General features: G+C 44.8%; 53 protein-coding genes (2 of these 53 only partly in view). 19 read left to right on the top strand and 34 right to left on the bottom strand.

Annotated features, from left to right (window positions below; translation table 11 throughout):
- On the bottom strand, nt 1-168 hold the 5' portion of the coding sequence (locus DYB02_RS11940) for a response regulator transcription factor (RefSeq protein WP_005457930.1). Its footprint begins 444 nt before the window's first position; only the first 168 of its 612 coding nucleotides appear in the window; the start codon lies at nt 166-168; the stop codon falls past the left edge of the window.
- Nucleotides 169-188: 20 nt separating this feature from the next.
- Nucleotides 189-2,024 (bottom strand): sensor histidine kinase, encoded by a 1,836-nt coding sequence (locus DYB02_RS11945; protein ID WP_029803713.1) that lies wholly within the window; start codon nt 2,022-2,024, stop codon nt 189-191.
- Between the two features lie 178 nt (nt 2,025-2,202).
- Here DYB02_RS11945 and dsrO point away from each other — a divergent pair, with 178 nt between their 5' ends.
- The 8 genes from dsrO to DYB02_RS11985 all read left to right on the top strand — a co-directional run bounded on the left by dsrO (nt 2,203) and on the right by DYB02_RS11985 (nt 12,906).
- Complete coding sequence (gene dsrO / locus DYB02_RS11950; RefSeq protein WP_029803715.1) at nt 2,203-2,970, top strand: sulfate reduction electron transfer complex DsrMKJOP subunit DsrO; 768 nt, start codon at nt 2,203-2,205, stop codon at nt 2,968-2,970.
- Nucleotides 2,967-4,097: an NrfD/PsrC family molybdoenzyme membrane anchor subunit gene (nrfD, locus tag DYB02_RS11955; protein WP_029803716.1), complete on the top strand. Its 1,131-nt coding sequence runs from the start codon at nt 2,967-2,969 to the stop codon at nt 4,095-4,097. Before dsrO ends, nrfD begins: the two co-directional genes overlap by 4 nt.
- 17 nt (nt 4,098-4,114) lie before the next feature.
- Nucleotides 4,115-7,207 carry a tetrathionate reductase subunit A gene (locus DYB02_RS11960; protein ID WP_029803717.1) on the top strand — a complete coding sequence of 1,031 codons (3,093 nt, stop codon included), beginning with the start codon at nt 4,115-4,117 and terminating at the stop codon, nt 7,205-7,207.
- 212 nt (nt 7,208-7,419) lie between these two features.
- Complete coding sequence (locus DYB02_RS11965; protein WP_370446067.1) at nt 7,420-7,983, top strand: c-type cytochrome; 564 nt, start codon at nt 7,420-7,422, stop codon at nt 7,981-7,983.
- Between the two features lie 8 nt (nt 7,984-7,991).
- Entirely contained in the window at nt 7,992-9,044 is a 1,053-nt protein-coding gene (locus DYB02_RS11970; RefSeq protein ID WP_025442081.1) for a c-type cytochrome, read from the top strand.
- Between the two features lie 313 nt (nt 9,045-9,357).
- Nucleotides 9,358-10,689: a paraquat-inducible protein A gene (locus DYB02_RS11975; protein WP_017448374.1), complete on the top strand. Its 1,332-nt coding sequence runs from the start codon at nt 9,358-9,360 to the stop codon at nt 10,687-10,689.
- Nucleotides 10,682-12,328 carry an intermembrane transport protein PqiB gene (pqiB, locus tag DYB02_RS11980; protein WP_005457973.1) on the top strand — a complete coding sequence of 549 codons (1,647 nt, stop codon included), beginning with the start codon at nt 10,682-10,684 and terminating at the stop codon, nt 12,326-12,328. The genes DYB02_RS11975 and pqiB overlap by 8 nt, the downstream gene beginning before the upstream one ends.
- Nucleotides 12,328-12,906 carry a PqiC family protein gene (locus DYB02_RS11985; protein ID WP_025554065.1) on the top strand — a complete coding sequence of 193 codons (579 nt, stop codon included), beginning with the start codon at nt 12,328-12,330 and terminating at the stop codon, nt 12,904-12,906. Before pqiB ends, DYB02_RS11985 begins: the two co-directional genes overlap by 1 nt.
- 91 nt (nt 12,907-12,997) lie before the next feature.
- On the opposite strand, the gene DYB02_RS11990 is transcribed toward DYB02_RS11985, so the two are convergent.
- From DYB02_RS11990 to DYB02_RS12005, 4 genes are read right to left on the bottom strand one after another with little or no spacing between them, the layout of a single operon-like run.
- A complete protein-coding gene (locus tag DYB02_RS11990; RefSeq protein WP_047022961.1) occupies nt 12,998-14,722 on the bottom strand; it encodes an ArnT family glycosyltransferase in 1,725 nt (574 codons plus the stop codon).
- Complete coding sequence (locus tag DYB02_RS11995) at nt 14,719-15,387, bottom strand: TVP38/TMEM64 family protein (RefSeq protein ID WP_005494615.1); 669 nt, start codon at nt 15,385-15,387, stop codon at nt 14,719-14,721. Before DYB02_RS11995 ends, DYB02_RS11990 begins: the two co-directional genes overlap by 4 nt.
- The gene (locus DYB02_RS12000; RefSeq protein WP_029805968.1) at nt 15,384-16,133 is read right to left on the bottom strand and encodes a glycosyltransferase family 2 protein; all 750 of its coding nucleotides are present in this window, start codon (nt 16,131-16,133) and stop codon (nt 15,384-15,386) included. Before DYB02_RS12000 ends, DYB02_RS11995 begins: the two co-directional genes overlap by 4 nt.
- 53 nt (nt 16,134-16,186) lie before the next feature.
- A complete protein-coding gene (locus DYB02_RS12005) occupies nt 16,187-17,191 on the bottom strand; it encodes an NAD-dependent epimerase (RefSeq protein WP_025613057.1) in 1,005 nt (334 codons plus the stop codon).
- A gap of 490 nt (nt 17,192-17,681) precedes the next feature.
- Between DYB02_RS12005 and DYB02_RS12010 the strand changes: the two genes are divergently transcribed.
- A complete protein-coding gene (locus DYB02_RS12010) occupies nt 17,682-17,921 on the top strand; it encodes a hypothetical protein (protein ID WP_005481665.1) in 240 nt (79 codons plus the stop codon).
- A gap of 71 nt (nt 17,922-17,992) precedes the next feature.
- Here the strand turns inward: DYB02_RS12010 and DYB02_RS12015 are convergent, their stop codons facing one another.
- The 8 genes from DYB02_RS12015 to sohB all read right to left on the bottom strand — a co-directional run bounded on the left by DYB02_RS12015 (nt 17,993) and on the right by sohB (nt 27,052).
- Complete coding sequence (locus tag DYB02_RS12015; RefSeq protein ID WP_025502056.1) at nt 17,993-19,831, bottom strand: extracellular solute-binding protein; 1,839 nt, start codon at nt 19,829-19,831, stop codon at nt 17,993-17,995.
- A 434-nt stretch (nt 19,832-20,265) separates the two neighbouring features.
- Nucleotides 20,266-20,967, bottom strand: coding sequence for an orotidine-5'-phosphate decarboxylase (pyrF, locus tag DYB02_RS12020; RefSeq protein ID WP_025502055.1), 702 nt, complete (start codon nt 20,965-20,967; stop codon nt 20,266-20,268).
- 90 nt (nt 20,968-21,057) lie between these two features.
- Complete coding sequence (gene lapB, locus DYB02_RS12025) at nt 21,058-22,233, bottom strand: lipopolysaccharide assembly protein LapB (RefSeq protein WP_005457985.1); 1,176 nt, start codon at nt 22,231-22,233, stop codon at nt 21,058-21,060.
- Between the two features lie 18 nt (nt 22,234-22,251).
- Nucleotides 22,252-22,545, bottom strand: a complete 294-nt coding sequence (locus DYB02_RS12030) for a lipopolysaccharide assembly protein LapA domain-containing protein (RefSeq protein WP_029805973.1) — start codon at nt 22,543-22,545, stop codon at nt 22,252-22,254.
- 250 nt (nt 22,546-22,795) lie between these two features.
- Nucleotides 22,796-23,077 (bottom strand): integration host factor subunit beta, encoded by a 282-nt coding sequence (gene ihfB, locus DYB02_RS12035; protein ID WP_005491075.1) that lies wholly within the window; start codon nt 23,075-23,077, stop codon nt 22,796-22,798.
- Between the two features lie 204 nt (nt 23,078-23,281).
- On the bottom strand, nt 23,282-24,952 hold the full coding sequence (gene rpsA, locus DYB02_RS12040) for a 30S ribosomal protein S1 (protein ID WP_005494602.1): 1,671 nt from the start codon (nt 24,950-24,952) through the stop codon (nt 23,282-23,284).
- A 110-nt stretch (nt 24,953-25,062) separates the two neighbouring features.
- On the bottom strand, nt 25,063-25,743 hold the full coding sequence (cmk, locus tag DYB02_RS12045) for a (d)CMP kinase (RefSeq protein ID WP_011106010.1): 681 nt from the start codon (nt 25,741-25,743) through the stop codon (nt 25,063-25,065).
- A 247-nt stretch (nt 25,744-25,990) separates the two neighbouring features.
- Complete coding sequence (sohB, locus tag DYB02_RS12050; RefSeq protein WP_005494599.1) at nt 25,991-27,052, bottom strand: protease SohB; 1,062 nt, start codon at nt 27,050-27,052, stop codon at nt 25,991-25,993.
- A gap of 255 nt (nt 27,053-27,307) precedes the next feature.
- On the opposite strand from sohB, the gene DYB02_RS12055 reads away from it, so the two are divergent.
- From DYB02_RS12055 to DYB02_RS12070, 4 genes are all read left to right on the top strand, one after another.
- A complete protein-coding gene (locus DYB02_RS12055; RefSeq protein WP_015297024.1) occupies nt 27,308-28,054 on the top strand; it encodes a YciK family oxidoreductase in 747 nt (248 codons plus the stop codon).
- 131 nt (nt 28,055-28,185) lie between these two features.
- Nucleotides 28,186-28,878: a translesion DNA synthesis-associated protein ImuA gene (imuA, locus tag DYB02_RS12060; protein WP_029804879.1), complete on the top strand. Its 693-nt coding sequence runs from the start codon at nt 28,186-28,188 to the stop codon at nt 28,876-28,878.
- A gap of 4 nt (nt 28,879-28,882) precedes the next feature.
- Nucleotides 28,883-30,286 (top strand): Y-family DNA polymerase, encoded by a 1,404-nt coding sequence (locus tag DYB02_RS12065; RefSeq protein WP_029804877.1) that lies wholly within the window; start codon nt 28,883-28,885, stop codon nt 30,284-30,286.
- 6 nt (nt 30,287-30,292) lie between these two features.
- Entirely contained in the window at nt 30,293-33,367 is a 3,075-nt protein-coding gene (locus tag DYB02_RS12070) for an error-prone DNA polymerase (RefSeq protein ID WP_029804876.1), read from the top strand.
- A 58-nt stretch (nt 33,368-33,425) separates the two neighbouring features.
- Here DYB02_RS12070 and DYB02_RS12075 read toward each other — a convergent pair whose 3' ends face one another.
- Nucleotides 33,426-34,379, bottom strand: coding sequence for a chemotaxis protein CheV (locus DYB02_RS12075; RefSeq protein WP_005494587.1), 954 nt, complete (start codon nt 34,377-34,379; stop codon nt 33,426-33,428).
- 288 nt (nt 34,380-34,667) lie between these two features.
- Complete coding sequence (gene mlc, locus DYB02_RS12080) at nt 34,668-35,885, bottom strand: sugar metabolism global transcriptional regulator Mlc (RefSeq protein WP_005494578.1); 1,218 nt, start codon at nt 35,883-35,885, stop codon at nt 34,668-34,670.
- Between the two features lie 421 nt (nt 35,886-36,306).
- Between mlc and pyk the strand changes: the two genes are divergently transcribed.
- Nucleotides 36,307-37,749 carry a pyruvate kinase gene (gene pyk / locus DYB02_RS12085; RefSeq protein WP_005453949.1) on the top strand — a complete coding sequence of 481 codons (1,443 nt, stop codon included), beginning with the start codon at nt 36,307-36,309 and terminating at the stop codon, nt 37,747-37,749.
- A gap of 68 nt (nt 37,750-37,817) precedes the next feature.
- Here pyk and DYB02_RS12090 read toward each other — a convergent pair whose 3' ends face one another.
- Together DYB02_RS12090 and cydH are read right to left on the bottom strand one after the other, a co-directional pair.
- Nucleotides 37,818-38,969, bottom strand: coding sequence for a patatin-like phospholipase family protein (locus tag DYB02_RS12090; protein ID WP_005453952.1), 1,152 nt, complete (start codon nt 38,967-38,969; stop codon nt 37,818-37,820).
- A 30-nt stretch (nt 38,970-38,999) separates the two neighbouring features.
- Nucleotides 39,000-39,092, bottom strand: coding sequence for a cytochrome bd-I oxidase subunit CydH (gene cydH, locus DYB02_RS12095; RefSeq protein WP_005494575.1), 93 nt, complete (start codon nt 39,090-39,092; stop codon nt 39,000-39,002).
- A 127-nt stretch (nt 39,093-39,219) separates the two neighbouring features.
- Between cydH and DYB02_RS12100 the strand changes: the two genes are divergently transcribed.
- The 3 genes from DYB02_RS12100 (at nt 39,220) to DYB02_RS12110 (ending at nt 41,846) form a co-directional block, all read left to right on the top strand.
- Entirely contained in the window at nt 39,220-39,810 is a 591-nt protein-coding gene (locus DYB02_RS12100; protein ID WP_005494573.1) for a putative outer membrane beta-barrel protein, read from the top strand.
- A gap of 477 nt (nt 39,811-40,287) precedes the next feature.
- Entirely contained in the window at nt 40,288-41,754 is a 1,467-nt protein-coding gene (locus tag DYB02_RS12105) for a sodium-dependent transporter (protein ID WP_021822374.1), read from the top strand.
- Nucleotides 41,751-41,846 carry a MetS family NSS transporter small subunit gene (locus tag DYB02_RS12110; protein ID WP_005494570.1) on the top strand — a complete coding sequence of 32 codons (96 nt, stop codon included), beginning with the start codon at nt 41,751-41,753 and terminating at the stop codon, nt 41,844-41,846. Before DYB02_RS12105 ends, DYB02_RS12110 begins: the two co-directional genes overlap by 4 nt.
- A gap of 66 nt (nt 41,847-41,912) precedes the next feature.
- Here DYB02_RS12110 and DYB02_RS12115 read toward each other — a convergent pair whose 3' ends face one another.
- From DYB02_RS12115 to yceD, 15 genes are all read right to left on the bottom strand, one after another.
- Nucleotides 41,913-42,314 carry a hypothetical protein gene (locus DYB02_RS12115; protein ID WP_005453959.1) on the bottom strand — a complete coding sequence of 134 codons (402 nt, stop codon included), beginning with the start codon at nt 42,312-42,314 and terminating at the stop codon, nt 41,913-41,915.
- 288 nt (nt 42,315-42,602) lie between these two features.
- Nucleotides 42,603-44,033 (bottom strand): PTS glucose transporter subunit IIBC, encoded by a 1,431-nt coding sequence (gene ptsG / locus DYB02_RS12125; RefSeq protein WP_005453963.1) that lies wholly within the window; start codon nt 44,031-44,033, stop codon nt 42,603-42,605.
- A gap of 445 nt (nt 44,034-44,478) precedes the next feature.
- The gene (locus DYB02_RS12130) at nt 44,479-45,246 is read right to left on the bottom strand and encodes a TatD family hydrolase (RefSeq protein ID WP_021823170.1); all 768 of its coding nucleotides are present in this window, start codon (nt 45,244-45,246) and stop codon (nt 44,479-44,481) included.
- The gene (locus tag DYB02_RS12135; RefSeq protein WP_029806290.1) at nt 45,237-46,199 is read right to left on the bottom strand and encodes a DNA polymerase III subunit delta'; all 963 of its coding nucleotides are present in this window, start codon (nt 46,197-46,199) and stop codon (nt 45,237-45,239) included. The genes DYB02_RS12130 and DYB02_RS12135 overlap by 10 nt, the downstream gene beginning before the upstream one ends.
- Nucleotides 46,200-46,223: 24 nt before the next feature.
- Entirely contained in the window at nt 46,224-46,856 is a 633-nt protein-coding gene (gene tmk, locus DYB02_RS12140; protein ID WP_020841031.1) for a dTMP kinase, read from the bottom strand.
- Nucleotides 46,853-47,869 (bottom strand): endolytic transglycosylase MltG, encoded by a 1,017-nt coding sequence (mltG, locus tag DYB02_RS12145; RefSeq protein ID WP_029806292.1) that lies wholly within the window; start codon nt 47,867-47,869, stop codon nt 46,853-46,855. Before mltG ends, tmk begins: the two co-directional genes overlap by 4 nt.
- Nucleotides 47,866-48,684: an aminodeoxychorismate lyase gene (pabC, locus tag DYB02_RS12150; protein WP_029845797.1), complete on the bottom strand. Its 819-nt coding sequence runs from the start codon at nt 48,682-48,684 to the stop codon at nt 47,866-47,868. Before pabC ends, mltG begins: the two co-directional genes overlap by 4 nt.
- Nucleotides 48,685-48,790: 106 nt before the next feature.
- Nucleotides 48,791-50,041 carry a beta-ketoacyl-ACP synthase II gene (gene fabF / locus DYB02_RS12155; protein WP_005482767.1) on the bottom strand — a complete coding sequence of 417 codons (1,251 nt, stop codon included), beginning with the start codon at nt 50,039-50,041 and terminating at the stop codon, nt 48,791-48,793.
- Between the two features lie 93 nt (nt 50,042-50,134).
- Complete coding sequence (acpP, locus tag DYB02_RS12160) at nt 50,135-50,368, bottom strand: acyl carrier protein (RefSeq protein ID WP_004406112.1); 234 nt, start codon at nt 50,366-50,368, stop codon at nt 50,135-50,137.
- A gap of 245 nt (nt 50,369-50,613) precedes the next feature.
- The gene (fabG, locus tag DYB02_RS12165) at nt 50,614-51,348 is read right to left on the bottom strand and encodes a 3-oxoacyl-ACP reductase FabG (protein ID WP_005494558.1); all 735 of its coding nucleotides are present in this window, start codon (nt 51,346-51,348) and stop codon (nt 50,614-50,616) included.
- A 34-nt stretch (nt 51,349-51,382) separates the two neighbouring features.
- On the bottom strand, nt 51,383-52,306 hold the full coding sequence (gene fabD / locus DYB02_RS12170; RefSeq protein WP_015297035.1) for an ACP S-malonyltransferase: 924 nt from the start codon (nt 52,304-52,306) through the stop codon (nt 51,383-51,385).
- A gap of 76 nt (nt 52,307-52,382) precedes the next feature.
- Complete coding sequence (locus DYB02_RS12175) at nt 52,383-53,333, bottom strand: beta-ketoacyl-ACP synthase III (protein WP_005490641.1); 951 nt, start codon at nt 53,331-53,333, stop codon at nt 52,383-52,385.
- 5 nt (nt 53,334-53,338) lie between these two features.
- Nucleotides 53,339-54,364 carry a phosphate acyltransferase PlsX gene (plsX, locus tag DYB02_RS12180; RefSeq protein WP_005490633.1) on the bottom strand — a complete coding sequence of 342 codons (1,026 nt, stop codon included), beginning with the start codon at nt 54,362-54,364 and terminating at the stop codon, nt 53,339-53,341.
- A 10-nt stretch (nt 54,365-54,374) separates the two neighbouring features.
- Nucleotides 54,375-54,545, bottom strand: coding sequence for a 50S ribosomal protein L32 (gene rpmF, locus DYB02_RS12185; RefSeq protein ID WP_005396978.1), 171 nt, complete (start codon nt 54,543-54,545; stop codon nt 54,375-54,377).
- Between the two features lie 59 nt (nt 54,546-54,604).
- Nucleotides 54,605-55,129 (bottom strand): 23S rRNA accumulation protein YceD, encoded by a 525-nt coding sequence (yceD, locus tag DYB02_RS12190; protein ID WP_029805597.1) that lies wholly within the window; start codon nt 55,127-55,129, stop codon nt 54,605-54,607.
- A 149-nt stretch (nt 55,130-55,278) separates the two neighbouring features.
- Between yceD and DYB02_RS12195 the strand changes: the two genes are divergently transcribed.
- Nucleotides 55,279-55,860, top strand: a complete 582-nt coding sequence (locus DYB02_RS12195) for a Maf family protein (RefSeq protein WP_005494552.1) — start codon at nt 55,279-55,281, stop codon at nt 55,858-55,860.
- A 102-nt stretch (nt 55,861-55,962) separates the two neighbouring features.
- Here the strand turns inward: DYB02_RS12195 and rluC are convergent, their stop codons facing one another.
- On the bottom strand, nt 55,963-56,910 hold the full coding sequence (rluC, locus tag DYB02_RS12200) for a 23S rRNA pseudouridine(955/2504/2580) synthase RluC (protein ID WP_005461586.1): 948 nt from the start codon (nt 56,908-56,910) through the stop codon (nt 55,963-55,965).
- A gap of 639 nt (nt 56,911-57,549) precedes the next feature.
- On the opposite strand from rluC, the gene rne reads away from it, so the two are divergent.
- Nucleotides 57,550-57,671, top strand: the 5' portion of a protein-coding gene (gene rne, locus DYB02_RS12215; protein WP_029805599.1) for a ribonuclease E. The gene runs 2,950 nt beyond the window's last position; 122 of the gene's 3,072 nt are visible here — the first part of the coding sequence; its start codon is at nt 57,550-57,552; its stop codon lies off the right edge, out of view.

Below are 57,671 nucleotides of genomic sequence, written 5' to 3' on the forward strand. Positions count from 1 at the left end.
AATCACGCATCCGGCCTGATGAATGTTCACTTCGTCGAGAAAAGATTGCCCATCAGCAAAAGTCGTCACGTTAAAGTCATGCTCCTCCAGCATAAAAGCCAGCGAATCACGTACCGATTCGTCATCGTCAACCACATAAACAGGCAGCTGCTTTTCACTGCTGATCATTAACTGCTCCTAAATACCGATTAGTTTTGATAAGGAAACACAAGCTCAACCAAACAGCCGTGCGGCGTGGTCGAAGCAATGAGAAACTCGCCGCCGTGCATTTCCATTACGTCACGACAAATCGCCAGCCCCAGCCCAAGTCCTTCGGCTTTAGAGCTCACAAAAGCTTGGGTCGGATTATCTTGCTGTAACCCAGTGCCGTTATCCAATATGCGAATAGAAAGCTGGTTAGCTTGGTAGTCACAATGCAGGGCAATTTTACCTTGGTAGTCCGACGAGTGGTATTTCTCCTGAAACAAAGCACACGCATCAATGGCGTTGTTGATCACATTAACCAAAACCTGCTGAACGCCCACGGAGTCTGCCAGTGGAGGACGTATCTCTCCTTCAACGCTAGTCACAATGGCGACGTTCTGCTTTTGCATTCGAAAATGAAGCAGCTCAATGGTGTCTGCAATCAAGGCTTGAATATCGCATGGTGTCTTATCAACACTGCGTTTGCGTATCAACGTTCTTAAACGCTGAATGATGGCATCGGCTCGTTCCACTTGCCCCTGTATTTTCTCTAGCACAGGCACAATATCTTCATGCGGACGCTTCTTTGCAAGACGCAGTAACCCACCTTCACTGTAATTACGAATGGCTGCCAGCGGTTGATTTAATTCATGAGCCAGACTGCTGCCAATTTCCCCGACAATCGCCACTCTTTGTGAATGTTCTAACTGCTCGCTTTTCTCTTTCAGCCTTAGCGATGTCAGCTCTAATGCTTGTTTGCTTTTGCTAAAACGATACTCAAGCCAAAAGTGGTACGCGTTCAATACAATCACAAACATAAACAGTGCCCATGCCCATTCTTGATGACTGCGCAACCAGCGCAGCGCCTCACTCCACCAAGGTTGCTGCAATGGATGTAAATCCAACGCCTGATAGAGTTTATCGATGCTCAACAAGCTAACAGGCGATGTCCAGCCTGACGCGCCAGCGGCAATAATGGCGGGGTGCTCCGGCGGCATAGCAAGCAAGACTTGCGCGATTTTTTTCGCCAGAAGAGACGAGCCGCGTTCTGTTTTGGCAAACGACCAGTTTGGATATAACGGCGTAGAAACGGCGCACGAAGAATGTTCATTTGGCTGTTGGTCTAAGACTCGAAAATCACCGTGCTGTAACAGACCTTCATTTTGCATCTGTTCCAGTAGACAAGCAGGCACGACAGCGGCTTCAACATTGCCGTCACGTAATTGGTAGAGATTGGCATCAATTGGGAAACCGAGATAGCGAACATCCGCAAAAAAGTCATTCGGATCGAGTCCCATTTCCACGATTTGATAGCGCAGTGTCAGATAACCACCAAACGCTTTTTCGGACACTGCCGCGACAGGAAATCCAGAAACATCTTTTAATGTTTGGTATGGCGAATTTGCCCGAACCACCAGCGCAGAACCAATGCTATAGTTCGAGTTTTGCGGTGCGCCCCCCGTCAATGTTGCCATCCATGACAGCGCATATTGTCTGCCCAAGCGCACAGCTTGACCTGGGTTGGTTAAGATGAAGTCCATGGTCTGAAACTTCACCGCTTCCCCCATTTCGTCCAAATTGAGCGGATGCAGTTCAAAGTACACATCCGAGATTTTCTGGTTGAGCCAATCGATGGTCGGTTGCCATCTCTGCTCGGCATAAAGGTGACCACGTATCGCTAACACGCCCACTTCGACTTTCTGCTTGGCTTCTGGCTGCACCGTCTTTTGCTGCTGCATTCCTTGCAGATATTCTTGTTCAGAAACAGCGCCCTGAGCTAAAGATGCAAAGACAACCAAGCAAAGAATCCAAAACTGAAGCAACCGTGGCGTTTTGTTCATGATGAGTCGAATCGTTCCTTCGAAAATAATGAAGCAAGAATAACAGCTACCTTCCGTAAACCACATTTGTTTTAGATCAACTTTGATCTGGGTATGTGGAAATCCACTATATCGACGTCGCAGCGCATTTCTCACAATGGAATCAGTCAGTTCAAATTCAACTAACAGCAGGTGAGTTATGGATTCCACCAAACGTCGCTTTCTTAGCGCCATTACAGCGGGTGCCGCATTGATCCCCATTGCAGGTATTGGCACCGCAACCGCGGGCAATGTTATTCGCAACAATCAATCCGCCGACCGAAAAGGACAAGTCGGAAAACGTTACGCCATGGTGATCGATTTACGTAAATGCGTCGGCTGCCAAGCGTGCACCGTAGGTTGCAGCATTGAAAACCAAGCGCCAATCGGTCAGTTTCGAACCACAGTGAAACAATACGAAGTCACGCTCAATGACGGTTCCACAACCACACAAGAAGCAAAGGCCTTTATGCTGCCTCGGCTTTGTAATCACTGCGATAACCCGCCGTGCGTAGCCGTTTGTCCCGTTCAAGCAACCTTTCAGCGAGAAGATGGCATCGTTATGGTGGATAACAGTCGCTGCGTAGCGTGTGCGTATTGTGTACAAGCCTGCCCTTATGATGCACGTTTTATCAATGAAGACACGCTCACCGCTGACAAATGCACCTTCTGTGCACACCGCTTAGAACAAGGTTTGTTACCCGCTTGCGTGGAAACTTGCGTGGGCGGCGCTCGCGTGATTGGTGATTTGAATGATCCATCAAGTGAAGTCCGCCGCTTAATTACGAAGCACCAAGACAACATCAAAGTGCTAAAGCCAGATGAAAAGACCAAGCCACACGTGTTTTACATCGGCATGGATGAACGCTTCACCAGCCACATCGACGGGCAGCCAGCTATTTACGACCCACAAGGAGATCGCGCATGAACATCACCGAAGTGTTAGTCCAACCTCAAGCGATGGTTTGGCTCCCGTGGGCGGTGCAGTACTTTTTTTACATCGGTTCTGCTTACGCTGCCGCTATTTTGTTCCTAATCGCACTGTTATTTGAGCAACACACCAGTCATCGGTTACGCGCCGTGCTGGTGCTAACAATGGCCATCGGCGCTATCGTAGGCCCGTTGGCGTTAACTGGCGACCTTCACCAGCCGGGACGAGCTTGGCATTTTTACGCGCACATCACGCCGTGGTCATGGATGTCTCTAGGCTCGCTGTTCCTGCCTGTTTTTTCTGCGCTGGCGGTTGCGACAGCATGGCTGTATCTGCGTCAGGATCTTATCGCACTGCGAAATCAACCGGGAAAAGTACTACCTCTGTTATCTAAGTTGTCGCTTGGTGAATGGGCTATTTCTCACAAAGTGATGCTCACAATATCTGCAATCACCGTGTTATCAGGCTTAACCATCGCCCTTTATACTGGAGCTGAAATTGCGATCGTAAAATCACGTTCATTATGGCACCAACCCGCGTCACCAATTCTTTGGTTTGTCACTGCATTTATGGGTGCTGTCGGATTCTCTCTGCTGATTTGGCTACTGCTGCCTAGCCAATCGAAAGCTCTCACTTCTGGTGATAACAATTTACTCAAAAAGTCACTGGTAACGAGCGGCGTTCTGACGCTGATTCTCCTACCCATTTGGGCATCCAACAACTCTACATTTTCGCTCTATTCTAGCGAACAATGGATGCACAACATTGCCTTGCTCACTTTTGTCGTTTTAGGTTGTGTTTTGCTCACCTTCATCTTCTTACGCGATACCCAAAAGTCCACATCAGCCAGATTTCGTCACGTCATAGGGCTCGGCTTTGTGTCTGCTGCCGCATTGGCAAGCGCGTGGCTGATTCGCTGGTTCACCATCATGGAAGTACAAACCATCGCCAAGTTCGATGCAGGGCTGTATCCATACCAACTCACTATGGATGGAAATGGCTGGATAGGCATTATCGGCATGCTCGGATTATGGCTTGCTCTGGCACTGCTCGTCTCAGAGCTGGTTCAGCCAAAACAAGATATCGAAGCAAACGCATCATCACTCACCTTAACTGAACGCTAATCAAAGAGGATTTCATTATGGATAACAAACGCCGTCAGTTTTTGAAATCAGGCCTTGCAGTCGGTGGGCTTGGTGCATTTGCTGCAGGTTACGCCACCACAACCAAGCACATAGTAGAAGGTGCGCTGGAAGGCACTGCTGGGCAAAAGACCCGCGATATTCACCACGGCAATTCCCTCGAACCAGAATATGCCGTTAATGACCAAGGTAATCTGATCCCAAATCCAAACCAGCGTGTTGCGCCATCGATGTGTTTTGGTTGTTGGTCACTGTGCGGATTGCGTGTACGCATTGATAACCGCAACGACGAGATCTTGCGCATCACTGGCAACCCATATCACCCACTCTCTCATCAACAACACATTCCTTTCGAAACGCCAGTCAAAGATGCTTATTTGAGTTTGGCAGGAGAAGCGGGCCTTGACGGCCGTTCGACCGCCTGTGCAAGAGGAAACGGGATGCTAGAAATTCGCAACAGCCCGTACCGCATTACTCAGCCGCTGAAACGAGTTGGCAAACGCGGCGAAGGAAAATGGATTCCGATCAGCTACGAGCAATTGATAAAAGAAGTCGTTGAAGGTGGTGATTTATTTGGTGAAGGCCATGTTGATGGCTTACGCGATATTCGCGATTTAACAACGCCCGTTGATCCTGAAAACCCAGAATATGGACCGAAAGCCAACCAATTGTTAATGACCAACGCCGGTAACGAAGGCCGAGACGACATATTCAAACGCTTCGCGTTCAACAGCTTTGGTACGCGTAACTTTGGGCATCATGGCTCTTACTGTGGCTACGCATTTCGTGCTGGTAGCGGCGCATTTCTGAACGATTTAGATAAGAATGCACACTTAAAGCCAGACTTTGATAATGCGGAATACATCATCTTCATCGGTATGTCGCCAGCTCAAGCGGGTAACCCTTTTAAGCGTCAGGCGCGCCAACTCGCCAATGCGCGAACAGAAGGCAGCTTGGAATACACCATCATCACACCAAGTTTGCCGGCGGGTTCATCGAGCTTGGCAGCAGGTGACAATAACCGCTGGATACCAATCAAACCGGGCACCGACTCTGCCCTCGTGCTTGGCATGATCCAATGGGTCATCGAAAACCAACGCTACAACAAACCCTTCTTAGCGCAGCCGGGGGAAAACGCGATGAAACGAGCCGGCACCGCGCACTGGTGTAATGCTACACATCTCGTGATAAGCGATGAGCAGCACCCGAGAAACGGCACGTTTTTACGCGCATCGGATCTGAATCTGCCATTCGAGGGCGAAGCGTTGTCTGATTCCGACCCGTACGTCATAGTGGATGATCAAAGCGGCGAATTTGGTGTTCATACCCAAGCTGAGGAAGCGGCACTGTTTGTCGATAAAACAGTTTCGCTTGCATCAGGCGAAGTGCGAGTAAAATCGTCTCTACAAAGGCTCAAAGAAGAGACGTTTAAATACAGCCTTGCGTTCTACAGCCAACAATGTGAGATCCCTGTTGAGCAAATCGCAGAACTAGCGAAACGCTTCACCAGCTACGGCACAAAAGCGGTGGTCGATACCCACGGTGGCAACATGCACACCAATGGGTTCTATAACTCGTTTACCATCATGATGCTCAATGCGTTGATTGGTAATATCAATATGAAAGGCGGCGCGATGGCCAAAGCGGGTGGCTACCCAACTTCCGCTGCGGGTCCTCGTTACGACTTCACCAAATTTGCTGACAAAGTCGGCCCGAAAGGCGTCTTTTTGTCGCGCAGTAAATTCCCATACCACAAAACCAGCGAATACAAACGTCGCGTTGAGGCAGGAAAATCCCCTTATCCAACTCGCGCCCCTTGGTATCCGTTTGCCGCGCCACTGCTGACAGAACACCTATCTGCGGCTATTGATGGTTATCCATATCGCGTTAAAGCGTGGATCAACCACATGGCGAACCCGATGTATGGTGTACCCGGTTTGAAAACGCTGCTGGAAGACAAGCTTAAAGATCCAAAGCAGCTCGGTTTGATTGTGTCTGTTGATGCATTCATTAACGAAACCACCGCGTTGTCGGATTACATTGTGCCGGACACCGTGACTTACGAAAGCTGGGGCATGGCAACGCCTTGGCACGATGTTCCGGTGAAAACCGTCACCGCTCGTTGGCCGATAGTGGAAGCGCGAACAGAGAAAACCGCCGACGGTCGCTCAATTTGTTTAGAAAACTTCCTGATTGATGTTGCTAAGAAAATGCAGCTGGGCGGTTTTGGTGACAATGCAATTCAAGATGCACAAGGCAACTGGCACGCTCTCCATCGCGCCGAAGATTTCTATTTGCGAGCTGCGGCAAACTTGGCTTATGTGAAAGGCGGCGTGCCTGAAGTTTCGGCAGAAGACATTGCATGGTCAGGCTTAGAGCGTTTAGTGCCAGCGATGCAAAGCACGCTAACAGCGGATGAGATGAAACGAGTGGCGTTTATTTTTGCTCGCGGCGGACGCTTTGAAAATGCAACCGAAGCGTATCAAGGTGAGCAAATGAAGCACAAATGGACACGACCTGTTGCGATATGGAATGAACGTGTCGGCAGCGCAAGAAACACCATGACGGGAGATTTCTACACGGGTTGCCCAACATGGCATCCACAAAAACTGGCCGACGGCACACCAATGGTAGACCGGTTCCCAAGCTCAGAATGGCCTTTCAGCCTGACGAACTTTAAATCCAACATTCACAGTGCGGTATCCAACCTATCGCCAAGGTTGAACTCGATAAAAGGCGTAAACCCAGTGTACATCCATCCAATCGATGCCGAACGCGCAGGCATTAAAACGGGTGATGAGTTTGTTATCGAGACTCCATCTGCAAGCACCAAAGCACTTGCGATGATAGTCAGCGGGATTCGCCCTGGCACACTAGGATTTGAACATGGGTTTGGTCATACCGAGCTAGGACAACGCTCGCACTGGATCGGCGATAAACAGCAACCCGTAAAAACTCGCAGCCAAGATGGTGTCAACATTAACGACATCGGATTAATTGACCCAACCCGAGAAGGGAAAGGCGTGTTGTTAGATTGGGTGGTAGGAGCCGCGGCTCGCCAATCATTACCAGCCAAAGTCCGCAAAGCTTAGTAGACAACCAAACCTGAAGAGCTGCCATTTAGCAGCTCTTCACATCCTCTAAATATGTGGAAATCCACAATACCTTTAGTTATTGACAAAGCCGACAATACAGCACCCAAGTCACTATCACAGTAGACACTTGGAGATATTAATAACAATTAAAGTGAGTCAGCATGTCAAAAATACTACCTGTGGTGACGGCCTGTTTGCTGGCAACCACAATGGGCGCAAGCGCCTCTTCTATTCCTGAAAAAGCCAGCGTATGCAGCGGTTGTCACGGCCAAGATGGTATGGGTCAACCAAGCATTGCGCCTATGATTGCCGGTCTGAACGCGAATTATCTCAACACCCAAATAGAGCTCTTCCTTAGTGGCGAACGACAAAACGTAGTCATGCAAGGCATGGCGAAAGAGCTTAGCGATCCTGCCGTTCGTAAAGAAGTCATGGATTACTTTGCTAATCTTCCAAGCTACGAGTTCACTAACCCAGAGCAACGCGGCGACCAAGCCGACATTCGTAACCCGTATCGTAAATTAATCTTCCAAGGTGATTGGGATAGAAACATTCCAGCTTGCGCGACTTGTCATGGAGCCAGCGGAATGGGCGTCGACAAATTCCCTCGCCTCGCAAGCCAACATGCTGATTACTTAAAAACGCAATTGATGGCATGGAAAAACGGCACTCGCAGTGGTGACCCGCTCAATATGATGGGTACTATCGCGAAAAATCTCACTGACGAAGAGATTGAAAACCTTTCCTACTACTTTGCCTCATTACGTTACTAGGAGCAGACATGAAACGTTTCTATTCTTTGTTCGCATTGCCTCTCATCTCTGCTGCTACTTTGGCCAACGAGCCACTGCCGGATCGTCAAACTGAACTGCCAGCTGTGAAAAAAGAAAATCACGGTGAATATTTGCAACCTCGCGATCTGAGTAAAATTCCAAACACCGCATTTGGTGAGCAAGTAAAACGTGGTTACTCGCTCTTTGTTAACTCGCAACAGATGCGCGGCAAATACGTTGGCAATGAGCAAAACTGTGTGAACTGTCATATGGAAGCAGGACGAAAAGCCAATGCAGCACCGCTGTGGGCGGCGTACATGGCCTACCCGGCTTATCGCAAGAAAAACGATCGCGTAAACAGCTACGCAGACCGTATTCAAGGTTGCTTCGAATACTCCATGAACGGCAAAGCCCCCGCTTACGACTCACCCGAAATTGTTGCCCTCAGCGCTTACGCTTATTGGTTGGCAATGGGTGGATTACTCGATAGTTATGGTATGAACGATGAAGCGGTGCCAGAGCTAGACATTAAAGCTCTCCAAGTGGGTGGTAAAACGCAAGACTTCCCTTTGCCAGATGCTATCGCTCAAGCATTACCCGTTAAAGAGCGCGGCAACCTCGCAGGACGTGGCTACCCAAAAATCGCCGCACCGAAGCAAGAACCATCACCAGAGCGAGGGGCATTAGTCTATGAAAAGAACTGCGAGACTTGTCATCGCGCCGACGGCTCGGGTATCAAAGGCACCGACGGCCATTCATACATTCCTCCGCTTTGGGGCGAATTTGCGTACAACTGGGGCGCAGGTATGCACCGCATTAACACAGCGGCCTATTTTATTTATGAGAACATGCCACTTGGAAAAAGTGTGCAGCTGACTGAGCAAGAAGCTTGGGACGTTGCTGCGTACATCAATAGTCACGAACGCCCACAAGATCCTCGATTTAAAGGCAGCGTCACCGCAAATGCTGAAAAATACCACCAGCACCAAGGTTACTACGGCAAAACACTAAACGGTAAGCAAATAGGTGAAAACGCATTTGCAAGCGGAACGGTTGAGTAGCAACGTTAGAGCTTGCCGTATAGCTACATCCTTATATACATTCCTGCCCTATGCTTGGGCAGGTTCTTTCTCTCCCTCATCCCAAAGATCACCATTTCATTTGCTTCACTCAAACCACTTCTATGCGGTAACGACTTCCCAATTTCAAACCCTAGCAGTAAAATGTTGCATACTTTTCAGCGTCGCTTGGCATGTTTTAGCAACACGCGCACGGCGATTGCAAAAGTAAGAAACTCGTAAACTCCTGAATCAACACAAGCGTGTCTAGTGAAAACAGAGTATTCTTAGGACAAATGAATTCAAAACCTACCCAATGAGTATTCAACCTAATTCACGTCAGTTAATTTCTTGCGAAGAATGTGGCCTTGTCGTCCGCATTCCGGAGATCGAGCAAGGGCAAAAAGCTCAATGCCCTCGATGTTCGCATTCACTTACAAAAATTAACGCCAAGCCTTATCAAAGCGTGATTGCGGTATCGTCTGCGTGTTTGATCATGCTGGTGCTCAGTATCTCTTTCCCATTCATGTCATTCAGCGTGCAAGGGTTGTCGCAAGAGATCACTCTGCTTCACGCAGCCAAAATGCTGGCTGAATTTCAAAACGCTCTTCTTGGTGCGCTTCTGCTCGCGACGGTCGTCGTTTTGCCTGCTATCTATGTGGGTTTGATCCTTTTTCTGCACCTTGAGGCGTTAAAAGTTCGCAACCATCCGCCGTCTAAAAAGCAGCAGCGTATGGCCAAAGTACTTTGCCGAATTCTGTTTCGAGTTGAACCGTGGTTAATGGTCGATGTGTTTTTAATTGGCGTATTGGTGAGCTTAATTAAAATTGCGTCTCTGGCCGACATCGGTATGGGCAGCTCGTTTTGGGCGTTTTGTGTATACACGATATTGGTGGTGAAATGCATTTCGATGGTCGATAAAAGCTGGCTGTGGGGGCACTTTATTCCGGCAATCGAGTTACCAAGCGTCAAAGAAGGTGACACTCACCACAACCACAATCACATCGGTTGCCACACTTGCCACCAACTCAATCCCATCGAGGATAAAAAACATCAGCGCTGTATTCGCTGTTACAGTCGACTTCACGAATACAACCCGAGCGAGAACCTACAAAAAGCGTGGGCATTGTTGTTTGCCTCGGTGATTTTTTATATCCCAGCAAACCTCTACCCTATGATGTACACCGTCAGTCTTGGGCACTCAGAAGGTTCAACCATTATGGAAGGCGTCATCTTGCTGTGGCATTTAGGCTCCTACCCTATCGCCATGGTGATTTTCTTCGCGAGTGTGTTTATCCCGATGGCTAAAATGTTGGCGTTGGCGTGGTTGTATTACAATGCGCAAAAGGCTCAATACCTCCCTCCTGAAGAGAGCATTTCGCGCTTAAAGATATACCGATTAACCGAATTCATTGGCCGTTGGTCAATGATCGATATTTTTGTTGTCGCCATTTTGGTTGCACTGGTTCAGTTGCAAAACTTAATGGCAATTTACCCCGGCCCTGCTGCATTATCTTTTGCCGCAGTGGTCATTTTCACCATGCTCTCTGCGATGATTTTTGACTCCCGTTTGTTGTGGCAACTACCACAGAGCGAAGTGCAAGAGCCGATGACTAATAACCTAACTGAGAAAGCCAAATATGAGTGATGAGAACAACGCAACCGCTCAAATAAAACCGCAAAAGCAGATTTCTGCTATTTGGATTGTTCCGATCCTTGCGCTAGCCATGGGAGCGTGGATGCTGTTCCAATACATCAACAGTACTGGCCCACAAATTACTTTACAGCTGCCAACTGCGGATGGGATTGAAGTCGGCAAGACAGAAATCCGCGCACTGAATGTAAAAGTGGGACTGATCACTGAAGTCACACTCAGTGAGAACTACGATCATATCATCGCCAAAGCGCAGATGAATAAGGACGCAGAGCGCATGCTGCGAGATGACACCATGTTTTGGGTGGTGAAGCCGCGCATTGGCCGTGATGGCGTCTCTGGTTTGGAAACCCTTCTCTCCGGTGCTTACATTCAATTGCAACCGGGCAGTTCTGAGGTCGAAAAAGATCATTTCGCAGTTCTGGATGTGCCACCTGTCGCTTCGCCTGACGCAGAAGGTCTGCGCATTGTCTTGACTCACCGTGAAGCAGGTAAGCTTGGTGTGGGTGACCCGGTTATTTATAAAGGCTTTACGGTTGGGCGAGTAGAGAAAACCAGCTTTGACGTAGATACGCGCCGTGCTCTTTACCAACTTTTCATCTTTAAGCCTTACGACAGTTTAGTGCGCACTCGCACCAAATTCTGGCTCAATTCAGGCCTCGATCTACAGTTGAATGCGGAAGGGTTTGAAGTGAAATTTGGCTCGCTTGAAAGCCTTCTTACTGGTGGCGTCACCTTTGATAGCATCCCTGGAATGGAGTCAGGCGAAGCTCTTACCAAAGACATGACGAACTTCCGTTTGTACGATGATGTTAAACAAGTACGCGAAGGCATGTACGACGAATACATCGAATTCGTAATGCTATTCGAAGAGTCCGTTCGTGGCCTAAAACGCAAAGCTCCGGTTGAATACCGAGGTCTGCGCATTGGTACAGTAATGAGAGTACCTATGCGTCTTCCAACTCCAGAAGAGCATTTCTCGGCGAAGAGAATTCCGGTGTTAGTCCGTATTGAGCTAGGCCGTGTATACGGTGATGTTGAGTCCCACTCGATGGAAATGTTCAAAGAGAAACTAAAAGACGAGTTTGCAAAAGGGCTTCGCGGCACACTAAAAACCGGGAATTTGTTGACTGGCGCACTGTACATTGACGCGGATTTTTATCCAGACGATACGCCATATGAAGCAAACACGTATGAAGGGCTAGACGTCTTCCCTACAATGCGAGGTGGCTTTGCACAGGTTCAGCGCCAAGTAAATGACTTCTTAAACAAACTCAATAACTTGCCAATGGAAGATACATTAACATCTCTGAATGCAACGTTGAAAACGTCTGAGCGCACCTTGGCGTCCGCAGAAAAAGTGGCGAATAGCATTGATAAGCTCTTAAGCCAAAAAGACACACAAGAGATCCCTGCAGATATTCGCCAAAGCTTGCAGCAACTGCAAAAAACGCTGGATGGATACGGCCCTAACTCGACAATGTACAGTGAGATGGAATCGACATTGAAAGAGCTAGAGAAGGTGATGACGGAATTCAAACCTGTTTTAAAACAGCTAAATGAAAAACCAAACTCATTAGTATTTGGAGAAGATGAAGTGAAGGATCCAATTCCTGTTAGAGGGCAACAATAATGAAACGTGTATTTTTATTAGCGACAGCACTTGTAACCGGATTGACAGGATGCAGCAGCGCGCCAGAAACAACAGGGGCGCTGTATCTCCTACCTAAAGCTGAGACAAAAACGTCCAACCAGATGAGCGTTGCAGAACGACCTTTACTGGTGATTCGCCCGGCTCAACTCGCTAGTTACCTGAATGACAATAGTATTGTGTATCGCACATCAGATACTCAGATTGTTCAAGCCAAACGCCACCAGTGGGCTCAAAGTATTTCTGAGCAAATTACCCAACGTGTTGTGGCTGAGCTGCGCCAAAAACAAAGCGACTATTGGCCAGTTGAAATGAATAATCTTCTGGATCAAAGTGGAGAATCCAAGCTTCAACTTAGTTTGAACAAGTTTAATGGTAGCTACCAAGGTAATGCAGAAATTGAAGGTGAATGGTTACTCATCGATGCAAGCGGCAACGTCGTTCGAAGCTCGCAAGTAAAGATATTGATGCCATTGCAAGATGAAGGCTACGACGCTCTGGTTGATGCACTGTCGGCAGGTTTGAACCAACTAACCGACGATATGGCTGCGCAGCTATAGTAAATAGACACCAGATACGAAAGTCATCAGATAAGGGAGGGGAGCATCACGCTCCCCTCCCTTATTTATGTGTCTTTAGCGGTTCAAGATATTAAGAATATGGCTTGTCGATATGTAGCTCATATCGTTTGATGCTTCTTGGTGGCTGACAGGATTCAAGCGCACTCTCGGCATCAAATAAAATCCAATCACGGCGGTGGGCTTCCCCTAGTTTTTTCGCTTTGTTGGCATCGAAACATTCCATCTCATTCCCACCTTGGGTCAAGATATACCGATTCGGCTTTTCTTGTAGCCACAACCAAGCATTGCGCTCTTGCTCTTTGTGATCTGACAAATAGCTAAAATGTGTTACCGACACAGGTGAAAACAGCAAAAATTGCTCTTTAAATAGCGTCAGTCCTAACTCACCATCTTTACCGATTGCTTTTTGTGCTTCTGACATGATCTCTTTAGCCGGCGTGCGAACTGGGTTAAGCAATGTATATCCCGCAACGCTATACCAGACCCAAGTCAGCGCAAGAGCCACCCAAAAGGTATATCGAGCCTGTACCGTGCGCGTTTTGAAAAATGCGCCAACCCAAATCGCTGCGGCAACAAGAAAGAATACGACGTAAGGGAATATAGAATCGTACTCGCCTAAATGCTTCGTGACGGATTTAACCTCTAGACCTGCAACAACAGCGGCAGAAAACAAAACTACGCTTAAAATCAAAACGATAACTTTAAGTAATTTGTCGGTCCATTTAGGCCAAGCTTGGTTCGTTAACGCATAACCCGCAATAACAGCAAGCATTGGAAGCGCTGGCAATATGTAAACACCTCGCTTACCCGGGCTCAGACTAAAGAAAGCGATAACAAGCACAACCCAAGCGAACAAACTTAATAACGCAGGTGATAATCGTAGTTGCTGCCAACACTTCTTATTGAAAAACACCAAGTACAGTGGAAACCACATAATGGGAATCACGCTGACAATAAAGTAATACCATGGCTGAATGTGTCCCCAAGAGTTCGCATAACGCTCACCCGTTTGTTTAAACAAGATGTTGTCTCTGTAAGCAGCAAAATCAGGGTTATGACTGATCTCTACGATCGAAACCATAGGCACAAACCAACATGCAATGGTCAAAAGCATGAACACTGGGCCCAGTAATAGCTTCCAAGAAACCGCATCTTCAAAACGGTGTCTGCCAGAAAAATGCAAAAACAAAACGGGTATCAAAAACAACGCGGGAAGAAATCCAACACCTTTTGTAATAATGCCAAGACCCATAAACACCCAAGCCAAGCAATACCAAACCCAGTTGGTCTTAATATAGAAGTGTCGCAGCAGCCCATGCATGGAGATGGTGATCCACGCGGCTACCATCGCATCAATTTGCGCCGCTTTTGCTTGAATAATAAATTGTGGAGCAAGCAATAGTAAAAAGCCCACATTTCGCGCAGTTTTGACATTCCACAGCTTTGCGGAAATATCGTAACAGCACACCAAAGCAATTAGGCTGACAATCGCATTAGGTAACATGAACGTTGCTTTTAGACTGCCGGTCAACCAATAAAAAGCCGCCATTGACCACATAAATAGTGGCGGTTTATCGGGATAGAGCTCTCCCCCTCTGGTAGGAAAAAACCAGTTTCCCGATTGCACCATCTCTCGAGCGACTTCGACAAAGCGTGGTTCATCGGCAGGCCACGGGTCCCGTAACCCTATCCCCGAAAAAATAATGATGAAGGCGAGGAACAACAAAAACCATAGGGTTTGATAATAGTCATCACTTTGCCAAACTTGTCGACACTTGGACGTCACTAAGCTCATACTTCCTCTTCCATATTCAATAATTCAACACGACTTTTAATATGATCTCGATAGAGAAACCCTGTGAGTACCGCGCTAACGATACCAAAGAAAATACTGAGATATATCATTGTATTACTCGATGAATGAATACCAGCGCCCATCAATGCGAAGATGATAATTTGAGGCAAGTATCCCAACAGACTGGCGGAGATAAAGGCAAAGAACGGCACTCGGACACTACCCGATAAAACGTTGGTCACGACGTTATTCCCAATCGGAAACAAACGTAGCAAAAGGATTTTGTAAAACGGCTTACGACTCGCAAATGAATTAAAACGCGTCATTTTTTTCGGGAACCGTCGATATAGCCAATTTCCGATGAGAAAGCGCGCGCAGGCGTAGTTAAATGTCGCCCCAAAAACACAAGCAAATAAGGTGATAAGCACGCCTAATTGGACGTGGTATAAATAGCCGAATACCAATGCGATGGCTTGCTTTGGCCCACTCAACGACAAAAACACCACACTGAATGTGAAGATGACCACATGCCCTAAAGCCCCGTTTTTTTGAATGTAGCCAACCAGCCAGTTCTTATCTGTGAGGTGAGATAAAACGGGATTATCGAGCTGATTTGCTAACAAAACCCCAGCAAGTATAAGAAGTGCAAGCTTTAACCATTTCATTGTTTTGCATTTTCATTGGCAATGCTGACAGCTTTGATCATCGGATTTTTCGTGCGCTTTTGTAACCAGATCACACCAAACATATCAACAATCCCTACCCAAGCACGGTTCCATGCATTGTAATTGGAAGTGCCTGCTTCTCTGTCTCGGTGCGCGACTGGGTGAACGACGATCTCCCCGTCCATCGCTTTGATGAGTGCAGGCAAAAACCGATGCATATGATCAAAATACGGCAAGCGCAGATAAGTCGATTTAGGGATGACTTTAAGTCCACAACCAGAATCTGGAACACCATCACCTAGTAATGCATGGCGCACTTTGTTCGCCACCTTCGATTGAAACCTAACCCAAGCTGTATCTAACCTTTTTGCTCGATAACCCGCGATGCAAAAATTCGGATTGCTGACTTTAGCAGCAAGCTCAAGCATCTTAGGCATATCCGACGGATCGTTCTGCCCATCAGCATCGGAGGTAACAATCCACTCGCCTTTTGCATGTTTGACGGCAGTTAACACTGCTGTGCTTTGACCGCAACTATGTTCGTGGCTTACCACCTGCAGGTCACACCCACATTCTTTAGCAGCTTCAAGTGCCTCTTGCACCGTATCATCGGTACTACCGTCGTCCGTAATGACAATTTCGACGTTAGAGTATGCTTCTAAACTGGCATGAATTTCTTTCACTAACTTCCCAATATTTCCTTGTTCATTTTTTGCAGGAATAACGACTGATATACTCGGTAACATAGCTCTAACCTTATGTGAACTCTCGACCTTGAAAGTTCTGAATGACAAATCTTTTACTTGTTATAAAAATTCCGGTACCAAGCGACAAACTCGGCAATACCTTCTTCTACGGAAACTGACGGCCGATAACCAGTGGCTTGATAGAAAGCTGTTGTATCAGCATAGGTTTGGTATACATCTCCTGGCTGCATCTCTCGATAATTCTTCTTTGCTTCTATTCCGAGTTCATTTTCTATTGCTTTGATAAAATCCATCAAACAAATCGGTGAACCATAACCAATATTGTAAATAGAATAAGGAGCAGAACTATCCGCTGGAGTACTATTTTCAAACTGCCATCGCTGATTAATTCTTGGTATGACATCAGAAATTCTGACTATCCCTTCGACAATGTCATTAATATGGGTAAAGTCCCTCCACATATCACCATTATTATTAATATCAATAGACTGGCCGTTAATTATTTTCTCAGTAAAGATAAAAGGCGCCATATCTGGACGTCCCCAAGAACCATACACAGTAAAAAAACGTAAGCCTGTTGTAGGAAGTTGATAGAGATGAGAATAACTATGCGCCATCAATTCATTAGATTTTTTAGTCGCTGCATATAAAGAAACGGGGTGATCAACATTGTCCGATGTAGAGAAAGGCACTTTCTTGTTTAAGCCGTAAACGGAGCTGGAAGATGCATATATGAAATGCTTGATATGGCTTTTACGACAAGCTTCTAAGACGTTTAAAAATCCACTTAAATTCGATTCAGCGTAACAATGTGGGTTTACAAGTGAATATCTAACACCAGCCTGTGCGGCAAGATGGATAACTCTGTCAAACTTTTCTTTCTCAAATAAACGTTCTATGTCATTTTTATTTGATATATCCATATTAAAGAATCGAAATAATGGGTTTTTTATAAAATTTAATCTTGCATACTTTAACTCAACATCATAATAGTCATTGATATTATCAATACCTATAACCTCATATCCTAATGAGTTTAGTTTTCTAATAGTTGCACTACCAATAAAACCTGCCGCACCTGTAACTAAGTACTTCATAAATTAACACCATAAGACGCATACAACAAAAATAGTAGTAATTTATTGATATGTAAAGCTAATTAACTAGCGCCACTTCTTGGTTATATTGAATTTAATGATACTGTGATTTTGATCTAGATTATTATGAAAGACGAAGAAAAACATCCATCTTAATAGTGAAGTTAATTAGAAAGAGTATTTTTATTACGTTATTTATATTTCATATTTATTTAATGAAAACTCAATTATTTCCATTCATAATCTACATTTGATAAAGAATAAAAATACTTACTTCGGTTTTACATTAAGCATAATATCGCCATCCAAGCATTAGATGCTTAGACTTTCTGCTAGCTCACCTCTATCTCAAAGCGTTTGGCACTGGTACGAACTACACAAATTGATCTCCATCAGTCTGTGCTCCACAGGTTAGTGATACTCTACCGCCAAATATAAAGCCCACGTCCTATGGCTCAGCAAAGCCTGTAGATAAGGTCATTAAGTAGCAATGTCGATTAATATTTCAGATCTAACAAATGCACTAACTAAAGTCGAACACGTTCATAAAGTTCAGTTGGAAAATGTCCATCAGTTTTTCAAAACAAACGAAGCTTTATCAATCGAAACATTCAGTCAAATCATCGCCTGTGATTCTATTGATGAACGATTTAAAACGATCGACAAAGCGTTTTCGCCCCTAGGTGATGTAAAAACTTACCTATTAGAGGCGTCTTACTTAGTTAGCTAACGCAGCATGATCCACAAACAAAAAGCCCCACTCATATGGTGGGGCTTTCTTTCTATCTTAGTCAGTAACGATTACAGCTTGTAGCGATCATCAATCACGGTGACTTCTGGGAAGGATTTACCGCTCTTCATGGCTTTTTCAGTCTCTTTCTTAACAGCTTCATCAATCCAGAAGTTACCGATATCCATTGGATGCAGAACCCATTCCGTTGCTTTAGTCATGCCATCTTTTGGAATTTTAACCCAACGCCAATGTGCTACACGTGAGTAAGGCACCATGTATCCAGGAACAATAATATTTGCTTCTTTTACGTATTCTTGAATCTGGTGCGACAGCTCATAACGTTTATTCTGATCAAACTCTGCATCATACGCTTCGATCAACTTATCGAGTTCTGGGCTACTGTAGTTGGTGTGAGCATTGGTTTGCGGCTTGTTCGCATTGTCAGAATGCAAGTACTCCCAGTAAGCTGGAATCTCACCAGATCCCATGTTCAGGAATGCCAACTGGTGCTTCTTCTCTAGAATGTACTTAAACGCAGATGAACCATCGACCAAGTTCAATGTGAACTCTAGACCTGCCAGTTTCGCTTGCTCTTTTAAGTATGCAATACGAGGTGTCCATGAGTTGTAACCGTACGTAATCGCAAAGCTTAAACGTTGGCCTTTGTCGTTTACGCGAATACCATCTGAACCTAGAGTATCAAAACCTGCTTTTTCGAAATGCTTAACCGCAGCATCGACATCAAACTTTGGCGGTGTGTTGTTTGGATCGTCATACTCACCATGACCAAAGCCCAAACCATGTGGCTTACGTGAGTAGTCACCACGCATGATGTTCTCTATCATGCCATCAAAATCTGTTGCAGCCATGATGCCTTTGCGCACTTCAAGATTATCCAACAAAGGCATTGCCGTATTCATCCATACGCCACCAGCGCCTTGTGGTGATTGGTTGAATCCCCAATACTTTTGGATATAACCTTTTTTGTAAACATCAGTGTTCGTTTTATCGTGCCAAAAGCTTGGTAGCACCATTTCAAAGTAATCGAGATTGCCTTTTTCGAAGTGCTTCATCGCAATGTCAGGATCGCGAATAACTGTGATACGGACTTTCTCTACGTTATAACGGTTCTTGTAGTAACGATTGTTGTAGCCCCACCAATCTTCACCAACATGCTTAAAGGTAACACTTTTCCCTTTTTTAACCTTATCTAGGTAGTATGGTGCTGCCGTTGGTTCCGCTTTGAAGTTAAATTTACGTACAAAGTTATCCGGCATGCCATCGTTGTTTTCATCCTTCTCACCTTTGAAAAAGTGTTTTGGACGAGGTTGGAAGCCATTGCTTGGCATATTAATCATGACCATCAGAGAGTCATGACTCTGTGCAACCGCTAAATTAACGCGGATGGTGTAATCATCAATTTTTTCCACGCTAACAATGCTGTTGGTAAAAAAGTCATTGTACCAAGGGTCAATAATGTCTTTTGAGGTGTAGTACTGCATCATGAAGACATAATCATCGGCCGTGATCTTCTCACCATCAGACCATTTCGCGGTGTCATCAAGCTTAAAATAAACCGTTTTATTATCTTCACCAAATGCCCATGACTTAGCCAATTGAGGAATCCACTTACCCGTATTTGGGTGACGTTGAGCCATTTTTGGTGTGCCATCCATCAAATATTGACGCAATCCAGAGTTAGCATCCGGGCCAACACTACGTAATGTCTGTGGGAAACTTTCGATGTAAGTGCGGTAAGTTCCACCATAAACGGCTTCTTCCGAAGCAAATAACGGCTCATTATTGTTTGAAACCCACTCGATATCAGCAGGCAACTCAGCTGCATGCAGTTGGAAACTGACAGCAGTCAGTGCAGCCAAAACTGAAAATGGCATTTTTTTGGTCATATTTCTTCCTTGTTGTGTTTGCGCACTAAGGTCAGTACAAGGAAGACGAGTGTGAAGCTCACGATAGGCTGCGGACACGACAGTACGCAGATAGGAAATAGTAGGAGGATAATATGAAAGCGACATCCTGCCGACTTCTATATTGATTTCAAAGAGTTTCACCAGGTCATCCTAGACCTTACAACGCAGTGAATGCATCTTCGACATAGTATTCGTTACCTATTTGTAACGCAAGCCATCTACAGCACATGGTTGCATTTTCGGCTTATCATTATCAATTATGTTATTAAAGTGTGATCGATATAGTGCATTCCCCTGAAGGACTAAGAATAATCCGTAGAACCTTTGTTCTCATCGGGTAATTCGTTGTTCTGAGAGAGAAAAAAGGTGAGGCATCCTAGCCTCACCTTTATCCATTTAATGCTCGAGAGTTATTACTTGCTAGCTAAGCTGTCGTTGATAGATTTCAATACGGCAGCAGGGTCCGTCGCCTGAGTGATCGGACGGCCAATAACAAGGTAGTCAGAACCCGCTTGAATAGCATCAACTGGCGTCATAATACGACGTTGGTCGCCTTGCTCAGAACCAGCAGGACGAATTCCTGGAGTGATCAGTTTAAACTCTTTACCTAGCTCATTTTTAAGTAGTGAAGATTCTTGCGCAGAGCACACTACGCCATCGAGACCTGAGTTCTTAGTCAATGTCGCTAGACGAATCACTTGCTCTTGCGGTTCAACATTCAGACCAATACCTGCCAAGTCACTTTGTTCCATGCTAGTCAGTACCGTTACACCAATCAGAAGTGGACGGTCTTTACCATATGGCTCAAGAATCTCACGTGATGCTGTCATCATACGCTCACCACCGCTTGCATGAACGTTCACCATCCATACACCTAACTCAGCAGCAGCGCGTACCGCTTTTGAACAGGTGTTCGGGATATCATGAAATTTCAAATCCAGGAATACGGAAAAACCACGTTTGTGGAGTTCACGTACGAAATCAGGACCAAATAGCGTAAACATTTCCTTGCCGACTTTTAGGCGACATGACGCAGGATCAATTCTATCTACAAACGCTAGCGCATCAGCTTGGTTATCATAATCCAGTGCGACAATAACTTTTTGGTCGATCATTTCATCTCCTAATTATTTTTGGTTCTTTTACTTGTTAGACATAAGGTTAAAAAAATGCAGCGGACAGAAACTCTGCCAGCTGCATTAAAACTATTCACCATCCAATCCGCGGATTGGCTTGATCGTCCCCCACCCTTTACAGGAAGGGCAATGCCAATAAAGGGAATGAGTAGAGAAGCCACACTTCCTGCATCGGTAGTGCGGTTTTACTTTTAATTGTTCTCCAACCATCGCTTGTAATGTAGATAAACTGTCTTTTGCGCGACCGTCTTCAGCCTCTGCAATGTGGTAGTCAATCAGGCGATAAAAGCCCTTCATGGTTGGATTTTTCAGTAGCTGTTTCGTCAGCAATTCTTGGGCAGCGCCGACGCTTTCATGGTGAGCGACTAACTGAGCCAGCATCAACTCCGCTGACACCCCTGCCTTTTTATCAATGCAGGCGCGTAAAAACTCGACCAGTTCATCTTCTTGTCCGAGATGGTGATAGCACTCAGCAATTGTCGGCAAAACGTCGCTCACAAAGTCTTTGTCTTGCTCCAATACACCCGTTAGATACTTAATGGTTTGTTTGTAGTCTTCTGATTCCAAGTAAATCCGGCCGAGCGAAATACTTGCTCGAACACATTTTGGATCTTCGGAAAGTGCTTTTTTGAAATGCTGGATAGCTTTATTCGTATTGCCATCAGCTTGGTCTAGCATGGCAATTTCACACCAAAAATGCGCAATATTTGTACGCATACGACTACGCTGATTACCCATTTTAGCTAGCTGATTGGCGTAATGAATCGCTTTTTCCCATTCACGCGTTTGCTGGTAAATAGTGACTAACTGTTGGAGCGCCGCCTCTTTGTAATCGGGCTCTTCAACTAATTGTTCGAAGATTTTTTCAGCTCGGTCTAAAAACCCCGACACCATATAGTCTTTCGCTAACTGCTGCAGGGCTAAGTTTTTCTGATCTAGAGTCAAACCAGAACGAGAAATGAGATTTTGGTGGATACGAATAGCACGGTCGACTTCACCACGAGAACGGAAAAGATTACCCAGCGCTAAGTGAGTATCAATCGTTTCGTTGTCAACTTGGAGCAATTCAATAAAGTGGTCTACGGCTTTATCTGATTGATCAGAGAGCAGTAAGTTCAGACCCGCCATATACTGACGGGAAATTTGATGAGATTGCTTCTGCTTGTCTTGCTGAGCGCTGCGATGCCCCATGTACCAGCCATACGCAGCCGCTATCGGCAACAACAAGAAGAGTAGTTCAAGCATTAAAGTTAAGCCTTATCCTTATGCCTGTTTTTCAATGGCTGGCTTTGAAGTTTTTTCTGCTTCAGCCGGCTCGTACTTTTTCAGTTTCTTTTTAAGACGTCGAACTTGAAGCTGAGTTTTTAGTTGGATGCTAGCGAAGATAACCCAAGCTACAGCAAAACCAACCACAAATACCACGCCCAATAGCGTTGATAAATGGAATTCTCCTTTCGCTAGAAGGTAATTAAAGGTCACAAGTTCTTGGTTTTGTGAGCCTAAAGCCAGTGCAACTAAAAAGAGAACTAAAACAGCAACGATTTTTATAATTTTCATTTTACATCACCCTTCGAGGAGTAAGTAGGTAAGATTATGCAGGAAAATGCTTCTTCAGACTACGTATATTAGCAATAATCTATACCCAAGTAACCTCAAGATGCTGGGTTTGTAGACACACCCTAGAAGTTAAAGTTATTTGGGTATCACAACTTGCGTATGAAATGACCTAATTGAATTTTCGTAAGCGATATTACAAAAAAGCGGCATACACAAAAGTATGCCGCTTTTTTAATCCAATAAGAGTGCGTTAGCCTAGATTCACACGCTCACGAAGCTCTTTACCAGGTTTGAAATGTGGAACGTATTTACCTTCCAATTCCACTTTGTCGCCCGTTTTAGGGTTACGACCGACGCGAGGCTCACGGTAATGAAGAGAAAAACTACCAAAGCCACGGATCTCGATACGATCACCGCTCTCTAGTGTAGAGGCCATGTGCTCTAAAATATCTTTTACAGCATCCTCTACCTCTTTCGCTGATAAATGTGTTTGCTCAGCGCAGAGTCTTTCAATCAGTTCAGACTTAGTCATAGTTGCCCTCTTTGAGTATCTTTATCACTCATTATAGTAAGTAATACTAATTCCAACAAACACTTGCTAACAATTCTAGACAAAATTTACGCAAATTGCGTAATGATGAAATGCCTTTTATTAAGATAGTTTACCAGCATTAGTATTACTACTTTGAACATAAAAAAGGAGCCTTGCGGCTCCTTTTTAGCTTAAGCGAGTATATTATTCGCCTTTAGCAGCTTTGAAAGCGTCAGCCATTGCATTACCAAAAGCAGCTTCGTCTTGCTTGTTGATAGATGCCATTGCTTCTTGCTCTTCAGCTTCATCTTTAGCTTTGATAGATAGGTTGATTACGCGGTTCTTACGGTCTACACCTGTGAACTTAGCTTCAACAACATCACCAGCGCTTAGGATTAGAGAAGCATCTTCTACGCGATCGCGAGATACTTCAGAAGCACGGATGTAACCTTCAACGCCTTCTGCGATTTCAACAGTAGCACCTTTAGCGTCAACTGCAGTTACAGTAGCGTTAACTAGAGTACCTTTCTTGTTGTCAGCAACGTAAGCATTGAATGGGTCGTTTTCCATTTGCTTGATGCCTAGAGAGATACGCTCACGCTCAGCGTCTACTGCTAGAACAACTGCAGAGATCTCGTCGCCTTTCTTGTACTCACGTACAGCTTCTTCGCCAGCAACATTCCAAGAAATGTCAGATAGGTGAACTAGACCATCGATGCCGCCTTCTAGACCGATGAAGATACCGAAGTCAGTGATTGACTTGATCTTACCAGTAACTTTGTCGCCTTTAGCTTGTGCTTCAGCGAATGACTGCCATGGGTTAGCTTTACACTGTTTCAGACCTAGAGAGATACGACGACGTTCTTCGTCGATTTCAAGAACCATAACCTCAACTTCGTCGCCAACATTAACAACTTTAGAAGGGTGGATGTTCTTGTTAGTCCAATCCATTTCAGAAACGTGTACTAGACCTTCAACGCCTTCTTCGATTTCAACGAAGCAGCCGTAGTCAGTTAGGTTAGTTACGCGACCAGTTAGTTTGTGACCTTCTGGGTAACGCTTAGCGATTGCTACCCATGGATCTTCGCCTAGTTGCTTAAGACCTAGTGATACGCGAGTACGCTCACGATCGAACTTAAGAACTTTAACTTGGATCTCGTCACCAACGTTAACGATTTCAGATGGGTGCTTAACGCGCTTCCAAGCCATATCTGTGATATGTAGAAGACCGTCAACGCCACCTAGGTCAACGAACGCACCGTAGTCAGTAAGGTTCTTAACGATACCTTTAACTTCAGAACCTTCTTGTAGAGTTTCTAGAAGCTCGTCACGCTCAACGCTGTTTTCAGATTCGATAACAGCACGACGTGAAACAACTACGTTGTTACGTTTTTGGTCAAGTTTGATAACTTTGAACTCTAGCTCTTTGTTTTCTAGGTGAGCAGTGTCGCGGATTGGACGTACGTCTACTAGAGAGCCAGGAAGGAAAGCACGGATACCGTTTAGTTCAACAGTGAAACCGCCTTTAACTTTACCGTTGATGATACCAACAACAGTTTCAGCTTCTTCGTAAGCTTTCTCAAGAACGATCCAAGCTTCGTGACGCTTAGCTTTCTCACGAGAAAGTTGAGTTTCACCGAAACCATCTTCAACAGCGTCTAGAGCTACGTCTACTTCAGCGCCAACTTCAACTTCAAGTTCGCCAGCAGCGTTCTTGAACTGTTCAGCAGGGATAGCAGATTCAGACTTAAGACCAGCGTCAACAAGAACGAAACCGTTCTCGATAGCTACTACAGTACCTTTAACGATGCTGCCTTGTTGGAATTCTGTTTCGTTTAGAAACTCTTCAAAGAGTTGAGCAAAAGATTCAGTCATTTATTTAATCTTCAATAAATTAAACGTCCACGGGCATCCTACCTCATGGGGTTATTAAATTCGCCGGTCATCATCCTTGCGACCAACGCTCTTAGCTTAGTCGAGTATCATTACTCAGCTAGCTTCGATTCGATATATTGTAGTGCCTTTTCTACTACTTCGTCGATAGTCATCGACGTAGAATCTAGCACAAGCGCATCCTCTGCAGGGCGTAGTGGCGCCACTGGGCGGTTACGATCACGGTCGTCACGCTCTTGGATCTCGCTTAAAAGGTCAGCAAATCTAACATCTAACCCTTTATCTTGCAACTGTTTAAGGCGTCGATTTGCACGCTCTTCCGCGCTTGCATCAAGGAAAATTTTTGCTTGAGCACTTGGGAATACAACCGTACCCATATCACGACCATCAGCAACAAGGCCAGGAGCGGCTTCAAATGCACGCTGACGGCGCAATAATGCTTCGCGAACGCGTGGTAATGCAGCCACTTTAGACGCAGCCATACCCGTTTCTTCTTTACGAAGCTCACCTGAGACATCTTCACCTTCTAAGATAACCTTCACTAGGTCACCTTCGGCGATAAATTGGACGTCTAGGTGTGTCGCTAGCGGGACAAGAGCATCTTCAGACTCAGTATCAACACCGTGGTGAATCGCAGCGAGTGCAAGTACACGATAAATTGCGCCAGAGTCTAAGAGTTGGAAACCCAACTTTTTCGCCAGCAACATACATAAAGTGCCTTTACCTGCACCACTAGGTCCATCTACGGTTACAACCGGAGTTTGAGAGGACATGTTCTTCTCCACCTATAGTTTCTTTTTAGCAATTTGCTCGGTTTTCGAGGCGCGTATTATACGGGTAATCGCCTTCTGGAGCGAGGAAAAATGTAGTGTAAAGCATTACACCCAATGCTCACTTGGGTTCATCAGGACACATAAAAATAAGTACTGGATATTGAGTCGTTTGTAGACAAATTAGTTCCAATAAAAATGGCGAGAGTTTTCACTCTCGCCATGTTGAATGACCGAATTATCTCATTGATTAGACAATTGGTTTTTGACCACGCTCTGCAAGTTTAAGCACAACACTGTCAGCGACTTTACTTGCTACACCAGCAAGCTTGTCTGCCAATTTTTTCTTCTGCACGTAATGAACGGCTAACACTGTTTTTTCTTTGCACGCAGCAACAACAAGATCATCAGAGGTGCTGATTTCATCCACTAGTCCCAACTCTTTAGCTTGAGTACCAAACCAGTGCTCACCCGTCGCCACTTTTTCCAATTCTAAACTTGGACGACGCTCACGGATGAAGTCTTTGAACAATACGTGCGTTTCTTCTAGCTCTTGCTTGAATTTATCACGTGCTTTGTCGGTGTTTTCACCAAACATGGTTAGCGTGCGTTTGTATTCACCAGCCGTTAACTGCTCGTACTCGATGTCGTGCTTTTTCAGCAGCTTATTGAAGTTTGGAATTTGTGCGATGACACCAATCGAACCCACAATCGCAAATGGTGCAGAAACAATTTTGTCTGCTACACAAGCCATCATGTAACCGCCACTTGCTGCTACTTTATCAACCGAGATGGTCAGAGGAAGTCCGGCAGCTTTGATGCGATCAAGTTGAGAGGAGGCTAAGCCGTAACCATGAACCATACCACCACCAGACTCTAGACGAAGCAATACTTCATCGCCTTCACGAGCAACAGCCAAAATGGCAGTGATTTCTTCACGTAGAGACGCGACTTCTTTTGCATCGATGCTACCGTTGAAATCAAGAACAAACAGGTGTGGTTCGCGTTTGCTGTCTAGCGCCCCCTCTTTGCTCGCTTGTTTGATTTCTTTCTCGCGAGATTTGTTCTTCTCTTTTTCTTCTTTCTTCACCGCTTTGTCACGAGCTTTGATAAAAGCATCGTCATGCAAATAGTGCTCAAGTTGCTCGATAGATTGCTTGTGCTGTTCAGAAAGATTCGTTACTTCGAGTTCGCCTTTTGCAGCGCCCGATTTACTACCAACCGATTTAACAAGGATGAGAATGACAATGATCGCAGCAACAACTGTCACAATCTTGGCCAAGAATAAGCCGTAATCTAATAAAAATTCCAATGAGAGCTCCTTTATCTCATTCCAGCGAATACGTCGCTATGCTACACCGATAAATCAGAGAGAAGGCAACGTGGTTTGTAACCACTTGTTCTGATTGATAGCATACCTAACGAAAGTTCTGGAATTGGTATAACACATGAATTGGTGTATTGTAACCAACTTGTCACGATTACCAAGATTTTCCATTGAGAGACAGGCGTATTTTAGCGCTAACCCACTACATGGACCCTCTTACAATAATAAGGATTAAATACCGTGAACTACTCCGTTTCAAAAGATGCCCTAAAAGGTAAAGTCATTCTTGTTACTGGTGCCGGTAATGGCATTGGCCGCCAAGCGGCGCTTTCTTACGCCAAGCACGGTGCGACTGTGATTCTATTGGGCCGAAACGTTAAGAATCTTGAATCCATCTACGACGAAATTGAAGCCGCAGGTTACCCACAAGCCGCGATCATCCCTCTCGATTTAAAAGGCGCGACCAAGCAAAACTACATTGATATGGCGGAAACCATTGAAGGTCAATTTGGTCAACTAGATGGTTTATTACACAATGCTGGTGTTCTTAGCGCATTATGTCCGTTCGAGCAGATCAATGAAGAGGACTTCGATGACATCATGCAGATTAACGTAAAAGCCGAGGTGCTGATGACTCAAGCGCTACTGCCTGTCATGCGTAAATCTGAAGCAGGTCGCATTATCTTTACCTCTTCTACCGTTGGCCATTCTGGCCGTGCTTTTTGGGGTCCATATGCGATATCTAAGTTCGCAGTAGAAGGTATGATGCAAGTATTGGCGGACGAGTTGAGTGACACGCCAATGCGCGTTAACGCAATTAACCCTGGCGCGACTCGAACTCGCATGCGTGAGAAAGCGTACCCAGGTGAAGACGCGAACACGCTGAAAACACCGCTAGACATTATGCCGCTGTATCTGCATTTGATGGATCCTGCGATGACAGACATACACGGCCAGTGTATTGACGCCCAACCTAAGCGTAAGTAATACATTATCACAACCTCACATAATCGATTAAAAAGGCAGCAAACGCTGCCTTTTTTCATTTTCTCACTGACAAAAATCTTGCGTGTTTTCATCACAGAAATATACTGTATATATATACAGGTATTTTATTTATGCAAGACATCATACAACACTTAAAAAGCCAGCATCTTGTTTGGCAGGCCAATTTAACAAAAGCGGACGACCATCAATTCCTAAGCAGCTCCGGTTTTGCTGAGCTAGATGAATTGCTTGGTGGCGGCTTTCCTTCTCACGGTGTGGTAGAGATGGAATCCGTAGGCAGTATTGGTGAACTACGTTTACTCGCTCCATATCTAAAAGCGTCTCTTTCGAGAGGGGTAACCGCATTCATCCAGCCTCCAGCGTTAATGAATTCGCTGTTTCTACACAATATTGGCTTAGATATAAATCAAGTTTGGATCGTAAATCCTACACATCATCGAGATGCTTTGTGGGCCGCAGAACAGTGTCTGAAAAGTGGTGTTTGTGCCAACGTATTGCTATGGCAAGACGAACTAGAAATCCACCAAGTAAAACGCTTACAGGTTGCCAGTGAACAAGGCGCTTGTCCGCTTTTTATGCTCAAACCGAGCATGGCAAATCGCTTGTCCCTACCTGTGTCATTGAGCTTAAAGCTGCAAGGTCATGAACAGGGCGTAAATGTGGAAGTATTGAAACGCAAAGGGGGCTGGAACAAAGGCAGTATCAATATCGACTTTCAACATGATTACCCGCAGTTGGTGATGCCAGTGATGACTCATATCCCATCGACTGTGGTGAACTTCCCATTGGCGAATCAAGGATAATCACATGGTTTTGTGGATCTACTTGCACTTCCCTCACCTACAGTTGGATGCGCTGTTTGGCAACAACCAAGAGCACCCGGTCGTCATTGTCGAAAGTCAACGCTGCCGGATTATTCAATACAACGAGACGGCCAAGCAGCAAGGCATTAAGCCAAATATGGGCTTAGGCAGTGCTGCGTCTTTGTGTCATGACTTGCAAGTGCATCCTTACCACCCACAAACGGAGTGGAATAAGTTGCAAGAGGTGGCTCAATGGATGTATTTGGTCACTTCTGATGTCGTATTGATACCAAACCAAGGTATTTTGCTGCGTGCGACGCCAATGCTTAATCTCTATGAAGGATTACAAAACTATTGGAATAAAATCCGAACTCATTTAGATGAACTAAAATTGAGCTTTCAGTTTGGTTGTGGCTTCTCACCTTTTTCCGCTAAATTGATGGCGTTATCTGGTGCGAATGTGCTTAGCGAAGATAAAACTTCTATCCAAAAAGCTTTATTTCCGTTGCCATTAACCCTAACCGATTTATCGCCCTCCAATGTTGAAAAACTCCAACGAGTGGGCGTAACAACGCTGCAAGGGTTACTGGAATTGCCATTGCAAGACATCGCTCGCCGTTTTGATATTGATTTAGTCAACTACGTCGGACGCCTTACTGGTCAGTTCAAACACCCTGTCGACTTTTACCATCCAACCGAATCGTTCCAAGTGTATTTGGAGTTACTGTTTGAGATCGAAAATGTTCAGTGGATTGAAAAACCGTTAGCAAAGCTCCTTCGCCAACTCGAAACCTTTCTAAAATTGCGAGACAAAGTCGCCTTTGAACTTCGCTTAACGCTCCATCAACGCGATAAACACGAGCAGCATCTTCAACTCACCTCTGCTCAAGGCGATTATCTATGCCATCGCTGGCAACAACTGGCGAGTTTGAGCTTAGAGTCGCTCACGCTTAATGGAGCGGTGGTCGGTTTGACACTAAAAGTTGTTCGTCAGGGTGAGCCTTTAAGTGCTGCGCGAGATCTTTTTTCTGGGCCAAAAGGACAGATGAATGCGTTAGAACTGCTCTCTTTACTCCAAGCTAAACTTGGGAAAAGTGCAGTGCTCAAACCAGATATTGCCTGCGACCCAAGACCGGAGAAAGCCAGCCAATACCGACTAGCCGATGAGCCAGACGTACCCACTCATAGCATCCCAGATTTGCTGCGCCCAGCAATGCAACTGCCTATCCCAATTGCTCTGCAAGAACAAGTATCGCTGGTGCATGGGCCAGAACGAATCGTATCCGGATGGTGGGATGGCGACGAAATTATGCGCGATTACTACATTGCTCATACCAAGCAAGGTCGCTGGTTATGGGTATTTCGCGATCAACATAAACATTGGTTTCTTCATGGCTATTTTTGCTAAGTTGTTATGAGTTACGCAGAATTATTTTGTCAGTCTAATTTCTCTTTCCTCACTGGCGCTTCTCATGCAGAAGAGCTTGTGTTGCAAGCGGCTTTTTATCGCTACCATGCCATCGCGATTACTGATGAGTGCTCGGTCGCTAGCGTGGTCAAAGCCCATGCAACGATTGAGCAGCATAAACTTGATATCAAACAGATCGTCGGCAGTATGTTCTGGCTCAACGAAGAGTGCCAAATAGTCCTACTTTGCCCCTGCCGTAAAGCTTATGCTGAGATGTGCCGTATCATCACTAACGCGAGACGACGCAGCGAAAAAGGCAGCTATCAGCTTTCTGAGTGGGATCTGATGTCGATTCGTCACTGCTTAGTATTGTGGCTTCCTACCCACCAAGCGAGTGACCATTACTGGGGGCGCTGGCTCAATCAACACCATAACAATCGACTATGGGTTGCGATTCAACGTCATCTTGGTGGCGACGATGATGCCTACACAAATCACTGCGAGAAGCTAGCTCACGAATTGCAACTGCCTATTACAGCTTGTGGCGGCGTACTCATGCACACGGCTGAGCGCCTGCCTTTACAACATATACTCACCGCCATTAAGCATGGTTGCAGTGTTGATAAGCTGGGCTTTGAACGTCTTTCTAATGCTGAACGCGCATTACGACCACTGAATAAGTTGGTTCGTATCTACAAACCAGAGTGGCTAGAGGAAAGTAAGTACATCGCGGATTTGTGCGAATTCAAATTGTCTGATCTGAAATACGAATACCCTACAGAACTGATTCCTAATGGCTATACACCAAATTCTTACTTACGAATGTTGGTGGAACAAGGTAAAGAGCGTCGCTTTCCTGAAGGCGTGCCGGAGGACATCAACCAAACCATCGAAAACGAACTGAGGTTGATAGAAGACCTCAAGTACCATTATTACTTTTTAACCATTCATGACATCGTCATGTTTGCTAAACAGCAAGGCATTCTTTATCAAGGCCGAGGATCAGCGGCGAATTCCGTCGTGTGTTACTGCTTAGAAATCACCGCCGTCGATCCAAGACAAATCTCTGTCTTGTTCGAACGATTTATCAGTAAAGAACGTAAAGAGCCACCAGATATCGACGTTGACTTCGAACACGAGCGCCGTGAAGAAGTCATTCAATACATTTATAAAAAATACGGACGTGAACGTGCCGCTCTTGCCGCAACAGTGATCAGTTATCGCTTCAAAAGTGCGGTACGTGAGGTCGGAAAAGCGTTAGGTATTGAAGAGACCCAATTGGATTTTTTCATCAAAAATGTTAACCGCCGAGATCGTAGCCAAGGTTGGCAAGCACAAATTATTGAGCTTGGTTTGCAACCAGAATCGCTAAAAGGTCAGCAGTTTATCCAACTGGTGAATGAGATCATTGGTTTTCCTCGTCATCTTTCTCAGCATGTCGGCGGCTTCGTGATTTCATCTGGTCCATTATATGAATTGGTGCCCGTTGAAAATGCAGCAATGGAAGATCGAACTATCATTCAATGGGATAAGGACGATCTCGAAAGCTTAGAGCTTCTGAAAGTCGATGTATTGGCGCTCGGGATGCTCAATGCTATCCGTAAATGCTTTCAATTAATTGAGAAACACCATCAGCGATCACTTTCAATTGCTGAGATCACTCGCCGACAAGATGATCCTCATGTGTATCGCATGCTCCAAAAGGCAGACACCGTTGGCGTTTTTCAAATCGAATCTCGCGCGCAAATGAGCATGCTGCCTCGCTTAAAACCAGCTTGTTATTACGACTTAGTTATTCAAATCGCGATCGTACGTCCAGGGCCGATTCAAGGCGACATGGTTCACCCGTTTTTGAAAAGGCGCAACGGCGAAGAGCCTGTCAGCTATCCATCAGAAGCAGTGAAAAGCGTTTTAGAAAGAACCATGGGCGTGCCTATATTCCAAGAACAAGTCATCAAACTTGCCATGGTCGCTGCGGGGTTTAGTGGTGGCGAGGCTGATCAACTTCGTCGAGCCATGGCGTCATGGAAAAAGAATGGTGATTTAGCCAAGTTTAAGCCTAAGCTGCTCAATGGCATGCAAGAGCGGGGTTACGACTTAGCATTTGCGGAGCGCATTTTTGAACAAATTTGTGGCTTTGGTGAATACGGATTTCCAGAAAGTCATTCAGCGTCTTTCGCCGTTTTGGCGTATTGCTCGGCATGGCTAAAATACTACTATCCTGCAGAGTTTTATACGGCACTGTTAAACAGCCAACCAATGGGGTTTTACAGCCCTTCTCAATTGGTGCAAGACGCTCGTCGTCACGGCGTCGAAGTTCTGCCTATCTGTGTCAATCATTCCTATTACCAGCATCATTTGATTCAACGCCCCAATGGCCGACTTGGCGTGCAACTTGGCTTTCGATTGGTAAAAGGCTTTAATGAGGAAGGCGCGACTCGCTTAGTCGAACGACGACCAAAAACGGGCTATCACTCAATACAAGAGGTCAAACAAATCTTGAGAAGTCGTCGTGATATCGAATTATTAGCTTCTGCAAATGCCTTTCAGATCTTATCGGGTAACCGTTATAACGCACGTTGGGCAGCGATGGATTCACTGTCCGATTTGCCTTTGTTTCATCATATCGAAGAGCCAAGCGTTAGCTATCAAGCACAGCCATCTGAATATGAAAGCCTTATTGAAGACTATGCCAGTACAGGTCTTTCGCTGAACCGGCACCCAATTACTCTGCTAGAAGAAGCGGGGATACTTCCTCGCTTTACGCGTATGAAACAATTGGTTGATAAAGAGCATAAGTCGCTTGTGACTGTGGCAGGTGTCGTCACCGGAAGGCAGTCCCCAGGCACTGCAGCAGGCGTTACATTTTTCACCTTAGAAGATGACACTGGCAACATTAACGTTGTGGTATGGAGCGCGACGGCAAGAGCGCAAAAGCAAGCTTACCTCACCTCAAAAATATTGATGGTAAAAGGTATTTTGGAAAGAGAGGGAGAAGTCATCCACGTCATTGCGGGTAAATTGATTGACTGTACTCATTACTTATCCAACTTGCAGAGTAAGTCTCGTGACTTCCATTAAGAATGAGCAGATACAACAAAGGGAGGTTACCCTCCCTTTGTTTACATTTATTGATGAGTTAGGCGTTTGTAGAAAGCACCTGACGTAAACGATCCTGTGCTACTTCAACTAACAAATCTGGCTGGAATTTTGAGATAAAACGATCACAGCCTACCTTTTGCACCATCGCCTCGTTAAAGCTACCGCTGAGTGACGTGTTCAACGTGATGAACAACTTCGACATACGAGGATCGCTACGAACTTCGTGAGTCAATTTGTAACCATCCATCTCTGGCATTTCAGCGTCCGTGATCATCATTAACAGCTCTTTTTCAACGTCACGACCTTCATCACACCAACGTTTGAGCACCGTTAATGCCTCTAAACCATCTCGGCACTCGATGATGTTCATACCCAATTGAGAAAGGGTGTCACGTACTTGGTTTCTTGCTGTCGAAGAGTCGTCTACGATAAGAACGTTACGTCCAACCATCGACTGCGATAAGTCGTGATCTAAGATATCTTCTGAGATAGTGACATCATAATGAACGATTTCCGCCAACACTTTCTCAACGTCAATAATCTCAACGATTTGAGAAGTATCACCATCTTTCACTTGGGTGATAGCTGTGAGGTAGTTAGAGCGTCCAGAAGTCGATGGCGGCGGCTGAATTTCAGTCCATGCGGTATTGATGATGTTACGTACCGGACCAACAAGGAAACCCTGCACCGAACGGTTATATTCCGTCACGATCAAGTTTTCTTCTTCCGCTTCTCCACGAAGAGGAGGAAAACCAATCGAACAACGTAAATCAATCACAGGTACGGCCTCACCTCGAAGAGAAGCAACACCACGGATGTTGTAGTGTGAGCCAGGCAGCTTAGTCAACGGCGGAAGCTTTATCACCTCTTTCACTTTGAACACATTAATCGCAAATAACTGACGACTGTTTAACGTGAACAGCAAAAGTTCCAGTCGGTTTTCACCCACTAAGTTCGTACGCTGATCAACCGTATTTAAAACTCCGGACATACTACTACCTAAATTCTGAACGATTATTTTTCACTCTTTATTGGAAACCTTGCTGAGAATACAAGGCGACGTTTTTTAATGAGTGTATAGATATCTAAGTAAACTCAATACGTTAGCTTGATACGTTTAACATCATGAGCCAAATTAGATATAAGTGCAAATTACATCAATGACGTGCACATAGCAATGCACTGCTGCTCAGATTCGTCATTTGATGGCTTTTTAAGATCAAAAAAGGGTGCGCTCTTGAGCCACACCCTAAATCAAATTAAAGATAGAAAGAAGTGATTAACCTTCCACCACCTTCATTAACAACTGCCCATCATACAGAGCTTGTTTTATCAGCGCAGCGCCCGGCATCGTCGCTTGTTTATAAAAGCGAGATTCCACCAGCTCAAGATCTTGGTGATAAACAGGCAAACTTTGTTCTTCAATACAACGGCGAACGGCTGGATAAAGCACCTCTTTCGCTTGGTTAATTACCCCACCAATCAAAATCTTTTCTGGGTTAAACAAGTTGATCACGATAGCAATTGCAGAACCTAAATAGCGTCCCAATTTTTCAATCACATCAACCGCGAGAGGATCGCCATTTGCCGCAGCTTCACAGATACTTTCGATACTCATCTCTTCTTGAGCCGCGAGAATAGAAGCTTCACCTTCAGAGATGCGTCTTACCACTTCTTCACGAATCGCTTGCGAGCTGGCAACCGTTTCTAAGCAACCAATGTTGCCACAGTGACATCGCTTCCCGTTGGGATCAATTTGAATATGCCCTAGTTCACCGATATTACCGTGGCGGCCTTGAAGAACTCGCCCATCAAGAATGATACCGGCGCCTAAACCATGGTGAATCGAAATAAGAACAGAGTTGTCATTTTCTTGGGAATGACCAAAGAGCTTTTCAGCTAAAGCCCAAGCACGCGTATCGTTGGCAATAAAGACCGGCAAACCCGTCGCTTTGTAAATCTCTGGCCCCAAAGCAAGGTTTTCGACGTTATAGTGAGGCATTTGCAGCACCACGCCCTGCTCAGAGTTTACAAGACCTGGAAGCGTAATCGCGATGCTAGTAACACGATCGAGTTGATCGGCATACGTCTGAAAAAAATCGTCAATTTCGTAGAGCAGACGCTCAAGAACATCGTCTTGGTCACGTTCATGAATTTCGATTTTGGTATCGATCAAGACATCGCCACCCAACTCATGCAGAGCAATAGTCAGATAGCCACGACCTAAACGCATCGACAGAAACTGCCAACCTTCGTTGTTAACTTGTAGGCCTACGGCAGGACGACCACGACTTGTCGCCTCTTGTACGGTAGTTTCATGAATCAAGTGTGCTTCGATTAATTCTCGAGTGATTTTGGTGATACTCGCAGGCGCAAGCTCACTTTGCTTCGACAAATCAATTCGAGAAATTGGACCTTTTAGGTCAATAAGTTTATATACACGACCAGCATTGACCTGTTTGATATGATCAATATGGCCCGGTTGAGCCATGTACATCTTGCACTCCGAAATTCTATAACGAGACAATTTTTTTACTTTGCGAAGTAATTGTGAAGTGAATTAATAAATCCCCGTGACAAGCATCACGTATAAACATGTTTGTTTGTGTATTCAATCAAATAACGGGAAATCTACTCCTGTTAAATTGTTTGAAAAATAACTTATTTTATTCTTCAAATTAGGAGAGCAACATAAGCGACCACAGAGCATCCCTACAAAGAGGTTTTCGCTAACTCGTTAGTCCTCTATGTATTATCCGTCTGTTTTAGCGAGTGTCACTCTTCATGCAAACAATCTGTGCATATACTTATACCTAACTGGCATCGAGCTTAGAAAATACTGACCTCGACAGTGGTTAGATTAAGTAAGAATAAAATTTGAGTTACTTTGTCCTACACCTGCATTCTTCGGAGAATCTATGACTTCCAAATTAAGAAGAACGAAAATTGTCACCACTCTTGGCCCTTCAACTGATAAAGACAATGTGCTGGAGGAGATCATTAAAGCTGGTGCGAACGTCGTTCGTATGAACTTTTCTCACGGTACAAGTGAAGACCACATTCAACGCGCTAAAAAAGTACGCGCGATTGCCGCAAGATTAGGGCGTCAGGTTGCCATTCTTGGCGATTTACAGGGACCTAAAATTCGTGTTTCGACCTTTAAAGACGGTAAAATCACACTCAAAGTCGGCGATAAATTCACACTAGATAGCGACTTACCAAAAGGCGAAGGGAACCAAGAATCCGTTGGTTTGGATTACAAAGAACTGCCTCAAGATGTTTCACCGAACGACATTCTACTGCTTGATGATGGCAGAGTTCAATTGCAAGTCACCAGCGTAGAAGGAAATAAAGTCCATACCCGTGTGACCGTTGGTGGCCCATTATCCAATAACAAGGGCATCAACAAAAAAGGCGGTGGCTTATCAGCCGATGCACTCACGGAAAAAGACAAAGCTGACATCATCACAGCCGCAGAAATTAAGGTCGACTATTTGGCCATTTCTTTCCCACGCAATGGCGAGGACATGCACTATGCCAGACGCTTGGCCCGGGATGCCGGCTTAGAAGCAAAACTCGTCGCAAAAGTAGAACGTGCAGAAACCGTCGCCACGAGCGAGTCGATTGACGATATCATCCTAGCTTCTGACGTCGTGATGGTCGCTCGCGGCGATTTAGGCGTTGAGATTGGCGATCCTGAGCTGATCGGTGTTCAGAAAAAACTCATTCGTCGAGCTCGAAGTTTGAACCGCGTTGTCATTACTGCAACTCAAATGATGGAATCGATGATCAATAGCCCAATGCCAACGCGTGCAGAAGTCATGGACGTAGCAAACGCCGTTTTGGATGGCACCGATGCCGTGATGCTGTCTGGAGAGACCGCTGCCGGTCAATATCCGGTAGAGACCGTGAAATCAATGGCGGATGTCTGTATTGGCGCAGAAAAGATGTCTGAAGCAAGTCTATCGACCTACCGTCTCGACCGCACCTTTGAAACAGCAGAAGAGACCATTGCAATGGCAACCATGTACTCAGCGAACCACATGGAAGGCATTAAAGCGATGATTGCATTAACAGAGTCAGGAAGAACTGCTTTGATGATGTCACGCCTAAGCTCGGGTTTGCCGATTTTTGCTTTATCGCGTAACGAATCGACGCTCAACCGCGCAGCGTTATATCGTGGCGTGACGCCAGTGTACTTTGATGCGAAATGCGATGCGGGCTTACCAACCGCTCAAGCCGCAATTTCCAGCCTCAAAGATCAAGGTTACCTACATGAAGGTGACTTAGTGATCATCACTCAAGGTGACGTGATGGACGTCGTTGGTTCAACCAACTGCATGCGTATTCTGCCAGTCTAACGTAATAGAAATGCTAAGGGCTCCAGTGGAGCCCTTTTTTGTTTATCGCTTAGGTGACTTACGCTAGCTTAAGCACTTTCTCTACCTTCAAGGTCCATATTCAGTTGATCGTATAACTGAACCAGATTAAACCCGGCTTGCAAGCCCAATTGATAATCATGTTCTAACGCTTCTGGTTCACTCAGGAGTGAAGAAGATTTCAAGCCCTCTTTGGGCGCAATTTGCAAAATAAACGTGTCGTCCGGTGGGTTTGATAAAAACGCCTGCGTTAGCTCAAAGGTCTGATAGTGAATCATCAGCATATCGGCCAAGCCAGAATCAAAATTCTCACCAATCAAATGGCTTAATCGATACAAATTATCAGCACCAAATAACCAACGACCACCGTTGAGAAGCATTTTCCCAGTTAACTTAGACTGGTGCGCAGTATTAATTTTTTGTTGGAAGAAAGACGTCCAGTCAGACTTCCATTGGCTGACTTTTTGTTGCCAAGATTGCTGCACCGAGTTTATGGATTCGCGATACCATTCTACTGGCACGTCTCCGATTTCACTTTGCGCCCTCGCCTCTATCTCAGAGAAGGGTTCTGTGCGAATCACAATAATGTTGCGCGCATTTTGTCGCCACGCTTCTTGAACCGGAATCGAGGCGGAAACACCACCATCCACAAACTTTTGCCCATTTACATCGACAGGGCCATGGTACAACTTAGGAATCGCACAAGTGGCTAGCATGGTGTGGAACCAATCGTCCCCAAGAATCGGCAAATACTGATCGGATAAATTTTCCACGTTCGTAACGGCTGCAAACGCCCCTCTTCCAGCCAAGGTCTTACGCCCTAAATCGAGATCCAGTTTGTAAGGAAAATCTTGGATTCTTTCTAGCGCCCACTCAAGACTCAAGTATTGTTGCTTACGAATGTAGCGGAAAAGATTAAAAAACTCAGGAGAAGTAGTCAGTTCGGTAATGAACGCTTTACCCATGCCATGTTGACGACATAAATACGAGCAAAGGTTTAGAGCACCTGCAGAAGTGCCGTAAAACTCATCGAAAGGATCGAAATTAGAAAGGAGTAGTGCGTCCAACACTCCAGCGGTAAAAATCCCTCGCTGCCCTCCTCCTTGTGTGACTAGAGCAGTTTTGCCATGTCTAAAGTGCTCATAAACTTCTATATCGAGCTCTGTATGGCTTTCGGTGATTATACCGCTGTTACGTATCATCGGCTCACGCCAGTTTTCTGATGCTTATTGTTAGGCCGTCGTAATCGCAATAATTCCGAACGACAAAAGCACTGCGAAAACACTGACGACAATGATTAGTGCGGATTTTAGATCGTGTTCCATAAACGCCTCCTTGACCTGTAACAAATTAATAACACCAGTGTGAAACATGTTCAAGATTTGGTTAATTTAGTCGCGCGATTTTGACTAAGCCATCACAATTAGCTTAGTCATAATAAGGAGATAGGACATGAAGAATAAACTCAGTTGGCTAGTTGGGGGCATGTTAATGAGCTGCGCATTGAGCGCACAAGCAAATGTTATCGTAACCCCATTTATTGGCTTTACTGGCGGCGGGCAAGTCGAAGATGAAAACAAAAACACCTATGACATAGACCCTGCCCTCAGTTACGCCTTATCAATAGAAACACCTTTTGAAATGGGAAAAATCGGCCTTTTCTATTCTGCACAACCGACAGAACTCAAAGAGTTGTCGAACTCCGCCGATATCCATTATTTACAATTCCAAAGCAGTATTTACTATCCCCTCGCTGAAGGTTGGCAAAGCTATGTAGGGTTGGGGGTTGGCGGGTCTTACACCGACGTCGACTGGGCTGATAAAAAATACGGTTTTTCTGCCAGTGCTTTTGCCGGGTTAGAGTACGCATTTTCAAAAAACTTTGCTCTAACGGCACAAGTACGCTGGTTAGGTACGGTCGTAGATAATGACACATCTGGTGCATGCACTTTGCCATCTGATGGTTCAAGCTGCATCATCAAATTCGATACTGATTGGATGAACCAATTTCAGTCAAACGTAGGCTTTAGTTTTCGCTTTTAACTGAGGCAAATTAACCGGAACATTATCTATAGGGTGTGCAAAAGATAGTCGTACGCCCTAAATGATAAAAATAGTCCATAAGACCATTCAAATAGCAATATAGCAGTCATTTATTTCACTAAACCGCCTAACCAACCTTTCAGATCACCTATTTTCTCACTATTTAACAACATTAAAACCACACAAAACACTACTGTTAACATTTAGAATCTATTGCGCTCTGTATTATTAGAAGTTAGTCTGAATAACGAAAACAGATAAATATTTCAGTTTTATCAAACACACATCAACATAATAAGAGTTAATCTCTAACTTCTCTTACGTTAGGCAAAACATAACTCTGCAAATTAATGACAAGTTAGAATTTAGGATCATAAAACTGACGGATAACAGTTGTCCTTTCTTTTAACAATTTAGCAGGGATTGCAGATCAACTGAGAGAGCTTCATTCCTTAGGGAGTCGTATAGGAGTCAGATATGAAGCGAGAACAATGGGGATCCCGTGCAGGATTCATCTTAGCAGCAGTCGGGTCAGCCATCGGATTGGGTAACATTTGGCGTTTCCCATACATGGCTTACGAAAACGGTGGCGGCGCATTTTTTATTCCTTACCTTTTTGCCATGATCACTGCCGGTATCCCATTCATGATCCTTGAGTTCAGTATGGGACAAAAATACCGTGGTTCAGCACCGAAAACACTAGCAAAAATCCATTCGAAGTTTGAATGGCTTGGCTGGTTCCAAGTTGGCGTTGCTGCTGTTATTGCCGTTTACTATGTTGCGGTAATTGGTTGGTCTATCTCTTACTTTGGTATGTCGTTTACTCAAAGTTGGGGAACCGACACTAACGCGTTTTTCTTTAGCGAATACCTAAAGTTAGGTGATAACTCACCAACAAACTTAGGCGGTATTCAATGGAAAATTGCTATAGCGATGACCATTGCTTGGGCTGTTACTTACATTGCCATTGCAAGTGGCGTTAAGTCCGGCATCGAACGCGCATCAAAAATCATGATGCCAATCCTATTCTTGATGGTTCTATTTCTGATCGGTCGCATGGTATTCCTACCCGGTGCACTCGATGGTGTGAACTATATGTTCGACCCCGATTTCAGCAAGATTTGGGACGTAAAAGTATGGGCTGCCGCGTATGGTCAAATCTTCTTTACCCTAAGTATCGGCTTTGCAATCATGTTGGCCTACTCAAGCTACTTGCCTGAGAAGTCTGACATCACAAACAACGCCTTTATGACCGTACTGATCAACTGTGGTTTCTCTATCCTTGCAGGTATCATGATCTTCTCTGTATTGGGTTACATGGCTCAAGAGCAAGGTAAACCACTAACAGAAGTTGTCTCTGCTGGCGTAGGCCTTGCCTTTGTGACGTTACCTGCGGCAATTAACCTATTGCCAGCGCCTTACATTCTTGGCCCGCTGTTCTTCTTTGCGCTTGTTGTGGCCGGTCTAAGTTCACACATCTCGATTATGGAAGCAGTGACGTCAGCCATTATTGATAAGTTAAAGTGGAGCCGTAAGAAAGCAGCAAATGTGGTAATCGGTACTGGCTTTGTTGTGTCAATGGCATTTGCGACCAACGGTGGCCTACTGCTACTAGACTTAGTCGACCACTTTGCAAACAATGTTGGTATTATGGTTGGTGGCTTGATTGAAATCGTATTGATGGCTTGGTTGCTAAATCGTGTACCAGAAGTACGCGGCTACGTGAATGAGCGTTCTGATTTCTCTATCGGTCAATGGTTTGAGATTTGTTTACGCTTTGTAACACCAATCATGTTAGCAATCATCTTGGCAACTAAGCTTTATGCTCTATTTACAGAAGGCTATGGTGGCTACGATCTAACTCTAGGTTGGGCAATCATTGCCGCACTCTTTATCTTTGGCTTACTTATCAACGCAGCAAACCGCAAGGAGGCAGTAAAATGACCGTTAGCGCAATCATTATGATGGTTCTTGGTTTGGGCATCACTTGGGGTGGTGCAGCTATCTGCATTAAACGTGCGATGAACAAACAGTAAGATTGAAATTCCGTCTTAATCAGAAACAAAATGCCGGCATCTATGCCGGCATTTTTTATTTGAGAGCTAGAAGCTGTATTTCACACCAACTGCCCCACCCAACTGTAAGTCAGGGCCTTTATAGAGATCGAGCTCAGGATGGATCTGCGCATAAACGTCCCACCCTTTCGATAGGTCCCAGTTCACGCCAAGTGGAACACGAATACCAAATTCGTCATCCCACTCATACCAGCCACCAACCCCGACATACCAAGTGATTGGCATATTCTGGTCAAACGCACCACGCTTCGCAATATAGTCGAACGCCATGCCATCGTTGCCAATGATACCTCGATATTTGTTGTCAACTTCCACAACCACGCTCAATTGCTGGTCTACTGCCATACCGACAGACAGATTAGCAGGCTCGTTAGCCGCCATTGCCGAGCTAGAAATAAGACCCACTGCTAAGATAATTTTATTCTTCATACACGTTATCAATTCTTAAAAAAACATCGTGCATAATTCAAACATGTTCAATATTTGTTATGTCATCAGCGAGTAAACGATTTGTACGAAAAAGCCGACAAAAGTAAAGATGAGTTTGAGATCACAAGGTTCAATAAGGTGAGCCTAGGCCGTACTTATGAAACCAATAGGCAAAAAATATAGGCAAGAAAGTCAGGCAGGTAGGCAATAGATAATAAGTTATTCAGCAATATCCAAAAAACAAAAAAGGAGGCCTTAGCCTCCTTTCAAAACAATGAATGTTGGGGATTAACCGTGGTTACGGATCCACTCATCCATTTCAGTTTTTAGGTTGTCAGACTTAGTACCGAAGATAGCCTGAACACCACCTGCAACAACTACAACACCAGCAGCGCCAAGTTGTTTTAGTTTGTCTTGGTCAACCGCAGCAGTATCTGCAACAGCAACACGTAGACGAGTGATACATGCGTCTAGACCAGTGATGTTTGCTTTGCCGCCGAATGCTGCAACAAGCTCACCTGCCATGTCTGAACTAGAAGTCGCCGCAGCTTCTTCAGTTTCATCTTCACGACCAGGAGTTTTTAGGTCAAGAGCTGTGATTACTGCACGGAACACTACGTAGTAGATTACTGCGTAAACTAGACCAACAGCGATCATCAGACCCATCTTCTGAGCGTTACCAGATAGAACTAGGAAGTCGATCAGACCATGAGAGAAAGATGTACCGTGTACAAAGCCTAGAGTGTTAGCAACGATGTATGCAGAACCAGCTAGTAGAGCGTGGATACCGTATAGAACAGGAGCAACGAATAGGAATGAGAATTCGATTGGCTCAGTAATACCTGTTAGGAATGAAGTCAGAGCAGCTGACGCCATGATACCCATTACTTTCGCGCGGTTTTCAGGTTTAGCACAGTGAGCAATTGCGATTGCTGCAGCTGGTAGACCGAACATCTTGAACATGTAACCACCCGCTAGCTGACCGAAGCCATTACCAGCAGCACGAGATGCTTCATCAGCAACTAGGTAACAAGTTAGAACGCCGTGTTGAGTTTCGCCTGCTGCGTTAACACAAGTACCAGCTTCGAAGAAGAAAGGTACGTTCCAAACGTGGTGTAGACCGAATGGGATTAGTGAACGCTCAACAACACCGTAGATACCGAATGCTAGTTGTGGGTTTTGGTGCGCAGCCCAGTCAGAGAATGCAGAGATTGCACCGCCGATTGGTGGCCAAATTACAGAAAGAATTACACCAAGGATGATCGCTGCAAAACCAGTGATGATTGGCACTGCACGCTTACCTGCAAAGAAGCCAAGGTATTCTGGAAGTTGAATTTTGAAGAAACGGTTGAATGCCCAAGCAGCAACACCACCGACAAGGATACCACCTAGTACACCTGTATCGATTTTTTCAACGCCCATTACGCCAGCCATAACACCTAGTGTTGCTGTCATGATGCCGTAACCAACAATAGCAGCTAGACCAGCTACACCATCGTTGTTTGTGAAGCCTAGTGCAACACCTACAGCGAATAGAAGTGCCATTTGGCCGAATACTGAACCACCAGCTTGTTCCATAAGGTTAGAAACGATCTCTGGAATAAAGCTTAGGTGGGCAGCACCAACACCTAGTAAAATACCTGCAACTGGTAAAACTGATACTGGAAGCATCAGCGCCTTACCAACTTTTTGCAGGTTAGCAAAAAGGTTCTTAAACATGTTTATGCTCCTGATAAATTTATAAGTATTATTTGGGCACTAACGGCACACCCCCGTAGCCTAAAGGTTAGCACCCAATGAAAATGTAACCACAACTGCATTATATTTTCCGGCTCTAAATATATATTGATGACCCTCAAACTTTCCACACAGTTACGAAATTTAGTTTCAAAACAAGTCTTAGATCACACCCAAAAACGGTCAATGAAAAGGTTTGCATTTAACTTATATTACTGTTTTATAAAGATTTTATTATTTATATTATTAATTTTAAGGCGTAAATAAAATACAGAACAATGTTATTTTTAGTAACAAAATTACATTTGTGAAATTTGAATGTTATTGAATCAACATTTTTCGTAAACATTAAAATGAAGAGTACATCTGACGTATTTGCAAACAAAAAAAGGAGCTTTCGCTCCTTTTTAATACCGGATGTCATTTTTTATCGCAAAAAAAGATTTCGGAAGTTTTCGGTGGTTTTATGCGCAACCTCAGACAGTGCACATGACTTAAGTTGCGCAATATACGCGGCAACCTCGACAACATAAGCCGGTTGGTTCTCTTTTCCTCGATGAGGAATTGGAGCCAAGTATGGTGAGTCGGTCTCAATCAGCAGTCGCTCTAATGGCAACGCTTTCACCACTTCTTTCAACTCGGTTGCTTGACGAAAAGTCACGATACCTGAAATCGAGATATAAAAACCCAAATCCATAGCAGCTTCGGCAAAGGGAAGATCTTCAGTAAAACAATGAATGACACCACCACATTTCTCTGCACCACCATTACGTAAAATGTCCAATGTATCTTCACGCGCATTGCGGGTGTGAATAATAAGCGGCTTGTTCAGTTCAACCGCCAACTCAACCTGCTGTTCAAAACGCTCTTTTTGAAGTACCGCTGTTTCTGGTTTGTAATGGTAGTCCAATCCAGTTTCGCCAATAGCAACGACTCTTTCGTGGCTAGCATGGCGACGCAACGTCTCCATGGAAAACGCACTCTCAACATCCAATGGGTGAACACCACAAGAAGCGTACACATTCTCGTAAGGTTCGATCATCTCCAACATATTAGGAAATGAGTCTAACGTAACACCTACAGATAGCAGCTCTTTTACGTTAGCTTGCTTTGCTTTGTTAATAACGTCTTCAATATTGATATGAAGATCATCGTAATTCAATTTGTCTAAATGACAGTGCGAATCTACGAACATAATGCCTCTCGTGATTCAATTAACCAGTTCATTGATAGTAGCTCAAGGTTCAAACCCGGAAAGGTTTGCATTTGCGCTTTGAGCTCCATGAGTTTCTTTGTTGATGCATACAACCCATCGTAATGATGGGGCTGAAATTTCGCGGCACCAGGCAGTATACCTTCGTCTACAACACCAAACTGCGCCTTCTGAGCATCCGTCAATAACAACCATGCCCAATCCAGCGCTTGGTCTGGATTTTTTGCCATTAACGATGCACATTTGGATACATCAGACGTCGGAAATAACAGTGTTTCAACCAAACAACGTTCGAAAGCCGAATACTCCTCTAGCTCACCATTTTTCAACGATTCAAGCGTTTTTAATGGAGAACCCATATTCAGTTTCAGTGCGAAAGCCGGTACTTGAGACAAGCCTTGCTCCCCTATCCACTGCATAGCTTGATCGGTTGAAGGCGGCATCACAACCCAATGCTGGCATCGGCTACGAATCGTCGGTAGCAATCTTTCTTGATTATGAGTGACCAGCAAAAACAAACATTTTTCGCCCGGTTCTTCCAGCGTTTTTAATAGCGCATTAGAAGCGGATTCATTCATCGCATCGGCTGGCTCAATCACAAACAAACGGTAACCATTCAGCTGAGAAGATTCATGAGCTAGACGATTGCAAGCGCGAATTTGGTCAACCGTAATCGCCTTGCCTTCTTTCTCTGGCTTAATCCAGTGCAAATCTGGATGGCTTTGAGATTTCGTCAGTTGACAGCTATGGCAAAAACCGCAAGCTTCACTGCTGTAGTTTTGACAAAGAAGTGCATGACTAAAAAACTCAACAAGCTTTTCTACTGCCAAGCCTTTATCACTTTGCAGCAATAAAGCTCCAGGAATTCGATCTGAATCCAACCCAGATTTGAGGTTCTCCCATGCTGGCTTTAGCCAAGGAAAATCATTAAACATGCGTAACCTATATTCGCTTTTTACTTACTGGCGAGACAACCATTCGTTCAAGGCGTCTTGAATATCACGAGACACTTCTTCAATCGATTGTTCTGCATTGATCACAACAATCGACGGATCAGCATTGGCGATTTCCAAATAACGCTCACGAGTGCGCTCGAAGAAGCTGATATCCATCTTTTCAATACGGTCTAGCTCGCCACGACCACGAGCGCGCTCAAGACCGATACAAGGGTCGATATCCATATAAAGTGTAAATGCGGGCTTAAAGTCACCCAACGTAGTGTCACGAAGGTTTTTCATGAGTGACGCATCAATTTGACGGCCACCACCTTGGTAAGCTTGTGATGACAAGTCATGGCGATCGCCAACAACCCATTGTCCGTTTGCAAGCGCTGGCTTAATCACATTCTCAACCAGTTGAACACGCGCGGCGTACAACAGAAGCAACTCTGTCATGTCTTTCAACTCTTCGCCTTCATGCTCTTCCTTGACTAAAGCGCGCATTTTCTCGGCAAGAGGTGTCCCACCAGGTTCACGCGTGTTAACGATGTTTTCGATTCCCGCTTGTTTGAGCGTGTCCAAAACCGTTTTAATCGCAGTGCTTTTCCCCGCGCCTTCAAGGCCCTCTACGACAATAAAGTTTGCTTTCATCATTTGTTCTTTCTTAGTTCTCTTAAATAGGCTCGAACAGCACGATTGTGCTCAGCAAGTGATTTCGAGAAAACGTGTCCGCCCGTCCCACTTGCTACAAAATATAAGTAATCACTGCTTTCTGGGTTTAGTGCAGCTTCAATAGAGGCTTCTCCGGCCATTGCAATAGGTGTCGGCGGCAAACCATTAATAACGTAGGTATTGTATGGTGTTGGGGTGCGTAGGTCTTTCTTACGGATGTTACCATCGTAAGCATCCCCCATTCCGTAGATAACGGTCGGATCCGTTTGAAGTCGCATACGTTTATTCAAACGGTTAACAAACACAGAAGCAACACGTTCGCGTTCTGAATCAATCGCCGTTTCTTTTTCGATAATCGAGGCAAGGATCAGCGCTTCATACTTGTCTTTGAGAGGCAGCTTCTCCTGACGAGCGTCCCAGTTCGCATCCAGTATTTTATTTAATTTGGAATGTGCACGCTTTAGCAACTGACTTTCGCTCGCACCAGCGGTGTAGTGGTACGTTTCAGCCAAAAACAAGCCTTCAAGCTTATCACGTTCAATACCAAGCTTCTGTGCCATCTCTTTTTCTGACAACCCTGAAAGGTCGTGTTGAACATACGGTGCGCTTTGAAGTTGCTCTAACCACTCAGAAAAACGACTACCTTCAACAAACGTGATGGCAAATTGATGTTCTTTGCCTGTATTGAGTAGCTCTAACGCCTCGTAAAGCGATACATTTGGCTCGAGTTGGTAAGTGCCGGCTCGCACTTGAAGAAGCTCTGGGTAAAGATGGGGCATTAAGCGAGTGTAATCAGACGCTTTTACGATGTTCTCTTTCACCAAATCGCGCATTACACGATGAAAGCTTGTGCCGTTTTCGACAGTGAACAGTTGAGGTTGCTCAATTAAAATTGGCAAGTTAACGTATTGCTTTGTTTGTGAAACAACGTAAAAAAACCCTGCTGCGCTTATCACAGCGATCAGCACAACAAAAGCCAACAGTTTTTTAATCACGTATTTAAATTCCCTTGCAGTCGTTGAGTCAGTTTTCCTATCGGAAAGACAGTTTTGTGGTTATTGGAGGCTGTAATGCTCGTGACAGGTGCAACACCTAGTAGTGAGTTGCACATCCATACTTCATCCGCAGAAAGCAGTTCCATCAGAGAAAAGTCCCCTACTTCAACTTCGGTATTATTGGCCTCAAAAAATTCAAGCACCTTGCGACGCATCACGCCTGCGACGCCAGACAAATTTAAGCTAGGCGTATAAACCTTGTTATCTTTAACCCAAAAAAGGTTTGCCATTGTAGTTTCAATGACATGATTTTGCACATTTAACGTCACTGCATCGGCAAAGTTAGAGTGATCAATTTCAGCTTTCGCAAGCACTTGTTCTAAGCGATTGTTGTGTTTATGCCCTGCCAGCAAAGGCTGAATTCCGAGACGGGTTTCGCATACCCCCAGATTCACCCCATTTTGTTGCCAGTCGACATAATGGACAGGAAATGCAAAGTTCGAGATGGTCACCATTGGGCCCTCAATGCCCTTAGTGCCATACCCTCTTCCACCGATTCCGCGGCTAATGTGAATTTTGATTCCAGCGTGTTCATCTTTCAGGGTAGCCAAGTGAGCCCACTCGGAAACTATACTCCAGTCAGGTAAAGGAATATGAAGTGTTTTGAGACATGCTTCCAAACGTTCAACATGCGCTTGCCAATACCCTAGCTCGCCGTTTTTAGTCTGGATAGTAGTAAAGCAACCGTCTCCATATTGAAAAGAGCGGTCACCTAATGAAACCTGTGTTTGTGGAACTCCATTTACCCAAAACATTAGAACACCCTTAGGTTACAGACGACAAATAAAAGAAAACGGCTCAATGCTAAGCATCGAGCCGTTAGAATACAAGTTTCGCGGTCTTAAAACCTTATTAGAGATTTTACTCAGCGAACTTTTTGAAGATCAAAGAACCGTTTGTACCACCAAAGCCAAACGAGTTACAGATTGCGTATTCCATACCTTCAACTTTGCGCGCTGTGTGTGGCACAAGGTCAATGTCTAGACCTTCTTCTGGATCATCAAGGTTAATCGTTGGTGGAACGATTTGGTCAACCAAAGACATAATCGTGATGATAGCTTCAACTGAACCAGCAGCACCCAATAGGTGACCAGTCATTGACTTAGTTGAAGAAACAAGAACTTGTTTTGCACCCTCTTCACCAAGAGCACGTTTCACACCCTTGATTTCAGCAACGTCGCCAGCAGGAGTAGATGTACCGTGAGCATTCACGTAACCTACTTGAGTACCCGTGATGTTCGCATCACGCATTGCGGCTTCCATTGCTAACGCACCACCTGAACCATCTTCACTTGGTGAAGTCATGTGGTAAGCATCACCAGACATACCAAAGCCAACTAGCTCTGCGTAAATCTTAGCGCCACGTGCTTTCGCATGTTCGTATTCTTCAAGAACCATCACGCCAGCACCATCACCTAGAACGAAGCCGTCACGGCCTTTATCCCATGGACGAGACGCCTTTTGAGGTTCGTCATTGCGAGTAGAAAGTGCTTTAGCAGCACCGAAGCCTGCCATACCAAGAGGCGTAGAAGCTTTCTCTGCACCACCAGCAACCATCGCGTCTGCATCACCGTATGCAATCATACGAGCAGCGTGGCCAATGTTATGTAGACCTGTAGTACATGCAGTAGAGATCGCGATGTTTGGACCACGAAGACCACGCATGATAGACAGGTTACCCGCAACCATGTTTACGATGGTCGAAGGAACAAAAAATGGGCTAACTTTGCGAGGACCTTTCTCAACCAGTGCTGAGTGACCAGTTTCAATGAGGTCTAGGCCGCCAATACCTGAGCCGATTGCAACACCAACTCGAGGCGCGTTTTCTTCGGTAATTTGTAAGCCAGAGTCATCTAGCGCTTGGATACCCGCTGCAATGCCGTACTGGATGAATAGATCCATTTTACGAGCATCTTTTTTAGACATGTACTCTGTGCAATCGAAATCTTTAACAAGACCTGCAAAACGAGTTGAGAAGTTCGTAGTATCGAAGTGTTCGATATTTACGATACCGCTTTTACCTTCAAGCAGGGCTTTCCAAGATGATTCTACTGTGTTGCCTACCGGTGACAACATACCCATGCCAGTGACAACTACACGACGCTTGGACACGATATAATTCTCCGGGAATTGAATATTTCTATGAGAGGATAGAAGAAGTTAGAAAGAACACAGGCGGTCTAGGAGACCGCCTGGGAGAGATAATTACTGAGCGCTGTTTACGTAGTCGATTGCAGCTTGAACAGTAGTGATCTTCTCAGCTTCTTCATCAGGAATCTCAGTGTCGAATTCCTCTTCTAGAGCCATAACTAGTTCTACAGTGTCTAGAGAATCAGCACCTAGATCATCAACGAAAGAAGCTTCGTTTTTAACTTCTGCTTCGTCTACACCTAGCTGTTCAACAATGATTTTCTTTACGCGTTCTTCGATGTTGCTCATTTTTCTTTTCCTTTACAGATTTCGCCTAATGCGATGATTCCGTAGTTTATTCGAACTATTGAAAGTTGCAAGGGGGTCCTTGCTGGTCAAACCACAAAATTAGCGAATTTAACCGAATTTCAATACATTTTTGACTTAAATCATGCACAAATCTTGCGCATAAGCATGACAAGTTCATGACAGTTAATTGCAACTATAGGCTATTTTTCACAATGTAAAATAGCTAAATTTGCACGAACTGTGCATTAAACCATGTACATGCCACCATTTACATGCAAAGTTTCACCAGTAATGTAAGCGGCTTCAGGTGAAGCTAGGAAAACTACTGCTGATGCAATTTCACGAGGATCACCCAAGCGACCAGCTGGCACGTTCGCCAACGTTGCTGCACGTTGGTCATCATTTAGCGCCTTAGTCATGTCAGTTTCGATGAAACCAGGTGCAACTGTGTTAACAGTTACGCCACGAGAAGCCACTTCACGAGCCATTGATTTGGTAAAACCAATCACGCCCGCTTTTGCTGCTGCGTAGTTAGTTTGACCCGCATTACCCATAGTACCTACAACAGAACCTACGTTAATGATACGACCCGCGCGTTTTTTCATCATTCCACGCAGAACCGCTTTAGACATGCGGTAAATAGGCGTTAGGTTTGTGTTGATGATGTCGTTCCACTCATCGTCTTTCATGCGCATTAGTAGGTTATCGCGAGTGATACCTGCGTTATTCACTAGAATATCGATCGCACCAAACTCATCGTTAATGGTTTTTAGTGTTGCTTCAATAGACTCAACGTCAGTGACGTTAAGCGCTAAACCTTTACCATTTTCGCCTAGGTATTCGCTGATCGCAGCCGCGCCGCCTTCAGACGTTGCGGTACCAATAACGGTGGCACCGCGTTCAACAAGAAGCTCAGCAATCGCACGACCAATGCCACGGCTTGCGCCAGTCACTAGAGCGATTTTACCTTCTAGATTCATCATGTTGTGTTTTCCTTTTCTTATCGTGAAAGAATTATTTAGCGGCTTCTAACGACGCCACATCGTTAACTGCTGCTGCACTTAGTGTTTTCACGATACGTTTTGTTAGACCTGTCAGAACTTTGCCCGGGCCAAGTTCAAGAAGGTTTTCTACACCTTGTTCACTCATTAGCTGTACGCTTTCAGTCCAACGAACTGGGCTGTATAGCTGACGAACAAGCGCGTCTTTGATTTTTGCAGGGTCAGTTTCAGCTGCCACATCAACGTTATTGATAACTGGAAGTTGTGGTGTGTTGAATTCGATAGACTCTAGCGCTACTGCTAGTTTATCTGCTGCTGGTTTCATTAACGCGCAGTGTGAAGGCACTGACACAGGAAGAGGAAGAGCACGTTTCGCCCCAGCTTCTTTACACAGTGCGCCAGCGCGCTCTACTGCATCTTTACTACCTGCGATAACAACTTGACCAGGAGAATTGAAGTTTACTGGAGAAACGACATCGCCTTGCGCTGCTTCTTCACACGCCTTTGCAATCGCATCATCATCTAGACCGATGATTGCATACATTGCGCCAGTACCCGCAGGAACCGCTTCTTGCATTAGCTTGCCACGTAGTTCAACCAATTTGATTGCTTCTTTAAAGTCAATCACGCCAGCGCACACAAGCGCTGAGTATTCACCGAGACTGTGACCCGCTAGGTTTGCTGGTTGTTCTAGACCAAGCTCTTGCCATACGCGCCAAATAGCGACAGAAGAAGCAAGCAATGCAGGCTGAGTACGGAAAGTTTGGTTTAGATCTTCAGCAGGGCCATTTTGAACAAGCGCCCATAGATCGTAACCTAGTGCGTCAGATGCTTCTGCAAATGTTTGTTTTACTACGTCATATTGTTCGCCTAGATCAGCAAGCATACCTACAGCTTGAGAACCTTGACCTGGAAATACGATAGCAAACTTGCTCATGTTGTTTTCCTTTAAGCAATGTAAAAAGAAATAAGATGCACGTGAGTGCACCTTAAATTTTGAATTCTCGCGAAACTTAGAATTTCACCAGAGCAGAGCCCCATGTGAAACCGCCACCGAATGCTTCAAGTAGCAACGTTTGTCCACGCTTAATACGGCCATCACGAACCGCTTCATCAAGCGCTGTCGGAACTGTTGCTGCCGACGTGTTACCGTGTCTGTCTAATGTGACAACAACTTGGTCTAGTGACATTGACAGTTTTTTCGCCGTCGCTGAAATAATACGGTAGTTCGCTTGGTGCGGCACTAGCCAGTCTAGCTCAGACTTGTGCATATCGTTTGCTTCAAGCGTATCTTTAACGAGTTTAGACAGTTGAGTTACCGCAACTTTGAATACTTCGTTACCAGCCATATGAAGCCATTTATCAACATCTTTACCACGCTCTGGTACAGGTAGACTTAATAAATCACCAAATTGGCCATCCGCGTAGATATGCGTAGAGATAATGCCAGGCTCTTGGCTTGCACCAACAACAACTGCACCCGCACCGTCACCAAACAAAATGATCGTTGAACGGTCAGTTGGATCACACGTTTTAGACAGTGCATCTGCACCAATCACCAATACGTTTTTACACATACCTGATTTGATATGTTGATCCGCAACAGACAATGCGTAAACAAAACCAGAACAAGCAGCGGCTAAGTCGAAAGCCGGACAACCTTTAATGCCAAGCTTTGCCTGCACCTGACACGCAGATGAAGGGAAAGTATGGCTACTGCTCGTGGTAGCAACGATAATTAGGTCGATATCATTTTTATCAATGCCGGCCATATCGATAGCGTTTTCAGCTGCGTAGAATGCCATGTCCGCAACAGTTTCGTCTTCTGCTGCAATTCGACGCTCTTTAATACCAGTACGAGCTACGATCCACTCATCACTTGTATCTACCATTTTCTCTAGGTCTGCGTTAGTACGCACTTGAGATGGCAGGTAGCTGCCAGTACCTAAAATTTTGCTATACATGAAGACTAATAATGCCTCTCGAGTAAAACCGCTTCCAAACGATCGCTAATACGGCTTGGTACTTGTCGTTTGACCTCGTGTACTGCCTCGCCAAGTGCATTGACAATCGCAGATACATCCGCACTTCCATGGCTTTTTATGACAATGCCGCGCAATCCTAGCAAACTTGCGCCGTTATACTGGTCGGGGTTCAGTGTTTTTAGTTCATTAAATAGCCGAGAAAACAACTTTCTAGCAATCCAACCCTTTATCGTCGATGCCATCATGCTGGTTTTTAGTTTTTCGATAAAAAGTTGTGCTGTTCCCTCGCTGGCTTTTAAGCATACGTTGCCAACAAATCCATCACAAACGATGACATCGGCTACGTCATGCAAAATTTGATTACCTTCAATATAACCAACAAAATTGATAGCGTCGGTTTGAGAAAGCATTTCTGCACAGCGTTTAACTAAATCGTTCCCTTTAATTTCTTCTGCACCAATATTAAGTACAGCAACGCGAGGAGGACGACATAGGTGTTCTTCTGCTAATGCACTGCCCATCACGGCAAACTGAAACAGACTGTCTGCGTCACAAGACACATTCGCACCAAGATCTAACATCCAAGTACGTTTGCCACTGATGGTGGGTAAAGCTGAAACTAAAGCAGGCCGCTCTATACCGGGAAGCAACTTGAGGATAAATCGCGACAGCGCCATTAATGCGCCGGTGTTGCCGCCACTTACACAAGCATCCGCTTCTTGGTCAGAAACCAGATCAATTGCCATACGCATAGAACTGTTTTGACTATTGCGTAATGCTAAAGACGGTTTTTCTGAGTTCGAGATAACTTTCTCGCTATGAAGAATAGTCAAGCGGGAACTGGTAGAGGTACCGAGTTGAGATAATTGAGATGTGATCAGGCTTTGATCACCTATAAGAATCACTTTTAGCTCTGGGAAATGAGACAGTGCCTGCACGGCGGCAGGCACTGTTACGCGTGGACCGAAATCCCCGCCCATTGCATCAAGTGCAACGGTAATACTTTGCAAAGGTTCAACCTTACTTGTTGATAACCTTTTGACCACGGTAGTAACCTTCAGCAGTTACGTTGTGGCGTAGGTGAGTTTCACCAGAAGTCGCGTCTACAGATAGTGCAGCTGTAGTTAGCGCATCGTGTGAACGACGCATACCGCGCTTAGAACGAGTTTTACGGTTTTTCTGTACGGCCATTGACCCTACTCCTATACTATTGGGTTAAAAACCTAAAGAAGAAGCGGCTACCACACCAGTTACTTTTTCAGATTTTTCAAAACGTCGAATGGATTCGGTTTCTTTTCCTCAATTTCTTCAGGAAGCTCACCAAAAACCATGTTATTTGAATCAACGCTACAATCCGCTTCATCGTGCATCGCAATTTGAGGTAATGCTAAGATGAACTCGTCTTCAACCAGTTGTACAAGGTCTAATTCACCGTACTCATTTAGATCTACCAAATCATAAATTTCTGGTGCTTCCTCTTCCGTCTTCTCACCGTAGTAAGGAGTGTAAAGGAATTCAACTTCACACGCGTGTGTGAATACCTCATTACAACGCTGACACTCTAATTCGACTTCGATGTTAGCTTTACCAGAGATAACAACAAGTCGCTGTTCATCTATCTCAAATGACAATGAGACTTCTGCGTCGCGTTTTACGCCTTCAGTTGCTTCCGCTAAGCGCTTGAAAAGACTAGCTTGGATGATACCATCGTAATCTAATCGTTTCTGTGCGGACTTTGCTGGATCAACCGTTCGCGGTATTTTTACCTTTTGCATAGGGCGCGAATATTATCTTCCAAATCAAAATTAGTCAAAGAAAAAGGTAAAAAAGTTGTACTTTTTTACGCTTAACATACAGAGCATTAGCCATAATCAATTTTGATCGATTATCCTATTGGAAATGCTTGCGTGAATTGTAATTCAAAATGAAAAATTACCAACTGGTTTTAGCCTCAACCTCCCCTTTTCGTCAACAACTGCTTGAAAAGCTTTCAGTCCCGTTCATTTGTTTATCTCCTGACTGCGATGAAACGCCGTATGAGAGTGAAACTCCTCTGGATCTAGTCCAGCGCTTAGCCGTAAACAAAGCAACCTCTTGCTCTATTAATAAACCAAGTTTGGTCATCGGCAGCGATCAAGTTTGCGTAATTGATGGAAAAATCGTTGGCAAACCTCTAAATCGTGAAAATGCTATCAATCAATTACTTGCTCAAAGTGGTAAAGCCATCACTTTCTATACCGGACTGGCGGTTTATAACTCGGTGACGAATCTGACTGAAGTTGGCTACGACACTTTTGAAGTACATTTTAGAAACTTAAACCGTGAACAAATTGAACGTTACGTCGACAGAGAAGAACCGTTTTACTGTGCTGGCAGCTTCAAAAGCGAAGGGATGGGAATTTGTTTGTTCGAAAAGTTAGTCGGCAAAGATCCAAACACTCTCGTTGGCCTGCCTCTGATTGATTTGATTGATATGCTGCAAAAGCAAGGTTTCGAGATCTTGTAAGTTTAATCAACGCCTCTACTCATCATTTCATCATTTGAAACCTAATATATAAGTGGGATGCAAAAAGGGAGCTAAAGCTCCCTTTGTTTATAGTAAATGCGTTCAGTTTGCCTTTCTTAATCCAACAAGCACTTTCTCTAGTTTGGATTCCATCGGAGCATTAATTTCCATCCATTCATCATTAGACGGATGTTGAAACTTAATGTTCGCGGCATGCAAAAACAAACGGTCCAATCCAAGTTGACCAGTGTAGGCATCAAAACGTCTATCTCCGTAACGATCATCCCATGCGATAGGATGTCCGGTGTACTGAGTATGCACACGAATTTGGTGAGTACGCCCCGTAATCGGGCTGGCTTGAATCAACGTCGCTTGCTCAAATTTCTCAAGAATTTTGAAACGCGTTTCTGATGGCTTACCGTTTGGGTTCACTCGTACAATACTGTTCACTTCATTTTTAAGTAGGGGGGCGTTCACAACTTTACAGCTGCTTTTCCATTGCCCCATCACTAAGGCGAAGTAAAACTTCTTCACCGTTTTTTCACGGAACTGCGCTTGCAAATGGCGAAGCGCCGAGCGCTTTTTAGCAACCAGTAAAATACCCGAGGTATCTCTGTCAATACGGTGAACCAATTCGAGGAAACGTGCCTGTGGACGCAATGCCCTTAATGCTTCAATTGCACCAAACTTCAAGCCACTACCACCATGCACTGCTGTACCAGACGGTTTGTTCAGAATCAGCATATGATCATCTTCATAAATGATCATATGTTCTAGTTCAGCAACCTTGTTAAGTTTCGTGCTTGGTGCGACATCCTCTTCCTTTTTCTCAACCGTTACAGGTGGAATTCGGACTAGGTCGCCAGCTTTTAGTTTGTATTCGGCTTTGATGCGCTTTTTGTTCACGCGCACTTCACCCTTACGCACGATTCGATAAATCATGCTCTTTGGAATGTCTTTTAATTGGTTACGCAAGAAGTTATCAATGCGTTGACCCGCCATGTCTTCGTCGATATCAACGAACTGGACTTGTGTTCTTATCTCGCTCATGCGCGCTATTGTAAACGTAAATCCGCGTGACTTCACATTATTCTTGCTGCAAAAGAAACACTTGTTGCGAGAATCTGCTCCGAAATACGCCAACCTTTTGTTTAGATTATTAAAACCCTTTCCCTTCTTCTGGTTTTGTTTTCTGTCTTTGGAAGTTTACGTGATTCAATCGCTTATTTAACAGCCAGTTATAAATTGGAAAGTTTGAGTTTAGCGGCAAATTTTCCATCGTTTGCGCTAAAGCAGATTGCTGATATCCACGCGCACTGCTATAGTTCACAGCTGCTAAGGAAGGTTTGGTTATATTTTATTCACTACCAATCATTTGTCCTCAAGCAATGTGAGTAGAAGGTTGAAGCTCAGGTGCTGCATTGGCGTAAGACACATTGAATTCAACACTCTTGCCACCCTACTCCTCGCATATTCACGTTGAGTACCTACCGCCCAAATAGCGGGTTACAAGTCTACGTTTCTAACAGAAACCAAAATAGATTTGTGATGACTGAAGTGCCCCAGAGCATCCCCTTCCAGCCGGGAGGCTGCAAAATATTAGCCATGGGATCAGGCACCGTGAAACAGCGAAAAAAACGTGGCAAGTCGACAAGAAAGATATAAAAGAAAAGACAACGAGAATTTTCAATGAAAAGAATGTTAATTAACGCAACTCAAAAAGAAGAGTTGCGTGTCGCTCTGGTTGATGGCCAGCGACTTTTCGATCTTGATATCGAGAGTCCAGGACATGAATCTAAAAAAGCGAATAT

Source organism: Vibrio parahaemolyticus, from assembly GCF_900460535.1.
Taxonomy (GTDB): Bacteria; Pseudomonadota; Gammaproteobacteria; order Enterobacterales; family Vibrionaceae; genus Vibrio; species Vibrio parahaemolyticus.

Bases quoted from the DNA above. Each gene is read 5' to 3' on its own strand.
- DYB02_RS11945 (WP_029803713.1), bottom strand. From the start codon at position 2,024: ATGAACAAAACGCCACGGTTGCTTCAGTTTTGGATTCTTTGCTTGGTT.
- dsrO (WP_029803715.1), top strand. From the start codon at position 2,203: ATGGATTCCACCAAACGTCGCTTTCTTAGCGCCATTACAGCGGGTGCC.
- nrfD (WP_029803716.1), top strand. From the start codon at position 2,967: ATGAACATCACCGAAGTGTTAGTCCAACCTCAAGCGATGGTTTGGCTC.
- DYB02_RS11960 (WP_029803717.1), top strand. From the start codon at position 4,115: ATGGATAACAAACGCCGTCAGTTTTTGAAATCAGGCCTTGCAGTCGGT.
- DYB02_RS11965 (WP_370446067.1), top strand. From the start codon at position 7,420: ATGGGCGCAAGCGCCTCTTCTATTCCTGAAAAAGCCAGCGTATGCAGC.
- DYB02_RS11970 (WP_025442081.1), top strand. From the start codon at position 7,992: ATGAAACGTTTCTATTCTTTGTTCGCATTGCCTCTCATCTCTGCTGCT.
- DYB02_RS11975 (WP_017448374.1), top strand. From the start codon at position 9,358: ATGAGTATTCAACCTAATTCACGTCAGTTAATTTCTTGCGAAGAATGT.
- pqiB (WP_005457973.1), top strand. From the start codon at position 10,682: ATGAGTGATGAGAACAACGCAACCGCTCAAATAAAACCGCAAAAGCAG.
- DYB02_RS11985 (WP_025554065.1), top strand. From the start codon at position 12,328: ATGAAACGTGTATTTTTATTAGCGACAGCACTTGTAACCGGATTGACA.
- DYB02_RS11990 (WP_047022961.1), bottom strand. From the start codon at position 14,722: ATGAGCTTAGTGACGTCCAAGTGTCGACAAGTTTGGCAAAGTGATGAC.
- DYB02_RS11995 (WP_005494615.1), bottom strand. From the start codon at position 15,387: ATGAAATGGTTAAAGCTTGCACTTCTTATACTTGCTGGGGTTTTGTTA.
- DYB02_RS12000 (WP_029805968.1), bottom strand. From the start codon at position 16,133: ATGTTACCGAGTATATCAGTCGTTATTCCTGCAAAAAATGAACAAGGA.
- DYB02_RS12005 (WP_025613057.1), bottom strand. From the start codon at position 17,191: ATGAAGTACTTAGTTACAGGTGCGGCAGGTTTTATTGGTAGTGCAACT.
- DYB02_RS12010 (WP_005481665.1), top strand. From the start codon at position 17,682: ATGTCGATTAATATTTCAGATCTAACAAATGCACTAACTAAAGTCGAA.
- DYB02_RS12015 (WP_025502056.1), bottom strand. From the start codon at position 19,831: ATGACCAAAAAAATGCCATTTTCAGTTTTGGCTGCACTGACTGCTGTC.
- pyrF (WP_025502055.1), bottom strand. From the start codon at position 20,967: ATGATCGACCAAAAAGTTATTGTCGCACTGGATTATGATAACCAAGCT.
- lapB (WP_005457985.1), bottom strand. From the start codon at position 22,233: ATGCTTGAACTACTCTTCTTGTTGTTGCCGATAGCGGCTGCGTATGGC.
- DYB02_RS12030 (WP_029805973.1), bottom strand. From the start codon at position 22,545: ATGAAAATTATAAAAATCGTTGCTGTTTTAGTTCTCTTTTTAGTTGCA.
- ihfB (WP_005491075.1), bottom strand. From the start codon at position 23,077: ATGACTAAGTCTGAACTGATTGAAAGACTCTGCGCTGAGCAAACACAT.
- rpsA (WP_005494602.1), bottom strand. From the start codon at position 24,952: ATGACTGAATCTTTTGCTCAACTCTTTGAAGAGTTTCTAAACGAAACA.
- cmk (WP_011106010.1), bottom strand. From the start codon at position 25,743: ATGTCCTCTCAAACTCCGGTTGTAACCGTAGATGGACCTAGTGGTGCA.
- imuA (WP_029804879.1), top strand. From the start codon at position 28,186: ATGCAAGACATCATACAACACTTAAAAAGCCAGCATCTTGTTTGGCAG.
- DYB02_RS12065 (WP_029804877.1), top strand. From the start codon at position 28,883: ATGGTTTTGTGGATCTACTTGCACTTCCCTCACCTACAGTTGGATGCG.
- DYB02_RS12070 (WP_029804876.1), top strand. From the start codon at position 30,293: ATGAGTTACGCAGAATTATTTTGTCAGTCTAATTTCTCTTTCCTCACT.
- DYB02_RS12075 (WP_005494587.1), bottom strand. From the start codon at position 34,379: ATGTCCGGAGTTTTAAATACGGTTGATCAGCGTACGAACTTAGTGGGT.
- mlc (WP_005494578.1), bottom strand. From the start codon at position 35,885: ATGTACATGGCTCAACCGGGCCATATTGATCATATCAAACAGGTCAAT.
- pyk (WP_005453949.1), top strand. From the start codon at position 36,307: ATGACTTCCAAATTAAGAAGAACGAAAATTGTCACCACTCTTGGCCCT.
- DYB02_RS12090 (WP_005453952.1), bottom strand. From the start codon at position 38,969: ATGATACGTAACAGCGGTATAATCACCGAAAGCCATACAGAGCTCGAT.
- cydH (WP_005494575.1), bottom strand. From the start codon at position 39,092: ATGGAACACGATCTAAAATCCGCACTAATCATTGTCGTCAGTGTTTTC.
- DYB02_RS12100 (WP_005494573.1), top strand. From the start codon at position 39,220: ATGAAGAATAAACTCAGTTGGCTAGTTGGGGGCATGTTAATGAGCTGC.
- DYB02_RS12105 (WP_021822374.1), top strand. From the start codon at position 40,288: ATGAAGCGAGAACAATGGGGATCCCGTGCAGGATTCATCTTAGCAGCA.
- DYB02_RS12110 (WP_005494570.1), top strand. From the start codon at position 41,751: ATGACCGTTAGCGCAATCATTATGATGGTTCTTGGTTTGGGCATCACT.
- DYB02_RS12115 (WP_005453959.1), bottom strand. From the start codon at position 42,314: ATGAAGAATAAAATTATCTTAGCAGTGGGTCTTATTTCTAGCTCGGCA.
- ptsG (WP_005453963.1), bottom strand. From the start codon at position 44,033: ATGTTTAAGAACCTTTTTGCTAACCTGCAAAAAGTTGGTAAGGCGCTG.
- DYB02_RS12130 (WP_021823170.1), bottom strand. From the start codon at position 45,246: ATGTTCGTAGATTCGCACTGTCATTTAGACAAATTGAATTACGATGAT.
- DYB02_RS12135 (WP_029806290.1), bottom strand. From the start codon at position 46,199: ATGTTTAATGATTTTCCTTGGCTAAAGCCAGCATGGGAGAACCTCAAA.
- tmk (WP_020841031.1), bottom strand. From the start codon at position 46,856: ATGATGAAAGCAAACTTTATTGTCGTAGAGGGCCTTGAAGGCGCGGGG.
- pabC (WP_029845797.1), bottom strand. From the start codon at position 48,684: ATGTTTTGGGTAAATGGAGTTCCACAAACACAGGTTTCATTAGGTGAC.
- acpP (WP_004406112.1), bottom strand. From the start codon at position 50,368: ATGAGCAACATCGAAGAACGCGTAAAGAAAATCATTGTTGAACAGCTA.
- fabG (WP_005494558.1), bottom strand. From the start codon at position 51,348: ATGAATCTAGAAGGTAAAATCGCTCTAGTGACTGGCGCAAGCCGTGGC.
- fabD (WP_015297035.1), bottom strand. From the start codon at position 52,306: ATGAGCAAGTTTGCTATCGTATTTCCAGGTCAAGGTTCTCAAGCTGTA.
- DYB02_RS12175 (WP_005490641.1), bottom strand. From the start codon at position 53,333: ATGTATAGCAAAATTTTAGGTACTGGCAGCTACCTGCCATCTCAAGTG.
- rpmF (WP_005396978.1), bottom strand. From the start codon at position 54,545: ATGGCCGTACAGAAAAACCGTAAAACTCGTTCTAAGCGCGGTATGCGT.
- yceD (WP_029805597.1), bottom strand. From the start codon at position 55,129: ATGCAAAAGGTAAAAATACCGCGAACGGTTGATCCAGCAAAGTCCGCA.
- DYB02_RS12195 (WP_005494552.1), top strand. From the start codon at position 55,279: ATGAAAAATTACCAACTGGTTTTAGCCTCAACCTCCCCTTTTCGTCAA.
- rluC (WP_005461586.1), bottom strand. From the start codon at position 56,910: ATGAGCGAGATAAGAACACAAGTCCAGTTCGTTGATATCGACGAAGAC.